51 protein-coding genes and 2 pseudogenes (1 of these 53 running past the window's edge) are annotated in these 55730 nt (G+C 70.4%); 28 read left to right on the plus strand and 25 right to left on the minus strand.

Annotation, left to right across the window (positions count from 1 at the left end; all coding sequences use genetic code 11):
* Positions 1-102 precede the first annotated feature (102 nt).
* From ABTY62_RS43825 to rhaI, 8 genes are all read right to left on the minus strand, one after another.
* On the minus strand, positions 103-1689 hold the full coding sequence (locus tag ABTY62_RS43825) for a penicillin-binding transpeptidase domain-containing protein (protein ID WP_352134984.1): 1587 nt from the start codon (positions 1687-1689) through the stop codon (positions 103-105).
* Between the two features lie 206 nt (positions 1690-1895).
* Positions 1896-2087: a hypothetical protein gene (locus ABTY62_RS43830; protein WP_311730661.1), complete on the minus strand. Its 192-nt coding sequence runs from the start codon at positions 2085-2087 to the stop codon at positions 1896-1898.
* Positions 2088-2226: 139 nt separating this feature from the next.
* Positions 2227-2880: a LutC/YkgG family protein gene (locus ABTY62_RS43835; protein ID WP_352134985.1), complete on the minus strand. Its 654-nt coding sequence runs from the start codon at positions 2878-2880 to the stop codon at positions 2227-2229.
* Positions 2877-4373, minus strand: coding sequence for a lactate utilization protein B (locus ABTY62_RS43840; RefSeq protein ID WP_352134986.1), 1497 nt, complete (start codon positions 4371-4373; stop codon positions 2877-2879). Before ABTY62_RS43840 ends, ABTY62_RS43835 begins: the two co-directional genes overlap by 4 nt.
* Positions 4370-5122, minus strand: coding sequence for a (Fe-S)-binding protein (locus tag ABTY62_RS43845; protein ID WP_352134987.1), 753 nt, complete (start codon positions 5120-5122; stop codon positions 4370-4372). The genes ABTY62_RS43840 and ABTY62_RS43845 overlap by 4 nt, the downstream gene beginning before the upstream one ends.
* The gene (locus tag ABTY62_RS43850) at positions 5113-6678 is read right to left on the minus strand and encodes a rhamnulokinase (RefSeq protein WP_352134988.1); all 1566 of its coding nucleotides are present in this window, start codon (positions 6676-6678) and stop codon (positions 5113-5115) included. The genes ABTY62_RS43845 and ABTY62_RS43850 overlap by 10 nt, the downstream gene beginning before the upstream one ends.
* 158 nt (positions 6679-6836) lie before the next feature.
* On the minus strand, positions 6837-8882 hold the full coding sequence (locus ABTY62_RS43855) for a bifunctional aldolase/short-chain dehydrogenase (RefSeq protein ID WP_352134989.1): 2046 nt from the start codon (positions 8880-8882) through the stop codon (positions 6837-6839).
* A 695-nt stretch (positions 8883-9577) separates the two neighbouring features.
* Positions 9578-10738, minus strand: a complete 1161-nt coding sequence (gene rhaI, locus ABTY62_RS43860) for an L-rhamnose isomerase (RefSeq protein WP_352134990.1) — start codon at positions 10736-10738, stop codon at positions 9578-9580.
* A gap of 312 nt (positions 10739-11050) precedes the next feature.
* Here rhaI and ABTY62_RS43865 point away from each other — a divergent pair, with 312 nt between their 5' ends.
* The 11 genes from ABTY62_RS43865 (at position 11051) to ABTY62_RS43915 (ending at position 23396) form a co-directional block, all read left to right on the plus strand.
* Complete coding sequence (locus tag ABTY62_RS43865; protein ID WP_352134991.1) at positions 11051-12580, plus strand: sugar ABC transporter ATP-binding protein; 1530 nt, start codon at positions 11051-11053, stop codon at positions 12578-12580.
* The gene (locus ABTY62_RS43870) at positions 12577-13611 is read left to right on the plus strand and encodes an ABC transporter permease (RefSeq protein WP_352134992.1); all 1035 of its coding nucleotides are present in this window, start codon (positions 12577-12579) and stop codon (positions 13609-13611) included. The genes ABTY62_RS43865 and ABTY62_RS43870 overlap by 4 nt, the downstream gene beginning before the upstream one ends.
* Positions 13608-14597 carry an ABC transporter permease gene (locus tag ABTY62_RS43875; protein WP_311730671.1) on the plus strand — a complete coding sequence of 330 codons (990 nt, stop codon included), beginning with the start codon at positions 13608-13610 and terminating at the stop codon, positions 14595-14597. The genes ABTY62_RS43870 and ABTY62_RS43875 overlap by 4 nt, the downstream gene beginning before the upstream one ends.
* Before the next feature lie 37 nt (positions 14598-14634).
* Entirely contained in the window at positions 14635-15726 is a 1092-nt protein-coding gene (rhaS, locus tag ABTY62_RS43880; protein WP_311730672.1) for a rhamnose ABC transporter substrate-binding protein, read from the plus strand.
* A gap of 11 nt (positions 15727-15737) precedes the next feature.
* On the plus strand, positions 15738-16058 hold the full coding sequence (locus tag ABTY62_RS43885; protein WP_311730673.1) for an L-rhamnose mutarotase: 321 nt from the start codon (positions 15738-15740) through the stop codon (positions 16056-16058).
* Between the two features lie 80 nt (positions 16059-16138).
* Positions 16139-17563 carry an L-fucose/L-arabinose isomerase family protein gene (locus ABTY62_RS43890; RefSeq protein WP_352134993.1) on the plus strand — a complete coding sequence of 475 codons (1425 nt, stop codon included), beginning with the start codon at positions 16139-16141 and terminating at the stop codon, positions 17561-17563.
* Complete coding sequence (locus ABTY62_RS43895; RefSeq protein ID WP_352134994.1) at positions 17563-18585, plus strand: LacI family DNA-binding transcriptional regulator; 1023 nt, start codon at positions 17563-17565, stop codon at positions 18583-18585. The genes ABTY62_RS43890 and ABTY62_RS43895 overlap by 1 nt, the downstream gene beginning before the upstream one ends.
* 190 nt (positions 18586-18775) lie before the next feature.
* Complete coding sequence (locus tag ABTY62_RS43900) at positions 18776-20275, plus strand: glycoside hydrolase family 28 protein (RefSeq protein WP_352134995.1); 1500 nt, start codon at positions 18776-18778, stop codon at positions 20273-20275.
* Between the two features lie 76 nt (positions 20276-20351).
* Positions 20352-21305: a 4-hydroxybenzoate octaprenyltransferase gene (locus ABTY62_RS43905; RefSeq protein WP_352134996.1), complete on the plus strand. Its 954-nt coding sequence runs from the start codon at positions 20352-20354 to the stop codon at positions 21303-21305.
* Between the two features lie 24 nt (positions 21306-21329).
* Positions 21330-22217 (plus strand): oxygenase MpaB family protein, encoded by an 888-nt coding sequence (locus ABTY62_RS43910; RefSeq protein ID WP_352134997.1) that lies wholly within the window; start codon positions 21330-21332, stop codon positions 22215-22217.
* A 147-nt stretch (positions 22218-22364) separates the two neighbouring features.
* Positions 22365-23396, plus strand: a complete 1032-nt coding sequence (locus ABTY62_RS43915; protein ID WP_352135043.1) for a LacI family DNA-binding transcriptional regulator — start codon at positions 22365-22367, stop codon at positions 23394-23396.
* An 18-nt stretch (positions 23397-23414) separates the two neighbouring features.
* Here the strand turns inward: ABTY62_RS43915 and ABTY62_RS43920 are convergent, their stop codons facing one another.
* Positions 23415-24512: an NAD(P)-binding domain-containing protein gene (locus ABTY62_RS43920; RefSeq protein WP_352135044.1), complete on the minus strand. Its 1098-nt coding sequence runs from the start codon at positions 24510-24512 to the stop codon at positions 23415-23417.
* Between the two features lie 503 nt (positions 24513-25015).
* Between ABTY62_RS43920 and ABTY62_RS43925 the strand changes: the two genes are divergently transcribed.
* A complete protein-coding gene (locus tag ABTY62_RS43925; protein WP_352134998.1) occupies positions 25016-25330 on the plus strand; it encodes a hypothetical protein in 315 nt (104 codons plus the stop codon).
* A gap of 308 nt (positions 25331-25638) precedes the next feature.
* On the opposite strand, the gene ABTY62_RS43930 is transcribed toward ABTY62_RS43925, so the two are convergent.
* Positions 25639-28779: an AfsR/SARP family transcriptional regulator gene (locus tag ABTY62_RS43930; protein WP_352134999.1), complete on the minus strand. Its 3141-nt coding sequence runs from the start codon at positions 28777-28779 to the stop codon at positions 25639-25641.
* Between the two features lie 283 nt (positions 28780-29062).
* Here ABTY62_RS43930 and ABTY62_RS43935 point away from each other — a divergent pair, with 283 nt between their 5' ends.
* On the plus strand, positions 29063-30316 hold the full coding sequence (locus ABTY62_RS43935) for a hypothetical protein (RefSeq protein ID WP_352135000.1): 1254 nt from the start codon (positions 29063-29065) through the stop codon (positions 30314-30316).
* The gene (locus tag ABTY62_RS43940; RefSeq protein ID WP_352135001.1) at positions 30313-30840 is read left to right on the plus strand and encodes a hypothetical protein; all 528 of its coding nucleotides are present in this window, start codon (positions 30313-30315) and stop codon (positions 30838-30840) included. The genes ABTY62_RS43935 and ABTY62_RS43940 overlap by 4 nt, the downstream gene beginning before the upstream one ends.
* Here ABTY62_RS43940 and ABTY62_RS43945 read toward each other — a convergent pair.
* From ABTY62_RS43945 to ABTY62_RS43955, 3 genes are all read right to left on the minus strand, one after another.
* Positions 30735-32885, minus strand: a complete 2151-nt coding sequence (locus tag ABTY62_RS43945; RefSeq protein WP_352135002.1) for an ATP-binding protein — start codon at positions 32883-32885, stop codon at positions 30735-30737. The two genes, ABTY62_RS43940 and ABTY62_RS43945, sit on opposite strands and share 106 nt — an antisense overlap.
* 517 nt (positions 32886-33402) lie before the next feature.
* Complete coding sequence (locus ABTY62_RS43950; RefSeq protein WP_352135003.1) at positions 33403-33582, minus strand: hypothetical protein; 180 nt, start codon at positions 33580-33582, stop codon at positions 33403-33405.
* Positions 33583-33586: 4 nt separating this feature from the next.
* Positions 33587-33910 carry a hypothetical protein gene (locus ABTY62_RS43955; RefSeq protein ID WP_352135004.1) on the minus strand — a complete coding sequence of 108 codons (324 nt, stop codon included), beginning with the start codon at positions 33908-33910 and terminating at the stop codon, positions 33587-33589.
* A 236-nt stretch (positions 33911-34146) separates the two neighbouring features.
* Between ABTY62_RS43955 and ABTY62_RS43960 the strand changes: the two genes are divergently transcribed.
* From ABTY62_RS43960 to ABTY62_RS43985, 6 genes are all read left to right on the plus strand, one after another.
* Entirely contained in the window at positions 34147-35010 is an 864-nt protein-coding gene (locus ABTY62_RS43960) for a helix-turn-helix domain-containing protein (protein WP_352135005.1), read from the plus strand.
* 1 nt (position 35011) lies between these two features.
* The gene (locus ABTY62_RS43965; protein ID WP_352135006.1) at positions 35012-35227 is read left to right on the plus strand and encodes a DUF397 domain-containing protein; all 216 of its coding nucleotides are present in this window, start codon (positions 35012-35014) and stop codon (positions 35225-35227) included.
* A gap of 39 nt (positions 35228-35266) precedes the next feature.
* Positions 35267-36193 (plus strand): hypothetical protein, encoded by a 927-nt coding sequence (locus ABTY62_RS43970; protein ID WP_352135007.1) that lies wholly within the window; start codon positions 35267-35269, stop codon positions 36191-36193.
* An 86-nt stretch (positions 36194-36279) separates the two neighbouring features.
* Entirely contained in the window at positions 36280-36855 is a 576-nt protein-coding gene (locus ABTY62_RS43975) for a hypothetical protein (protein ID WP_352135008.1), read from the plus strand.
* 38 nt (positions 36856-36893) lie between these two features.
* Positions 36894-38066, plus strand: a complete 1173-nt coding sequence (locus ABTY62_RS43980; RefSeq protein ID WP_352135009.1) for a sensor histidine kinase — start codon at positions 36894-36896, stop codon at positions 38064-38066.
* The gene (locus ABTY62_RS43985; RefSeq protein ID WP_352135010.1) at positions 38063-38728 is read left to right on the plus strand and encodes a response regulator; all 666 of its coding nucleotides are present in this window, start codon (positions 38063-38065) and stop codon (positions 38726-38728) included. Before ABTY62_RS43980 ends, ABTY62_RS43985 begins: the two co-directional genes overlap by 4 nt.
* Positions 38729-38743: 15 nt before the next feature.
* Here ABTY62_RS43985 and ABTY62_RS43990 read toward each other — a convergent pair whose 3' ends face one another.
* From ABTY62_RS43990 to ABTY62_RS44010, 5 genes are all read right to left on the minus strand, one after another.
* On the minus strand, positions 38744-39352 hold the full coding sequence (locus ABTY62_RS43990) for a hypothetical protein (RefSeq protein WP_352135011.1): 609 nt from the start codon (positions 39350-39352) through the stop codon (positions 38744-38746).
* 69 nt (positions 39353-39421) lie between these two features.
* Positions 39422-40468, minus strand: coding sequence for an ABC transporter substrate-binding protein (locus tag ABTY62_RS43995; RefSeq protein ID WP_352135012.1), 1047 nt, complete (start codon positions 40466-40468; stop codon positions 39422-39424).
* A 68-nt stretch (positions 40469-40536) separates the two neighbouring features.
* The gene (locus ABTY62_RS44000) at positions 40537-41328 is read right to left on the minus strand and encodes an ABC transporter ATP-binding protein (protein ID WP_352135013.1); all 792 of its coding nucleotides are present in this window, start codon (positions 41326-41328) and stop codon (positions 40537-40539) included.
* Entirely contained in the window at positions 41301-42110 is an 810-nt protein-coding gene (locus ABTY62_RS44005; RefSeq protein ID WP_352135014.1) for an ABC transporter permease, read from the minus strand. The genes ABTY62_RS44000 and ABTY62_RS44005 overlap by 28 nt, the downstream gene beginning before the upstream one ends.
* 107 nt (positions 42111-42217) lie before the next feature.
* Positions 42218-42301: a putative leader peptide gene (locus ABTY62_RS44010; RefSeq protein ID WP_352135045.1), complete on the minus strand. Its 84-nt coding sequence runs from the start codon at positions 42299-42301 to the stop codon at positions 42218-42220.
* 101 nt (positions 42302-42402) lie between these two features.
* On the opposite strand from ABTY62_RS44010, the gene ABTY62_RS44015 reads away from it, so the two are divergent.
* Entirely contained in the window at positions 42403-42825 is a 423-nt protein-coding gene (locus ABTY62_RS44015) for a secondary thiamine-phosphate synthase enzyme YjbQ (protein WP_352135015.1), read from the plus strand.
* Positions 42826-42897: 72 nt separating this feature from the next.
* Here ABTY62_RS44015 and ABTY62_RS44020 read toward each other — a convergent pair.
* Positions 42898-43187, minus strand: a pseudogene (locus ABTY62_RS44020) (IS5/IS1182 family transposase); the annotation flags it as partial.
* Between the two features lie 792 nt (positions 43188-43979).
* Between ABTY62_RS44020 and ABTY62_RS44025 the strand changes: the two are divergent.
* Both ABTY62_RS44025 and ABTY62_RS44030 read left to right on the plus strand, forming a co-directional pair.
* Positions 43980-45395: a DEAD/DEAH box helicase gene (locus ABTY62_RS44025; protein ID WP_352135016.1), complete on the plus strand. Its 1416-nt coding sequence runs from the start codon at positions 43980-43982 to the stop codon at positions 45393-45395.
* A 100-nt stretch (positions 45396-45495) separates the two neighbouring features.
* Positions 45496-45774 (plus strand): DUF5302 domain-containing protein, encoded by a 279-nt coding sequence (locus tag ABTY62_RS44030; RefSeq protein WP_352135017.1) that lies wholly within the window; start codon positions 45496-45498, stop codon positions 45772-45774.
* A gap of 14 nt (positions 45775-45788) precedes the next feature.
* Here the strand turns inward: ABTY62_RS44030 and ABTY62_RS44035 are convergent.
* From ABTY62_RS44035 to ABTY62_RS44050, 4 genes and pseudogenes are all read right to left on the minus strand, one after another.
* A pseudogene (locus ABTY62_RS44035) lies at positions 45789-46075 on the minus strand (transposase family protein); the annotation flags it as partial.
* Between the two features lie 234 nt (positions 46076-46309).
* Positions 46310-46600, minus strand: coding sequence for a histidine kinase (locus ABTY62_RS44040; protein ID WP_352135046.1), 291 nt, complete (start codon positions 46598-46600; stop codon positions 46310-46312).
* A 28-nt stretch (positions 46601-46628) separates the two neighbouring features.
* Positions 46629-46766: a hypothetical protein gene (locus ABTY62_RS44045; RefSeq protein WP_352135018.1), complete on the minus strand. Its 138-nt coding sequence runs from the start codon at positions 46764-46766 to the stop codon at positions 46629-46631.
* A gap of 40 nt (positions 46767-46806) precedes the next feature.
* Positions 46807-47019: a hypothetical protein gene (locus ABTY62_RS44050; RefSeq protein ID WP_352135019.1), complete on the minus strand. Its 213-nt coding sequence runs from the start codon at positions 47017-47019 to the stop codon at positions 46807-46809.
* 44 nt (positions 47020-47063) lie between these two features.
* Between ABTY62_RS44050 and ABTY62_RS44055 the strand changes: the two genes are divergently transcribed.
* Both ABTY62_RS44055 and ABTY62_RS44060 read left to right on the plus strand, forming a co-directional pair.
* Positions 47064-47678 (plus strand): TetR family transcriptional regulator, encoded by a 615-nt coding sequence (locus tag ABTY62_RS44055; protein ID WP_352135020.1) that lies wholly within the window; start codon positions 47064-47066, stop codon positions 47676-47678.
* A 52-nt stretch (positions 47679-47730) separates the two neighbouring features.
* Complete coding sequence (locus ABTY62_RS44060) at positions 47731-49362, plus strand: MDR family MFS transporter (protein ID WP_352135021.1); 1632 nt, start codon at positions 47731-47733, stop codon at positions 49360-49362.
* A gap of 98 nt (positions 49363-49460) precedes the next feature.
* On the opposite strand, the gene ABTY62_RS44065 is transcribed toward ABTY62_RS44060, so the two are convergent.
* Together ABTY62_RS44065 and ABTY62_RS44070 are read right to left on the minus strand one after the other, a co-directional pair.
* Positions 49461-51272 (minus strand): family 43 glycosylhydrolase, encoded by a 1812-nt coding sequence (locus tag ABTY62_RS44065; protein ID WP_352135022.1) that lies wholly within the window; start codon positions 51270-51272, stop codon positions 49461-49463.
* A 347-nt stretch (positions 51273-51619) separates the two neighbouring features.
* Positions 51620-52561: a LysR family transcriptional regulator gene (locus ABTY62_RS44070; RefSeq protein WP_352135023.1), complete on the minus strand. Its 942-nt coding sequence runs from the start codon at positions 52559-52561 to the stop codon at positions 51620-51622.
* A 127-nt stretch (positions 52562-52688) separates the two neighbouring features.
* Between ABTY62_RS44070 and ABTY62_RS44075 the strand changes: the two genes are divergently transcribed.
* The 3 genes in view from ABTY62_RS44075 to ABTY62_RS44085 are tightly spaced (at most 23 nt apart) and all read left to right on the plus strand, a layout consistent with a single transcriptional unit that may run on beyond the window.
* Entirely contained in the window at positions 52689-53690 is a 1002-nt protein-coding gene (locus tag ABTY62_RS44075; RefSeq protein ID WP_352135024.1) for a fumarylacetoacetate hydrolase family protein, read from the plus strand.
* Entirely contained in the window at positions 53687-54649 is a 963-nt protein-coding gene (locus tag ABTY62_RS44080; RefSeq protein ID WP_352135025.1) for a cyclase family protein, read from the plus strand. The genes ABTY62_RS44075 and ABTY62_RS44080 overlap by 4 nt, the downstream gene beginning before the upstream one ends.
* Before the next feature lie 23 nt (positions 54650-54672).
* Positions 54673-55730, plus strand: partial view of an FAD-dependent oxidoreductase gene (locus ABTY62_RS44085; protein ID WP_352135026.1) — the 5' portion only. 73 nt of this gene lie beyond the right edge of the window; 1058 of the gene's 1131 nt are visible here — the first part of the coding sequence; the start codon lies at positions 54673-54675; its stop codon lies off the right edge, out of view.

Here is a 55730-nt window from a genome sequence, read left to right on the forward strand (position 1 = left end):
GTTTTTGGTTTTTCTTGGGTGTGCTCGCCGTTGCGGCGGGGGGGGGGGGGCAGAGCCCCGGTTGCGGGAAGGGGCAGGGTGGGGAAAGGCCCGCCGCAGGCGCTAACCGTGGGACGCGAGGACGTCCCGGACGACCGGGCCCGCCGCGTCACCACCGTGGCCGCCCTGCGTGACCACGGCCGCCGCCGCCATGTCGTTCCGGTACGCCGTGAACCACGCGTTCGTGGTCGGCTGCCCGTCGATCTCGGCGGAGCCCGTCTTCGCCCCGATGTCCCCGGTGAGCCCCGCCATCGCGCGGGCCGCCGTACCACTGGTGGCGGTGAGCCGCATCATGCTCTTGAGCTGCTGGACCGCCGCCGGGCTCAGACTGCGCTCCGCCGTCGCCTTCTTCTCGCTGATCAGGGACCGCGGCACGATGACCGGCTGCCGGAACGCGCCGGTCTGGGCGGTGGCCGCCACCGAGGCCACGGTGAGCGGATTCATCTGCACCTTGCCCTGCCCGATCAGCGCGGCGGCCTTGTCGTCCCCGCCGCCCGTCGGGACCGAGCCGTCGAACGTCTCCACCCCCACATGCCAGGAGAGCCCGATCCCGAACACCTCCCGCGCCTCGTCCGCGACGGCGCCGTCGGACAGGTCGCCGGCCAGCGAGACGAAGGCGGTGTTGCAGGAGGCGGCGAAGTCCTGCGCGAAGGTGGCGGACGGATTCTCGCTGTCCTCGACGTTGTGGAAGGTCATGCCCTGCTGGTACGAGATCGTCTTGGGGCAGGGCACCGCCCGGCCCGGCGTGACCTCACCGGACTCCAGCAGCGCCGCCGATGTGACGATCTTGAACGTCGACCCGGGCGCGGTGGCGCCCTGGAAGGCCGGATTGAACTCCGTACGGTCGGAGTTGGCCACCGCGAGCACCTCGCCCGTGCTGGGCTTGAGCGCGACCACCGAGGCGCCCGTGCGCTTCGCGACCGCCTCCTCGGCGCGGCTCTGTACCCGCGCGTCGAGCGTGGTGTGCAGGGTGCCCCGCTTGCCCTTGGACACCACATGGAGCGTGGTCGCGGGCTTGCCGCTCGCGCCCGCCGCCCACACCTCGATCCGGCCGCTGGCCCCCGTGGCGGCGCTGTATCTCTTGCGGAGTTGGGTCAGCACCGGGCCGAGTGAGGGGTAGTGATCCTCCGTCAGCTCCTGGCCGTCGCGGTCCACCACTTTGACGGACACCGTCTCGGCGAGGCCAGTGCGCAGGGCCGGGCGCTCGGCCGTCAGCTTCGGGTGCAGCACGGCGGGTGTCCAGTCGACGAGCGGGCGGCCGGTCGTCCTGCCGCGCACCACCGTCAGCTCCGAGGCATAGGTCCAGGTGGAGCGGGTGCCCTGGTAGGAGATGTCGGCCGTGACGTCGAACGGCACCTGAGTGCCCTGCGCCCGGCCCGCCTTGAGCGTCAGCTTTGACACATGGCCGTCCTTGCGGTAGCCGCTCAGCGCGGCCACGGCGGACGCGGCGTCGTTGGTGAGCTGCGAGGCCCGTAGATCGTTCCGGTCCGCCCAGGCGGCGAGGAAGTCATGGGCGGTCGTCCGCACTTCGGACGCGGTCACCGGGCCGTCGTGGCCCGGACTTTCGTTGCCCCCGGTGAGCCCGGTGTACAGGTTGTACGCGCCGAGGCTCGCAACGCCCACGACCGCAACGGCTGTCACACCGAGCATGACTCTTCCCGCTGTGCGCATGGCGTGGTCATTCCCCCATGATCCCCCGTGATGAGTTGTGCGCCCTGCCGCTCCACCCCCGCGTCAAGCGGCAGGGCGCACAACGAGTTCACAACCTATGGACGGTGATGCTCCATCACAAGGGGTACTTCAGGCCACAAGCGCAGGGCGTGACCCGCGACACGCTCCCGGCGCGCCGCGGCGGCTCATGCCGCCTGCCCGACCTCTCCCCGCAGCGCCCGGGTGTAGTCCTTCAGCAGCCGACCGTATTCGGCCCGCTCCTGGGGGCCCAGCGCCCGGCCGGCGCGCGCGAGCAGAAACACCCGGATCGCCTCGTTCGCCTGGTCGGTCGAGGTGGTGAGTAAAGCGGGTTCGTGGTGAGTAGGAGTCGGACGCATGCAGATCAGAGTACGGGCAGCCACTGACAACGGCACCGGTGCAAACCGCTCAAGAGTGCTGTTACCGCGGGTATGTGAGCAAGGCCGCATCCGCCGCGCGGCCTCTTGTGGTTTGAACGCGTTGCTCTCTTGCGTGGCTTCAGCTCTCCACCAGCACGACCTCCAGTGTCCGCGGGCCGTGCACCCCCTCCACCCGGTCCAGCTCGATGTCGCTCGTCGCCGACGGACCCGAGATCCAGGTCAGCGGGCGCGCCGGATCGAGCCGCTCAAGAGCCTGCGGTACCGAGTCCACGACCTGCTCGGGCACCCGGATGACACAGATGTGGTGGTCGGGCACCAGCGTGATGCGACGGCGCCCCTGGTCCGGGCCCGCGTCCAGCACCACCGTGCCCGTCTCCGCCACCGCCACCGCGCAGCCCGTGACCACACTGGAGACCGCGTCCAGATCGTGCGGGGTCAGCTCCGGCGTGTCCGCGATCCGCGCCACCCGCTGCGCGTCGACGGCCGACAGCCACGCGTCGGGCAGCCCGGGCGGCAGGACCACGCTGGTCGCGCCGCGCCCGTCCAGCAGCCGGGCGATCAGGCCCGGGAGCCCCTTCGGGTCCGTACGGTGCACGATCGCCCGGTAGTCGGCCAGGTTCTCCGCGAGCAGATCCACGGTCTGCGCAGTGGTCCGGTCCCCGTGCGCCCGCAGATAGCCGCGGTCCACGGGGGCGTCGGAGGGGCCCTCGGTCCGCGGGACGTCCGCCAGCGCGCGGCGGACACGGGCCAGCACCAGGTCTCGGCTGCTCACGTCGTCCTCTTCCCCTCGCCGCTCGTGCCCTCGTCGCCGCGTGTTCTGCGCCACCAGTCCCGGAACGGTTCGGCCGGCACCTCCGGCAGCTCCCGGGTGTCCGTCCACGCCCGCCCCGGCCCCGGCAGCCGGCGTGGATGGAAGCGGCGGGTACGGGAGGCCAGGCGCTGCCCGGCGCGCAGCACACCCGGGTGGTCCAGGGCCCAGCGCGCCGCCCGCATCGCGGCCCGCTCCGCGGCGTGGCCCTTCGCCGGTTTGATGACCGTCCGCGTCCCGTGCACCGACACCGGGCCGCCCTCGACCACCCGCTCGCGCAGATGGACCAGGATCTCCGGGATGTCGATCGCCACCGGACACACCTCGTAACACGCGCCGCACAGCGACGAGGCGTACGGCAGCGAGGCGTCGAGCTCGCTCTGGGTGCCACGTAGCTGCGGCGTGAGGATCGCCCCGATCGGCCCCGGGTAAGCCGACCCGTACGCATGGCCGCCCGCCCGCTCGTACACCGGGCACACATTGAGACACGCCGAGCAGCGGATGCAGCGCAGCGCCTGCCGCCCCACGGTGTCCGCGAGCGTGTCCGTGCGCCCGTTGTCGAGCAGCACCAGATGGAAGACGCGCGGGCCGTCGCCGTCGGTCGTGCCCGTCCAGGTGGAGGTGTACGGGTTCATCCGCTCCGCCGTCGAGGAGCGCGGGAGCAACTGGAGGAACACCTCCAGGTCCTGCCACGTCGGCACCACCTTCTCGATGCCCACGACGGAGATCAGCGTCTCGGGGAGTGTGAGACACATCCGGCCGTTGCCCTCGGACTCGACCACGACCAGCGTGCCGGACTCCGCCACCATGAAGTTGGCGCCCGAGATCCCGACCTTCGCGTTCAGGAACTTCTCGCGCAGATGCAGCCGCGCCGCCTCCGCCAGATCAGCCGGGGCGTGCGTCAGCCCCTCCGGCGCGGGGCGGCCCCAGCGGGCCATCTGGTCGGTGAAGATGTCCCGGATCTCGGTGCGGTTGCGGTGGATCGCGGGCACCAGGATGTGCGACGGCAGATCGTCGCCGAGCTGCACGATCAGCTCGGCCAGATCGGTCTCGTACGCGCGGATGCCCGCCTCGGCGAGCGCGTCGTTCAGCCCGATCTCCTGCGTGGCCATCGACTTGACCTTGACGACCTCGCGCTCGCCGGTGGCCCGGACCAGCTCGGTGACGATCCGGTTCGCCTCGTCCGCGTCCGCCGCCCAGTGCACCTGGCCGCCCGCCGCGGTCACGGCGCTCTCCAACTGCTCCAGGTAGTGGTCGAGATGGCGCAGCGTACGGTCCTTGATCGCCGCACCCGCGGCGCGCAGCCCGCCCCAGTCGTCCAGCTCCGCGACGGCCTTGGCGCGCTTGGCGCGGATGGTGTGGGTGGCGTGCCGCAGATTGGCGCGCAGCTGCGTGTTCTTCGTCGAGACCGCGGCCGCGTCGGGGAACGCGGGCATGCCCAGATAGGTGCCGGTCACCAGACGTCTCCTTCCGTGCTCGCCAGGATCTCGGCGATATGGACCGGGCGGACCGTGGAGCCCTGCCGGGCGAGCGTCCCGCCGATGTGCATCTGACACGAGTTGTCGACCGTGCACACCGCCTCGGCCCCGGTCGCGGTGATGTTGCGCGCCTTGTCGGCGCCCATCGCGGCCGAGACCGCCGTGTTCTTCACGGCGAACGTGCCGCCGAAGCCGCAGCACTCCTCCGCGCCCGGCAACTCGACCAGCTCAAGACCCTCGACGGCCGACAGCAGCCTGCGCGGCCGGTCGCCCAGGCGCAGCATCCGCAGGCCGTGGCAGGTGGGGTGGTACGTCACGGTGTGCGGGTAGTAGGCGCCCACGTCGGTCACCTTCAGGACGTCGGTGATGAACTCGGTGAGTTCGTATGTCTTGGGCACCGCCGCGGCCGCCAGCTCGGTCAGCTCCTGACCACGGCCCTCGGCCGCCGCCTTCGCCCCGATCCTCGGGTAGTTGTCGCGCACCATGGCGGCGCACGAGCCGGAGGGGGTGACCACGTAGTCGTAGTCCTGGAACGCGGCAGCGTAGCGGCGCACCAGGGGCTCGGTCTGGTGGCGGTAGCCGGTGTTGAACTGCGCCTGCCCGCAGCAGCTCTGCTCCGGCGGGAAGCCGACCTCGACACCCAGCCGTTCGAGGAGGGTGACGACGGCGTGCCCGGTGCGGGGATAGAGCGTGTCGTTGACGCAGGTGATGAAGAGCGCTACGCGCACGGTTCCTCCTCCTGGCCCTCGGCCCGGCCGCCCTCGACGAGGGCGGCCGCCCGGGACCACGCCGCTTGATCACCCGAAGGCTCATACTGCCTCAGCGGCTGGGTGCTGTGAAGCAGCGCACGCAGCTCGGGCAGGCCGCCGGTGACCACGCCCGCGGTCCGGGCCTGCACCAGGACATTGCCGAGCGCCGCGGCCTCCGCCGGGCCCGCGACCACCGGCAGCCCGCAGGCGTCCGCGGTCAGCCGGCACAGCAGCGCGTTGTGCGCGCCGCCGCCGACGATGTGCACGGTGCGCACGGTACGGCCGGACAGGCGCTGTGCGTCCTCGATGGCGCGGCGGTGGGCCAGGGCGAGGGAGTCCAGGACACAGCGGGTGGTCTCGGCGGGGGTGCGGGGGACCGGCCGGCCGGTGCGGCGGCAGGCCTCCGCGATCCGGTCGGGCATCCGGTCCGGGGCGATGAACTCCGGGGCTCCGGCGTCGACCACGGAACGGAGGGGTGCTGCTCGGGCCGCCTCGTCGAGGAGTGTTCGCAGGTCCTGGGGACTGCCCTCCGATTCCCAGGTGCGCAGGCACTCCTGGAGCATCCACAGGCCCATGATGTTGCGCAGATAGCGGACCGTGCCGTCCACGCCGAGTTCGTTGGTGAAGTTGGCGCGCCGGCTCGCCTCGGTGAGGACCGGGGCGTCGAGCTCCAGCCCGGCCAGGGACCAGGTGCCGGTGGCGATGTACGCGAAGTCGGGCGTGGTGGCGGGGACGCCGACGACGGCGGAGGCGGTGTCGTGGGAGCCCACGGCGGTGACGGGGACGGGGACGGGGCCTTCGAGGCCGGTGGCGGACAGGATCTCCTGGCGCAGCTCTCCCGCCGGGTCGCCGGGGTTGCGGAGGGGCGGGAAGAGCGACAGGTCGATGCCGAGGGTGTCGGCGACGGCGGCGACGGGGCGGGACCAGTCGCGGGTGCGGGGGTCGATCAGCTGGGTGGTGGAGGCGTTGGTCAGCTCGGTGCCCGCCTCGCCCGTCAGCCAGTACGAGATGAGGTCCGGGATGAGGAGGATTCGGTGTGCGGCGGCGAGGGCCGAGCTGCCCTGGGCGGCGGTCAGCTGGTAGATGGTGTTGAAGGGGAGGTGCTGGAGGCCGGTGGCCGCGTACAGGTCCTCGGGCGGGAGGACGGTGGCGACCTGTTCGGCCGCGCCGTCGGTGCGGGTGTCGCGGTAGTGGACGGGGTTGCCCAGCAGCGCGCCGTCGGCGCCCAGGAGGCCGTAGTCGACGGCCCAGCTGTCGATGCCGACGCTGGTGAGGTGCGTGTTCGCGGCCCGGGCGGCCTCGGCCGCGGCGCGCAGGCCGTCCAGGACGCCCTGGTAGAGGGCGAGGATGTCCCAGTGCAGGGTGCCGCCTATGCGGACCGGGTGGTTGGGGAAGCGGTGCACCTCGTGGAGTTCGAGGGTGCCTGGGGCGACCGTGCCGACCATGACGCGGCCGCTGGAGGCGCCGAGGTCGACGGCGGCGAAGTAAGTTTCGGTGGGTGGCACGGGGGCCTCGCGGTCGTGGTTGCTGTACATGGGTACGGGGCGGGGGCGGGGCCTCCGGGGCTGTCACCCTGGACCGTATATTTACGGCGCCGGTGCCCGGAAGCAGGGTGTTGCCCGGAACTTGGCGCCACAAATACACGTAAGCGTCCAGGGCGCCACCCCTGCACCCCCGCCCCCTCACGTGCGTGTCAGCGCAGGAAGGCCGCCGCGACCCCGGCGTCGACCGGGACGTGCAGACCGGTGGTGTGCGTCAGATCGCCCCCGGTGAGCGCGAAGACCGCGTTCGCCACGTGTTCGGGCAGGACCTCGCGCTTGAGCAGGGTGCGCTGGGCGTAGAACTTGCCCAGCTCGTCTTCGGGGATGCCGTATGTGGCCGCGCGCTGTGCGCCCCAGCCGCCCGCGAAGATTCCTGAGCCTTGTACGACGCCGTCGGGGTTCACCCCGTTGACCCGGATGCCGTGTGCGCCCAGTTCGGCTGCCAGGAGACGTACTTGGTGGGCCTGGTCGGCCTTGGTGGCGGAGTAGGCGATGTTGTTCGGCCCCGCGAAGACGGAGTTCTTGGAGGCGATGTAGATGACGTCGCCCCCCATGCCCTGGTCGATCATGACCCGGGCCGCCTCGCGGGAGGAGAGGAAACTGCCGCGCGCCATGATGTCGTGCTGGAGGTCCCAGTCCTTGGCGGTGGTTTCGAGGAGGGGCTTGGAGATGGAGATCCCCGCGTTGTTGACGAGGAGGTCGAGCCCGCCGAAGGCCAGGACCGCTTGGTCGAAGGCCGCTTTGATCTGTTCTTCGGAGGTGATGTTGACGGTGACGGGGACGGCCTTGTCGGGGCCGCCCAGGTCGGCTGCCACGGCCACGGCGTTCTCGGTGTTGATGTCCGCGATGACCACGCAGGCGCCCTCGGCCACCAGACGTTGCGCGATGGCCTTGCCGATGCCCGAGCCGGCGCCGGTGACCAGGGCGATACGGGTCGCCAGGGGCTTGGGCTTCGGCATCCGCTGAAGCTTGGCCTCCTCCAGCGCCCAGTACTCGATGCGGAACTTCTCCGACTCCTCGATGGGGGAGTACCTCGATACGGCCTCGGCGCCGCGCATCACATTGATCGCGTTGACGTAGAACTCGCCGGCCACCCGGGCCGTCTGCTTGTCCTTGCCGTAGCTGAACATCCCGACACCGGGGATGAGCACGATCGCGGGGTCGGCGCCGCGCATCGCGGGGGAGTCGGGAGCGGCGTGCCGCTCGTAGTACGCCTGGTAGTCGGTGCGGTAGGCGGCGTGCAGCTCCTTGAGACGGGCGATCGTCTCGTCGAGGGGGGCCGTGGGCGGGAGGTCGAGGACCAGGGGGCGGACCTTGGTACGGAGGAAGTGGTCCGGGCAGGAGGTGCCGAGCGCGGCCAGCCGCGGGTGTTCGGCGCGGGAGACGAAGTCGAGGACGGGGGCGCTGTCGTTGTAGTGGCCCACCTGCGGGCGGTCCGTGGAGGCGAGGCCACGGAGGACGGGGGCGAGCGCGGCGGCGCGGGCGCGGCGCTCGGCCTCGGGCAGGGGCTCGTGGCCGGGGATGGCGGGGCCGAAGGGGTCCGCCTTGCCGCGCTCGGCGAGGAACTGCTCGGCGGTGCGGATGATACGGAGCGAGTTGGCCTCGCACTCGTCGGAGGTGTCGCCCCAGGCGGTGATGCCATGGCCGCCGAGGATGCAGCCGATGGCCTCGGGGTTGGCCTTCTTGATGGCGGCGATGTCCAGGCCGAGCTGGAACCCGGGGCGGCGCCAGGGAACCCATACGACCTGGTTGCCGAAACACTCCTTGGTGAGCGCCTCGCCGTCGGCGGCACACGCGAGCGCGATGCCGGAGTCGGGGTGCAGATGGTCGACATGGGCGGCGTTGACCAGGCCGTGCATGGCGGTGTCGATGGACGGCGCGGCGCCGCCCTTGCCGTGCAGGCAGAAGTCGAACGCGGCGACCATCTCGTCCTCGCGCTCCACCCCCGGGTAGACCTCGGTCAGCGCCCGCAACCGGTCCAGCCGCAGCGCGGCGAGCCCGGCCTCGGTCAGGGTCCCCAGGTCGCCCCCGGAGCCCTTCACCCACATGAGGTCGACATCCTGCCCGGTCACCGGGTCGGTCGCGGTGCCCTTGGCGGAGGTGTTCCCGCCCGCGTAGTTGGTGTTCCTGGGGTCCGCCCCGAGGCGGTGCGATCGCTCCAGCAGGGTGGCCGCTTCGGGGTGCAGTTCTGCGGTCATGTTCTTCCTCTTCGTGTGGTTGATGAAGTCGGCCAATCCCCGCCATGGCGGGGTCGTACGTTCCCGGTCAAGTCCACGCGCGGGGCGCATCCCCCGCCCCGGCTCCGCCTGGGGTTCTCCCGGCGGTGGCTCCCAGGGACGGTTCGGAGCCCCCGGGCCCGGCGGCCCCGGGCAACCAGGCCACCGGTGCGGCGCGCCCCGGCTCCGCCTGGGGTTCTCCCGGCGGTGGGTCCCCGGGACGGCTCGGAGCCCCCGGGCCCGGCGGTTCCGGCCGGTGCTCTCGTGCCACTGCCCGCCAGTGGCGGGTCCGGGCAACCATGCCTCCGGTGCGGCGCGCCCCGGCTCCGCCTGGGGCTCTCCCAGCCGGGGCCGTGGGGCCGGAGCCCCCGTGCCTGGCCGGGGTCCAGGGGCGCAGCCCCGCCACGTGGACCCGCCTGGTCTCCCGGCGGCGGCCGGGTGCCCGTCCCCGCGCCCGGCCCGTCCGGCCCGTTGGCGGCGGCTCCCCGGGGGCGGTTCGGAGCCCCCGGCCCGGCGTGCCGGCTGCTGGCCGCTGTTCCCCGGCCGCAGGCCCGGGGGCCTCCTGCCACCGCCCGCCGGGGCCGTGGGGCGGAGCCCCGGTGGTGGTCGGGGTCCAGGGGGCGGAGCCCCATGGTTCGGGAAGGGGCGGGGTGGGGAACAAAGCCCGCCGCCAGGCGCTACGCGCCCCAGCCCGCCTGCGTCCCACCCACCCGCTCCGCCACGATCCGCTCCGCCCACCCGGAGGCCTTGTACGCAGCCATGGGATCGGGGTCGATCCCCAACTCCTCGCGGACCTCCGCGAGCAGCGGCCGCACGTCGGTGTTGTACGCGTCCATCAGCACCGCGTTGGAGCCGAGGACATCGCCGGAGGCCTGCGCGGCGGCCAGCGCGTCCGGGTCGACGAGGAGGGCCTTCGCCGTCGCTTCCTGCACGTTCATCACCGAGCGGATGATCGCCGGGATCTTCGGCTCGATGTTGTGGCACTGGTCCAGCATGAACGCGACGCCCGAGTCGAGGCCGCCGCCGCGGACCACCTCGTACATGATGCGGAAGAGCTGGAAGGGGTCCGCCGCGCCGACCATGAGGTCGTCGTCCGCGTAGAAGCGGGAGTTGAAGTCGAACGCGCCGAGCTTCCCCTCCCGCAGCAGCAGCGCCACGATGAACTCGATGTTGGTGCCGGGCGCGTGGTGGCCGGTGTCCACGCAGACCTGAGCCTTGGGGCCGAGCTTGAGGCAGTGGGCGTAGGCCGTGCCCCAGTCGGGGACGTCGGTGGTGTAGAAGGCGGGCTCGAAGAACTTGTACTCCAGCAGCAGCCGCTGGTCCTCGCCCAGCCGCTCGTAGACGGCCTGGAGGGCCTCCGAGAGGCGGTCCTGGCGGGCGGCGATGTCGTCCTGGCCGGGGTAGTTGGTGCCGTCGGAGAACCAGAGCTTCAGGTCGCGGGAGCCCGTGGCGTCCATGATGTCGACGCACTCCAGGAGGTGGGCGAGCGCCTTGCCGCGGATCTCGGGGTCGGGGTTGGTGACCGAGCCGAGCTTGTAGTCGTCGTCCTGGAAGACGTTGGAGTTGATGGCGCCGAGCTTCAGGCCGCGCTCCTCGGCGTGCTTGGCGAGCGCCGCGTAGTCGTCCACCTTGTCCCAGGGGATGTGCAGGGCGACGGTGGGGGCCACGCCGGTGAAGGCGTGCACCTGGGCGGCGTCCTCGAGCTTCTCCTGGGGGGTGCGCGGAACACCGGGCTGGGCGAAGACCTTGAAGCGGGTTCCAGAGTTGCCGTACGCCCACGACGGCGTCTCGACGGCCTGGGTCTTGAGGGCCGCCTTCACGGCCGAAAGGTCAGACATGCGTCTCCTCGAAGGCAACTATGAAACGATTCAACAGACGCTAGCCGTGTGGACGGCCGGGCGTCAAGAAGCGGTGCGACCCCTGGGGTGGGGTCCCTGACGTGGAAAAACGATTCAATGCTGAAGCTACTGGACCGTAGGTCCACGGTGTGCGGTGCGTCAAGAGGGACAGCAACGACTTGATTTACCTGGCGCATACCCCCTTGACGGTCGCAAATCGCCGGGCTAGCTTCCCGGCACCGACTTTGAAACATTTCATTTTCCCCGGGCCGGAAGGCCGCTCTCGCCGGGAAGCAAGGAGACACCGACACCGTGAGCCAGGCTGTTTCGACCGGAGTTCCGGTCCTCGCCCTCAAGGGGGTGAACAAATCCTTCGGCGCCGTCCGGGCCCTGCGGGACGTCTCGCTCGAGCTGTTCCCCGGCGAGGCGCACGCTCTCGCCGGCGAGAACGGCGCCGGTAAGTCGACGCTCATCAAGACGCTCGCCGGGGTGCACCGCCCCGACGCCGGGCAGGTGCTGCTCGACGGTGATCCGGTGGTCTTCCACGGCCCCGCGGACGCCCGTGACGTGGGTATCGCCGTCATCTACCAGGAGCCCACGCTCTTCCCCGACCTGTCGATCGCCGAGAACATCTTCATGGGCCGTCAGCCCCGGCGGCGGCTCGGCCGGATCGACCACAAGGGGGTGCGCTCCGCGACGGCCGCGCTGATGAGCCGGCTCGGTGTGGCGCTGGACCCCGACCGGCCCGCGCGTGGGCTCTCCATCGCCGACCAGCAGATCGTGGAGATCGCGAAGGCGCTCTCCTTCGACGCCCGGGTGCTAATCATGGACGAGCCGACCGCCGCCCTCACCGGCAGCGAGACCGCCCGGCTCTTCTCGGTCGTGGAGGCGCTGCGCGCCGAGGGCGCGGCCGTGCTGTTCATCTCGCACCGGCTGGAGGAGATCTTCCGGCTGTGCCAGCGGGTGACCACGTTGCGGGACGGCCGCTGGGTGGCCTCCGAGCCGCTGGAGGGCCTGACCGAGGACGACCTGGTGCGCCGGATGGTGGGCCGGGACCTGGACGAGCTGTATCCCAAGCAGGACACGCGGGTCGGCGAGACGGCTCTGTCCGTGCACCGGCTGACCCGTGAGGGCGTGTTCCGGGATGTGTCCTTCGAGGTGCGCCGGGGCGAGATCGTCGCGCTGGCCGGGCTGGTGGGCGCGGGCCGCACCGAGGTGGCGCAGGCCGTGTTCGGGGTGGACCGGGCGGACGCGGGCGAGGTGCGGGTGGCGGGCACACCGCTGCGGCCCGGTTCGCCGAACGCCGCGATGGCCGCCGGGCTCGCGCTCGTACCCGAGGACCGGCGCCAGCGCGGGCTGGTCATGGAGATGTCCATCGAGCGCAACATCGGCCTCACCGGATTGGACCGGATCCGCAGCGGAGGGCTCGTCAAGCGGGCCCTGGAGCGCGGGCGGGCCACCGACTGGGCCACCCGGCTCCAGCTCAAGTACGGCAGGCTGAGCGACCACGTCGGCGTGTTGTCCGGCGGCAACCAGCAGAAGGTCGTGCTGGCGAAGTGGCTGGCCACCGAACCCTCGGTGCTGATCGTCGACGAGCCGACGCGCGGCATCGACGTCGGCACCAAGGCCGAGGTGCACCGGCTGCTGTCGTCGCTGGCCGCCGAGGGGCTCGCGGTGCTGATGATCTCCTCCGATCTGCCCGAGGTGCTGGGCATGGCCGACCGGGTCCTGGTGATGCACGAGGGCCGCGTGGTCGCGGAGATCCCGCGTGCCGAGGCCACCGAGGAATCCGTCATGGCCGCCGCGACCGGCCGTACCGGCAAGGGAAGGGCTGCGGCATGACGGCCACCATGGAGAAACCCACGGCCCGGGCCGAGGCGGGGCGGTCGGCGCGGTCGCTGGTCGACACCGTCTTCCGCGCCCGCGAGATCAGCATCGCCGGGGCCCTGGTGCTCCTGGTGCTGTTCACCTGGATCGCCGAGCCCCGCTTCCTCAACAGCCAGGGCGTCAAGGACCTGCTGCTCAACGCCGCGATCCTGGTGCTGCTCGCGGTGGGGCAGTCGGTGGTGGTGGTCACCCGCAACATCGACCTGTCGGTGGGCTCCGTGGTGGGGCTCTCCGCCTTCGCCTGCGGGAAGTTCGTGTCCGGCACGGACCACGGCCCGCTGCTGGTGGCCCTGCTCGGCATCGCGGTCGGCGCGCTCTGCGGCCTGGTCAGCGGCGCGCTGGTCAGCTTCGGCAAGGTGCCCGCGCTGGTGGTGACCCTCGGGATGCTCTACATCATCCAGGGTGTCGACTACTGGTGGGCCGAGGGCGAGCAGATCAACGCGGCCGATGTGCCGCAGCCGGTGCTCGACCTCGGCAGCGGCAGCGTCCTCGGTATCCCGTATCTGCCGCTGATCTCCTTCGCCGTGCTCGCCGCGACCGCGTACTTCCTGCGCAGCTTCCGCAGCGGACGCGAGCTGTACGCCATCGGCTCCAGCCCGGAGGCCGCCCGGCTGGCCGGGGTGGCGATCCGCCGCCGGGTGTTGGGCGCGTACGTCTTCTCCGGCGCCGTGGCCGGTTTCGCGGGCGCGCTGTGGCTGGCCCGCTTCGGCACGGTGGTCGCGGACAACGCGCACGGCTGGGAGCTGACGGTGGTCAGCGCGGTCGTGGTCGGCGGCGTGGCCATCGTCGGCGGTGTCGGCACGGTGTGGGGCGCGGCGCTGGGCGCGCTGCTGCTCACCACCATCGGCAGCGCCCTGTCCGTGCTGAAGGTCGACTCGTTCTGGGAGGACGCCATCGCCGGCGCCCTGCTGCTGGCGGCGATCAGCGTGGACCGGATCGTCAATGTGCGCATGACCCGTGCGCTGAGGAAGAGGAGCGCCCGATGAGCCCGCTGCGCGGAGCGCTGCGCTGGGACACCGCGGTCGGTGTGCTGCTGGTGGCGGTCTTCGTCACGGGGCTGGGCACCACCGAGGGTTTCGCCGCCCGTGACAACCTGGCCTTCGCCTTCAACGACATCGCCGAGGTGGCGCTGATGGCGCTGCCGATGACGCTGCTGGTGGTGGCCGGGCAGGTGGATCTGTCGGTGGCCTCGATGCTGGGGCTGAGCAGCGCCCTGACCGGGCAGCTGTGGGACTCCGGCTGGGCGTTCGAGACGATCGTGCCCGTGGTTCTGCTGGTCGGCGTGGCCGGTGGCCTGCTGAACGGCTGGCTGGTCACCAAGGTCGGGCTGCCCTCGCTCGCCGTCACCATCGGCACGCTCGCCCTCTACCGGGGGCTGGCCTCCGTGGTGCTCGGCTCCAACGCCATCACCGACTTCCCCGAGACCTACGCCAAGTGGGCGGTGGACACCACCACCATCCCCGGCACCTTCATCACCTATCCGGTGGCGCTGTTCATCGTGCTGGCCGTCGTGGCCGCCGTGGTGCTCCACGCCACGGGGCTGGGCCGGTCGCTGTTCGCCATCGGCGCCCAGGAGGACGCCGCGTATTTCGCCGGTATCCGCGTCAAGCGCATCAAGCTCCTTCTGTTCGTGGTCACCGGGCTCGTCTCGGCCTTCGCGGGCGTGGTGTTCACCCTCCGCTACGGCAGCGCCCGGGCGGACAACGGCCAGGGCTTCGAGATGCTGGTCATCGCCTCCGTACTGCTCGGTGGCATCGACTTCGACGGCGGGAAGGGCACCCTGTTCGGCGCGGTCGCCGGGGTGCTGCTCATCGGCATCCTGAAGAACCTGCTGACCCTCAACGACGTGGCCAACGAGGTCCAGGTGATCGTCACCGGGCTGCTGCTGGTGGCCTCCGTCCTCACTCCCCGTCTGATCTCGACCGTCAGCGAGTGGCGCCACCGGAGAGCCGCCGCCACCGCCTCGAGCTGACGACGCACGACGTCACACTTCCCCGAAAGGTTTCCCCATGTTCCTTCGCACGTCTTCCCGGCGCCGCGCCGCGGCCTCTGTCGCCGCGGCCTGTGCCCTGGCCGTCACCCTCGCGGGGTGCGGCGGCACCACCAAGAAGGACTCCTCCGACAACAACGGTGGTGACGCCAAGGCCACAGACGCGAAGGCCAACCCCGACGCCCCGCTGAAGAAGGGGCTCAAGCTCGCCTTCCTGCCCAAGCAGATCAACAACCCGTACGAGAAGATCGTCGACGACGCGGGCATCAAGGCCGCCGACGAGTTCGGCGGCAAGGGCAAGGAGGTCGGCCCCTCCGACGCCAGCGCCTCGTCCCAGGTGTCGTACATCAACACCCTCATCCAGCAGCGCCAGGACGCCATCCTGATCGCCGCCAACGACCCCAACGCGGTGTGCGGCCCGCTCAAGCAGGCCATGAAGAAGGACATCAAGGTGGTGGCCTACGACTCGGACACCGCCAAGGAATGCCGCCAGCTGTTCATCAACCAGGCCAGCTCGGAGGAGATCGGCCGCAGCCAGGTCCAGCACATCGCCGAACAGCTCGACTACAAGGGCGAGATCGCCATCCTCTCGGCCACTCAGAACGCGACCAACCAGAACACCTGGATCGAGTTCATGAAGGACGAGCTGAAGAAGCCCAAGTACAAGAACATGAAGCTGGTCAAGACGGCCTACGGGGACGACGACGACCAGAAGTCCTTCCAGGAGACCCAGGGCCTGCTCAAGGCCTACCCGAACCTGAAGGGCATCATCTCGCCCACCACGGTCGGCATCGCGGCCGCCGCGCGGTACATCAGCGACTCCTCGTACAAGGGCAAGGTCGTCATCAACGGCCTCGGCACGCCCAACCAGATGCGCAAGTACGTCAAGGACGGCACCGTCGAGCAGTTCTCCCTGTGGGACCCGAAGAAGCTCGGCTACCTCGGCTCGTACGCGGCCGCGGCGCTGGCGTCCGGGCAGATCACCGGCGCGGAGGGGGAGAAGTTCAAGGCCGGCGAGCTCGGCGAGTACACCATCGGCAAGGACGGCGAGGTCATCCTCGGCCCGCCCACCGTCTTCGACAAGGGCAACATCGACGACTTCGACTTCTGAGGCGGCCCGGCATGCAGCGCGTCTGCTTTCTGCTGAAGGTCCGCCAGGACCGGCTCGACGAATACCGTGAGCGCCACGCGGCCGTGTGGCCCGAGATGCTCGACGCCCTCTCCGCCACCGGCTGGCACAACTACTCGCTCTTCCTGCGCGAGGACGGCCTGCTGGTCGGCTATCTGGAGACGGACGACTTCGCGGCCGCGCAGGCGGCCATGGCGCAGACGGATGTCAACGCCAGGTGGCAGGCGGAGATGGCGGAATTCTTCGAGGCGCTGGACGGCGCGAAGCCGGACGAGGCGATGAAGCCCCTGACGGAGGTCTTCCACCTCGCGTAGCCCCGGGAGGGGCGGGACGGGGGAAACACCCCGGCCCGCCCCCCCCGATCGCACCAGGAAAGGAACGTGAGAGAAACACCATGACCGCACGTCTCCCCGCCGTCGCGCGCAAGCCGAGGATCGGGCTGGTCGCGGGCGGACTCGGGGCGTACTGGCCCCAGTTCCCCGATCTGCTCCCGCAGCTGCGCCGCTCCGCGGCCCGAGTGACCGAGCGCATGAGGGAGTTCGACGCCGAAGTCGTCGACGTGGGCTTCATCTCGGACGCCCAGGAGGGCGCGGCGGCCGCCGAGAAGCTCCGCGCGGCGGACTGCGACCTGATCGTCGGCTTCCTCACCACCTATATGACGGCCACCATGCTGGTGCCGATCGCCCAGCGCAGCGGCGCCCCCGTGCTGCTGATCAACCTCCAGCCGACCGAGTCCATGGACCACGACTCCTTCGACACCGGGGCCTGGCTCGCCTACTGCGGCGCGTGTCCGCTGCCGGAGATGGCCAACGCCTTCGAGCGGGTCGGGGTCCCCTTCCGGTCGGTGTCCGGATATCTGGAGGACGACCGGGCCTGGGCGCGCATCGGCCGCTGGATCCGGGCTGCCGGGGTGCGGTCCGTGCTGCGCCACGGGCGGCACGGGCTGATGGGACACCTGTATCCCGGGATGTACGACGTGTCCACCGACCTCACCATGGTCACCGGCAACCTCGGCGGCCATGTCGAGGTCCTGGAGTTCGACGATCTGCGGGTGCGGGTCCAGCAGGTGAAGGACGACGAGGTGGCGGCGAAGCTGGCCGAGACCCGCGAGGTCTTCGAGCTCGCCGACTCGGTCGTCGAGGAGGACCTGGCCTGGGCGGCGCGGGTGGCGGTCGGCCTGGACCGGCTGGTGGCCGACTTCGACCTGGACTCGCTCGCGTACTACCACCGGGGCCTGGACGGCGAGATCCACGAGAAGCTGGGCGCGGGCATGATCCTCGGCTCCTCGCTGCTCACCGCGCGCGGTGTTCCGGCGGCGGGCGAGTACGAGCTGCGCACCTCGCTGGCCATGCTGATCTGCGACCGGTTGGGCGCGGGCGGCTCGTTCACCGAGCTCCAGGCGCTCAACTTCCGGGACGCGGTGGTGGAGATGGGCCATGACGGGCCCGGCCACCTGGCCATCAGCGAGCGCAAGCCGCTGCTGCGCGGCCTCGGTGTCTACCACGGTAAACGCGGCTGGGGCGTGTCCGTCGAGTTCGATGTGCGGCACGGCCCGGTCACCCTGGTCGGCCTGGGGCAGACCCGGGACGGCCGCTACAAGATCATCGCCTCCGAGGGCGAGGTGGTCGGCGGCCCGCTGCTGAAGATCGGCAACACCACCTCCCGTGTCGACTTCGGCTGCGACCCGGGGGAGTGGACCGACGCCTGGAGCGCGAGCGGCGTCGCCCACCACTGGGCGCTGGCCACCGGCCGGCTGCTGCCCGAGCTGCGCGCCCTGGCCGATCTCACCGGCCTGGAGCTTGTGGAAGTCGCCGCTTGATGGCACGGCCGGTGGGCATCAAGGAGGTGGCCCGCCAGGCCGGGGTCTCCGTCGGCACCGTCTCCAACGTCATCAACCGTCCGGAGTCGGTGTCGGAGGAAACCCGGGCCCGGGTGCTCGCCACCATCGAACGGCTGGGGTATGTGCGCAGCGAGTCGGCGCGGCAGTTGCGGGCGGGGCGCAGCCGGATCATTTCGCTGCTGGTGCTGGACATGGCGAACCCGTTCTTCGTGGATGTGGCGAGCGGTGCGGAGCGGGCGGCGCGCGAGGCGGGGCTGGGGGTGATGGTGTGCAACAGCGCCCAGAGCCCCGAGGAGGAGGCCGAGTATCTGGGGCTCTTCTCCGAGCAGCGGGTGCGCGGCGTCCTGGTCACCCCGGCGGACATCAGCGGGCGGAACCTGGAGTCGTTCCGGCGGCACGGCATCCCGTTCGTCTTCGTCGACCGGCTGGTGCCCAGCGCGGAGGGCTGCTCGGTCTCGGTCGACGATGTCACCGGCGGCGCCCTCGCCGCCCGCCACCTCCTCGACCAGGGCCACCGCTCCATCGCGTATGTCAGCGGCCCCATGCAGCTGGCCCAGTGCCACGACCGCCGCACCGGCGCGCTGCAAGCCCTGAGCGAGACGGGCCTGGGCGAGACGGCGCTGCGCCATGTGGAGGTCGAGCGGCTGGATGTGGCGGCGGGGCGGGACGCGGGGGCGCGGCTGCTGGGGATGTCGCCGCGGCCGACGGCCGTCTTCTGCGCCAACGACCTGCTGGCGCTGGGGGTGTTGCAGGCGCTGTACGGAGCCGGGGTGTCGGTGCCGGGGGATGTGGCGCTGGTGGGCTACGACGACATCGAGTTCGCGGCGGCGGCCGCGGTGCCCCTGACGTCCGTACGGCAGCCCGCGTTCCGGATGGGGCGTACGGCGGCGGAGCTGCTGATCGAGGAGACGGGGCAGGCGGCCGGCGCACACCGGCATCAGCGGATCGTGCTCCAGCCCGAACTCGTGGTCCGGGGATCGAGCCTGGCGCGGCTGCGCTGAACGCGCGCGGCTGCGCCCGGCCCATTGACAGCTTCTCTGTGCCTGTTACATTCCGAGTGAGAGATCCGATCTATCCGCACCGCGCCACCGTCTTTGGCTCACTGGATAGCAGGGATCATGGTTGAACCTTCGGATACATCGGATCTGCCGCTATGAGCGATCAAGGCCGATACGCGAAGGAGAGAGAACGGTGAAGAGAGTCGCCGCGTTAGCGGTGTTCGTGCTCGCGATCGTCTTCGGGCTGACTCAGGCCCCCACCCTGGCCGCCCCGGCCGCAGGCCGGGCCGCCACCTTCGACGTCAAGGACTACGGCGCGAAGGCCGACGGCTCGACGAACGACACCGGCGCGATCGAGAAGGCCATCAACGCCGCCAACGCCGCCGGTGGCGGGATCGTGGAATTCCCCTCCGGGCAGTACAAGTCCAAGAACACGGTCCATCTGAAGAGCGATGTGACCCTCCAGCTGGACTCCGGGGCCACCATCCTGGGGTCCAGCGCGGACACCTACGACAAGCCGGAGGCCAACCCGAACGACGACTACCAGGACTACGGACACAGCCACTTCCACAACGCGATGTTCTACGGCGACAAGCTCGCCAACATCGGCTTCACCGGCTCCGGCACCATCGACGGCGCCGGAAACCTCATCACCGGCAACCCCGACTCCGGCGAGGCCGACAAGATCATCTCGCTGACCCGCTGCAAGGGCCTGACCCTCAGCGGCATCACCCTGCGGCGCGGCGGCCACTTCGCGGCTCTCATCAACGGCTGCGACGACGTGACCTCCGACCACCTCGCCATCGACACCGCGAGCGACCGCGACGGCTGGAACATCATCAGCACCACCAATGTCACCGTCACAGACGCCGATATCGCCGCCAACGACGACGCGCTCGTCTTCAAGAGCGACTACGCCCTCGGCGCCAAGCTCCCCAACGGCCATGTGAAGGTGCGGGACAGCAAGCTGTCCGCGAAGTGCTGCAACGCGCTGATGTTCGGCTCCGAGACCTGCGGCGACTTCACCGACTACGACTTCCGGGACATCACCATCACCGGCGCCGACAAGTCCGGCCTCGGCATGGTGTCCATGGACGGCTCCAACATCTCGGACGTCCACTACCGCGACATCACGATGACCGGCGTCCACTCGCCCATCATGCTGAAGATCGGGACGAGAAAGCGCTGCGGCAACAACCCGGGCGTCGGCCACATCAGCAACGTCACGTACGACAACGTCACCGGAACGGGCAACAGCCCCTCCTTCAGCCCCACCCTGTGGGGTGAGTCGGGCGCGAACCACATCACGGACATCACCTTCAACAAGGTCGATCTGACCGTCCCCGGCGGCAACGACACCATGTCCACCGGCGTGCCCAGCAACGACGCCAAGGACTACAACCCCAAGAGCATCGGCACCCGTCCGGCCTTCGGCTGGTACCTCCACAACGCGGACCGTGTCACCTTCACCGACAGCTCGGTGCGGTTCGCCGACGACGACGGCCGCCCGGCGGTCATCGCCAACACCGGCAGCGGGCTGAAGTTCGACCACTTCACCGCCCAGCGCGGCGGCGACAGCCCCGCCGACGTCATGTTCCAGAGCGTCAGCGGCTACTGCATGAGCGACAGCGCCGACACCTCGGGGCGCGCGCTGCGCGTGAGCGCGAGCGGCTCCACGGAGGGCTGCGGCTAGGCTGGAGAGACGGGTAACTCACCCTGGCCGGGGTTAAGTTGGACCGATCGGCATGCAATCCCCCCTGGAAAGGGACATGATCGGTATGACCGTCGCCTCACAAGCCCCGGCCCACGTCTCGACTCAAGCCCCGGCCCAAGGCCGTGCCGCCCGGTGGGTGGGACGGGCCCCCGCCGGGGTGCGGCCGTATCTGGAGTTACTGCGGCTGGACCGGCCGGTGGGGGCCTGGCTGCTGGTGGTGCCCGGATGGATCGCCCTGGGAGCGATCGCCGGGCCCCGGGACGGGGCCCTGCTCGGGCTGCTGCTCCTGGTGTACGGGGTGCTGTCGAGAGGAGCCGCCTGCGGGCTCAACGATGTGCTGGACGCGCGGTTCGACGCGCAGGTGCCGCGTACGGCGGGGCGGCCCGTCGCCTCCGGGCGGCTGGCGGCCGGGCGGGCGCTGGTGCTGTGTGTCGTGGTGGGGGCCGCCGCTCCGCTGGTGATGGGGTTCTGGAGTGTGGAGGCCGTGGTGTGGGCGGCGGCCGGGGCGCCCCTCGCGGCGGTGTATCCGTATATGAAGCGGGTCACCCACTGGCCGCATGTGTGGCTGGGGATCACCATCAACTGGACGTTGCCGCTGGTGTACGGCCTGCTCACCGGAGGGCTCGGGCTCGGGGGCAGAGTGCTGTACGGGGCGCTGATCTGCTGGGCCGTGGGGACGGACGTGATCTACGCCTGCCAGGACCGGGAAGCCGATGTGCGGGCCGGGGTGCGGTCGGCCGCCGTGCTGCTGGGGCGCCGTAGCCGGGTGCTGGTGGGCGGCGTGTACGCGGGGTGTGTGGTGCTGCTCGCCTGGTTCGGCGTCGTGGCCGGGCTCGGGCCGCTGTACTGGCCCGGACTGTGCGTGGTCGCGGGGCAGTTGGGATGGCAGGTATGGCGGGCCGACCCCGCGGACGTCGGAGCCTGCGGGCGGGCGTTCGCCACCAACCCCCTGTGCGGACTGCTCATCCTCGTGGCCGTGCTCGCCGGCAGGATCGGTACCCTCGGCTGAGGGACACGGACCCTGGAGGTGCTGGTGGGACTGCGGGAACGGATCGCGGCGGAACTCACGGCGACCATGCACGGCGGGGATCTCAAGCTGGAGCGGTACGCGGGGCCGCCCGGTGATCCCGGGCTGTTCGCGATCGCGCCGGGGGACCCGGTGTGGCGGGTGCACGGGCACGCCACCGGGATGCTCACCGGCGGGTTCGCCGCGCTCATGCTCCAGTCGCTGCATCCGCTGGCCATGGCGGGGGTCGACCAGCACTCCGACTTCCGCGCCGATCCGGTCGGGCGGCTGAACGGAACCGTACGGTTCATCACCACGACCACCTTCGGCTCCTCGTCCGCCGCCCGCGAGGTGATCGACCTCGTCCGGCGGATCCACACCCGGGTGCACGGCACCGCCCCCGACGGCCGGCCGTACCGCGCGGACGATCCCGACCTGCTCACCTGGGTGCACACCGCCGAGGTACGCAGTTTCCTCGCCGGCCACCAGACCTACGCGCCCCGGCCGCTCCGGCTGACCCCCGCCGAGTGCGACGCCTACTACCGCCAAGCCGCCCCCATGGCCGAGGCGTTGGGCGCCCGGAACGTACCGCGCACATCCCTCGAAGCCGAGCGCTACCTGGCCCGCCTCCGCCCCCAACTCCAGGCCACTCCGGCCGCGTTGGACTCGGTGCTGTTCCTCCGCCGCTTCGGACGCACACGACGGGAGCGGCTGGTCGTGAGCCTGCTCACGAACGCCTCCGTCGGACTCCTCCCCGACTGGGCCCGCACCGAACTCGGCATCCACCGCCCGGCCCTCGTCCGCACCGGCTGGGACCGGCCCCTGGCGACGGCCGTCGGACGCACCCTCCAGTGGGGGCTCGGGCCCTCCCGGATCCAGGCCGCCGCACGGGGGCGGCTGGCGGAGGCGCGGTAGTGATGGCGTCGAGATACCGTGCGCGGTCAGGCTTCCGCCCCCGCCCCCTGGGGTGGTGCGGGAAGAACCCGCCCCGGACGCCATAGCATGGGTCCCGCGGCCGCTACCGGCCGCGGGAAGGCGGGCGGGTCGAAGGTCGTGGGACGCATGGTAGGGATCAAGGACGTCGCGCGACAGGCGGGCGTATCGGTTGGCACGGTCTCCAATGTGATCAACCGGCCGGAAATGGTCGCCGAGGCCACCCGCGACCGGGTGCACGCCGCGATCGAACGGCTGGGGTATGTGCGCAGCGAGTCGGCGCGGCAGTTGCGGGCGGGGCGCAGCCGGATCATTTCGCTGCTGGTGCTGGACATGGCCAATCCGTTCTTCGTGGATGTGGCGAGCGGTGCGGAGCGGGCGGCGCGCGAGGAGGGGCTCGGGGTGATGGTGTGCAACAGCGCCCAGAGCTCCGACGAAGAGGCCGACTACCTCTCCCTGTTCGCCGAGCAGCGGGTGCGCGGGGTCCTGGTGACCCCTGCCGACGCCACCGGGCGCAATCTGCGGAACTTCCGCCGCCACGACATCCCTTATGTGTTCGTGGACCGTGAGGTCCCGGACGACGAGGCCTGTTCGGTGTCCGTTGACGACGTCGAGGGCGGCGCCCTCGCCGGCCGCCATCTGCTCGCCCAGGGACACCGCGCCCTGGCCTACGTCAGCGGCCCGATGCACCTGCCCCAGTGCCAGCACCGGTACGAGGGCGTGCTCACGGCGCTCGCCGAGGAGGACATGCCGCGGGAGGAGCTGGTCCACATCGAGGCCGAGCGGCTCGATGTGGCGGCGGGGCGGGACGCGGGGGCGCGGCTGCTGGGGATGTCGCCGCGGCCGACGGCCGTCTTCTGCGCCAACGACCTGCTGGCCCTGGGGGTGCTCCAGGCGCTCTTCTCGGCCGGGGTCTCGGTGCCGGGCGATGTGGCGCTGGTGGGCTACGACGACATCGAGTTCGCCTCGGCCGCCGCGGTGCCGCTGACGTCCGTACGGCAGCCCGCGTTCCGGATGGGGCGTACGGCGGCGGAACTGCTGATCGACGAGACCGGCGAGGACGCGGACGCCCACCGGCACCGGCGCATCGTCCTCCAGCCGGAGCTGGTGGTCCGCGACTCGACCTTCGCGGTCCACAGCCGCCCCGGCCGCGGGGCGTAGGGCGCCCTCTCAGACCTCTCAGACCGACGAGACCAGCGCGGTGGCGCTCTCGGGAGCGGCCGTGAGCAGCTCCCGGATCTCGTGTACGGCGGCCCGCCCGGCCCGGTTGGCGCCGACCGTGCTGGCCGACGGGCCGTAGCCGACCAGGTGGACACGGGGGTCACGGAGCGCCCTCGTTCCCTCGACCGCGATCCCGCCGCCCGGCTCCCGCAGCCTCAGCGGGGCGAGGTGGTCGATGGCGGCGCGAAAGCCCGTGGCCCACAGGATCACGTCGGCGTGCACGGACCGGCCGTCCGCCCAGACCGCCCCGTCCGGGGTGATCCGCTCGAACATCGGCTGCCGGTCCAGCACCCCCTTCTCACGGGCCCGCTCCATCGCCTCGGTCATGGGCAGCCCGGTCACGGACACCACACTCAGCGGCGGCAGCCCGCGCCGCACCCGCTCCTCCACCATCGCGACGGCCGCCCGCCCCTGCTCCTCGCCGAAGGGCCCGGAGCGGAAGACGGGCGGCCGGCGCGTCACCCAGGTGGTCTCCGCGGCCACCCCGGCGATCTCCAGCAGATGCTGCACACCGGAGGCCCCGCCCCCGACGACGATCACCCGCTGCCCCGCGAATGCCTCCGGTCCCGGGTACTGGGCGGTGTGCAGCTGCCGCCCGCGGAACGTGGCCTGCCCGGGGTAGCGGGGCCAGAAGGGGCGGTCCCAGGTGCCGGTCGCGTTGATCAGCGCGCGCGTGGACCACACGCCGGCCGAGCTCTCCACCCGGAGCCGCCCGCCGTCCCCCTCGCGCACCGCCGCGACATCGGCCGGGCGGACGATCCGGAGGCCGAAGGCGGACTCGTAGCGGGTGAAGTACTCCGTGATGACCTCGGACGACGGCCTGCTGTCGTCCGCGCCGGTCAGCCGCATGCCCGGCAGGTCGTACATCCCGTGCACCCTGCCGTACGTCAGCGAGGGCCAGCGGAACTGCCACGCGCCGCCCGGGCCGGGGGAGTGGTCGAGCGCCACAAAGCCGGTGCCCGGCTCGTACCCGGCCCGCCGCAGGTGATAGGCGCTGGACAGCCCGGCCTGCCCGGCCCCGATCACCACGACGTCCACCTCGCGCACCGCAGCCATGTCGTTCACGCTTCTACTAACTACGGGGTTCGGCCGGATCTTCCCGCCCGGCGTCGGCTGTCGGGATCCGCATGCCACGGCTCTCGGCGACACGCAGCGCGTCGTGCAGTGCCTCGGCCAGCCGGTGGGAGAGAAACCGGAGCTCCCGGGCGGACACATGGCGGGTGCGCAGCCGCCGCGCGCGTGCTTGAGGAGATCACTCCCGGTGTTGAGCTGGACGTCCTCCATCTCGTCGGCCAGCTTCGACAGGCGGCTGTTTGCGCCGCCGTCGGTGACGAGGTAGCAGGGCTGACCGTTTGCTCCGGGCCAGGGGAGCAGGCGGGGACGGGATGCGGGCATGGCGGCTCCACGGTGTGCGAGGTGCTGGTGTTCGCTACGGCACGTGATGAAGCGGTAGCGGAAACGGCTTCCGGTGCAAGGGCATTGAGGGCTCCAGGCGCATCTGGACCTATCCCGTCGAGCGCGATGCCGCCCTCCAGAAGGCGGCGAAGAGGGACCAGCAGGTGCGCCGGGCTCTCGCCACCTGGTCGGCGTGTTTCGTGGACAAGGGCGGCAAGCGGTACGCGGATCCGAAGGCCGCGTACGGGGACAAGGCGTGGCGGCGGGGCAAGGACGGCAACACCGCGCACACCCGGCGGGAGGTGGCCACGGCCGTCCCCGACATCGAGTGCAAGCGGGAGCACAACACCCTCGGCGTGTGGTGGGCCGCTCTCGCCGAGCGTCAGCGTGCCGACATCCAGCGGAACAAGCACGACTACGACGCGGTGCGCGGCGATCTGGAGGTGTTGCCGAGCAACGTACGAAAGGCCCTTGGGTGATCAGTTTCGGGGTGAAGGGTGTAGAGTTGATCAAGGAACCGCTCATGTGATCGGATATCGACCCCCCAACTCTTGCAGAGGTCTTGGTGCATCGCACTCTCAAATCTGCCCTTGTCGCAGCCGCTGTTGTTGCCGCGCTCGCGATAGGAGCCATCGCGCTGAGCGTGGATGGCGCGAACTCGGCCAGCCAGTCGATGACTGTGCAGGCCAGAGAGTCGCAGTGGATGTGGGTGATCCCGCAGGGCGCGGGTGGCCACCTGGGCGCCTGACACGGATCCCGGCCCGGCGAAACCGGCTCCTGTATGCCGTCAGGAGCCGGTCAAGCGCTGGTCCGCGAGGAGAGACCGGAGTGTTTCCGCCTCCGTCTCGGCTTCGAGGCTTCGGTACAGGGCGATCGCCTGCTCGCCATACCGGCGGGCCCGTTCGACGTGGCCCGACAGCAGAGCGGTCCGTGTGAGCCCGGCGAGCGCGTGCGCGGAGCCGAGCGGGAAGTCGGCGGTCCGGGCTATGTCCAAGGCTTGTTCGAAGAGCGTCAGGGCGTCGCCGAGTCGGCCCGACTTCTGCTGGACATCGGCCATCCCGAGCAACGCACGCTGGCGCTCGTAGGAGTTGTCGATGCCGCGGGCGACTTCTTCGGCCATGGTGAAATGCAGCAATGCCTCGCGCTCGCGCTTTGTCGCGGCGTACGCCGTGCCCATGCTGATCAGCACGTTCACCTCGCCCAAGGCGTCGTGGCCGGCCCGGTGGCTGTCGAGTGCGCGCTGAAAGCAGGCGAGTGCTCGATCCGTCCGTCCGGTCGCCTGGAAGACGGCACCCAGGTTGGTGTCAAGGATGGCCAATTCCTGGCGGGCGCCACGCCGCTGGGCGAGCGCCAAAGAGCGCTCGTAGTAGTGGCCGGCTTCGTCGTAGCGGCCCTGGCGAAAGTGGAATTCGCCCAGATTATTCAGGGCCTTCACCTGCCCGGCCTCGTCCTGAAGCGCCTCGTACAGGGAGAGCATGGCCTCGACCTTGTGGAGGGCATCGCCGTAGCGACCCGCAAAATACAGCGCCGCTCCCTGTACGTTGAGGCATTCCGCCTCTCCCGACCGATCGCTGACCGTCCGGTACAGCGCCGCTGCCTGGTCGAGGGTGCGCAGGGCGATATCTCCGCGGCCCCCCGCCAGGTGGGCACGGCCCTGCTGGAGGAGGGCGTCGGCGCAGCCGTGCGGATCGTTGAACTCCTGGAAGAGAGCCAGGGCTTCCGTCGCGCAGAGCTGGGCTTCGTCGTGCTGTCGCTGTGCCGACACCTCCGCGCGCTCCACGAGGGTTCGGGCAAGTGCCGCCCGGTCGCCTCGTGAGCGGAGGGCGGACACCGCCGCGTCGTAGAGTTCGGAGGCGATGCCCCAGGTGCCCCACAGCTTGAGCGAGGTGGCCAGGGCGTGCGGGAAGAGCGCGGCATGGCTCGGTGACTCGGCCGCGGACACGCGGGCGATGGCCAGGAGGTTGGCGCGTTCCAGGGAGAGCCACACCGTCGCCTCGTCCGCGTCGGTGAACCGGGGCGCCTGTGCGGCCTTCCGCTCCGGTGGCAGGGGCAGCGTGTGACGGGACGGACGGGCGAGGTGAGCGGCGCGGTGGGTGGCGGTGAGGTAGTAGTCGAAGAGCCGGTCGACCGCTCGGTGGCGGACGGCTTCCGACTCCACCTCGGAGCAGATCTGGAGGCCGAAGGCGCGGCCGAGGTCATGGAACCGGTAGCGGTCGCGGATGGGCTCCTCGAGCATGTGGCCGTCCAGCAGCGTCTCCAAGCTCTTGCGGACCGGCGCGGCGTCCAGCCCGGTGAGCGCGATCGCGGCGTGGAGGGTGATGTCGGGGCCCGGGTGCAGGGCGAGGAGGCGGAACAGCCGTTGCGCCGGACCGCTGAGCTCGGCGTAGGAGAGCCGGAAGGCCGACGCGACCGCGTCATCGAACTCCTCCAGGGGGTCCGCGGCCTGGGTCAGCCGGTCGAGGAGGTGGTGGAGGTCCCAGGAGTCCCGGTGCCGGAACCGGCTGGCGAGCCACTGGAGGGCGAGGGGGTGGCAGCCGCAGGCAGCGACGACGTCTCTGAGGGCCGTGGTGTCGACGGACAGGCGGGCACGGCCCGCGATGCGGGTGAAGAGGCCGGCGGCCTCCGCCTGCGACAGCACGTCCAGGAACAGCGAGGTGGCGCCGTCCAGTCCGGCGAGCCGGTTCCGGCTGGTCACGATCACCCGGCAGCTGGGAGCGCCGGGCAGCAGGGGCATCACCTGCGCGGAGTCACGGGCGTTGTCGAGGATCACGAGCACGCGGCGGCGGGCCGTCCACTGGCGCCATTTGGCAGCCCGCTCGTCGATGGAATCAGGGAGGGGCCCGGGCGATTCGGATGCCTGGAGCAGGGCCGCCAGCGCCTCCGCGGGGTCGTGCGGCGGACGGTCGCTGTACGCGTGCAGGTCGAGGTAGAACTGCCCGTCGGGGTAGGTCGTACGCAACTCGTACCCCGCGCGAAGGGCGAGCGCGGTCTTGCCGACCCCGGGCATGCCGTGGATGACGGTGAGGGGCAGGGAGGCCGTGCCGCTGCCCGAGGAGGCCTGGTCCGCGAGCAGGATGCGCAGTTCGGCCGCGCGTCCCGTGAAATCCCGGGTGACGCGCGGAAGATTGTTGGGGGCCGCGGCGGTATCCGCTTCGGAATCGCGTTGTGTCTCCAAGAGCGCGCGATCTTGCTTGAGGATGCGCTCATGGAGTTCCCGGAGCTCCAATCCTGGCTCGATTCCCTGCCCGTTTTTCAGAAGCCGACGTGTGGTCAGGTACAGGGCGAGCGACTCGTCATGCCGCCCGCAGCGGTAGAGCGCCAGCATGAGGGAGCAGATCACCTTCTGCGCGAGAGGATTCTGCGCGGCGAGTTCCTGGAGTTCGCCCACGAGATCCGCGTGTCGCCCCAACTCCAGCTCCAGACGAATCCGTTCCTCCCGCACCAGGCGGTGGTCCTCTATGAGCCGGGCGCGAGCCGAGGCCGCCCACGCGCAGCCGAACTCGGTCAACGGTTCGCCCCGCCAGAGGGCTTCTGTGGTACGGAGCAGGCGCACGGCCCGTCCTCGCTCACCCCGCTCAGTGGCCGCCCTCGCTTCCGTACGGAGCTTCTGGAAGCGCAGCAGGTCGATGGCGTCCGGGGCGGCGCGGAGCTGGTAGAGCCCGGGGGAGGGTCGTTTCACCTCGGCGAGATCGCCGACGGCCCTGTTGAGGCGTCCGCGCAGCCGTGACAGATAGCTGTGCAGCGTGTCCAGGGCAGTCCGGGGCGGGTGGCCGTCCCAGACGCGGTCCATCAGCGTTTCGGCTGTGACCGGCTCACCCCGGGCATGGATCAGTACGGCCAGCACGCACCGTTCTTTCACCGAGCCAAGCGCGTGTTGTCGATCGTGATGCCATAGTTCAAGGGGTCCCAGAGCAAGAAGTTCCACCATCGCCCCCGATGGGTGTGCTACTTCCTGCCGCCTCCGGCAGCGCCCGCACCTTCGCGCGACACTCAATTTACTGTTGTCGTCCACCCGGGGGTAGCGGACAGAGGCGCACGGGTGCGCGACGGGGCGCACATGCGCCATGGTCATTTCCCACACGTGGAGTGCAGGATTCCTGCAAGTCGGCCATCCACCCCGGAGGGCAACGATGTTGTGGCGACAGCCTAACGTCGCCGCCGACGGGACCGAACAACCGGTCCGGAGTAGGGAACCGGGGGGATTGACCTCGATGAACGTGGTTTTACAAGGAGTGCACGGGCCTCATGTGCCGGTGCGCCTGGACGTCGAGCGCTGGGCCACATGCCAGATCCGCAGGAGGGTCCTGGCGGTGGTGCACACCGTGACCGCCGGGCGGCGGCTGCTCGACGCGGTCCGGCTGCTGGAGGGCGACTCCCGAGTGCAAGTGGTGTTCACCTCGGCGCCCGACGTGTTCAGCAACGGTGTGGCAGCGTTCCTGAACGGGCTCAAGGGGCTGGTGCTGCCGTGGAGCCAGGCGGTGCAGACGCCGTTCGACCTCGCGCTGGCCGCGGGCCACGGCAGCCTCCACGAACTGCACGCTCCCGTGATCGTGCTCCCGCACGGCGCCGGGCACAACAAGATCGTCCCTGGGGCGAACCGGGGCCACCGGGTGGGACAGCGAGGGGTGTACGGCCTCAGCAGGCAGCGGCTCGTCCGGGACGGTGTGCTGGTTCCCGAGACGCTTGTGCTGGCGCATCAGGAGGAGCTGACCCGACTCGGCCGCGAATGCCCCGAGGCACTGCCTGCCGCGGAGGTGGTGGGCGACCCCTGCTTCGACCGCATCACCGCGAGCCTTCCCTCGCGGGCGCTGTACCGGGAGGCCCTACGCGTCCGGGCCCACCAGCGGCTCGTTCTGGCCTGCTCCACCTGGGGACCCGACTCGCTGCTCGGACGGCGGGAGGAACTGCTGGCGCGGCTGGTCGGCGAGCTGCCGCGCGAGGAGTACCGGATCGCCGTGCTATTGCATCCGCACGTATGGAACGCCCACGGCGAATGGTCGATCCAAAGCTGGTTGGCCGGCCTCGTCCGGCTGGGGCTCACCGTGATCAGCCAGTACGCCGACTGGGTCGGGGCGCTTGTCGCGGCGGACTACATCGTGGGCGACCACGGCTCCGTCTCGTTGTACGGTGCGATGACGGGCGCTCCCGTGCTGCTGGCCAGTGTCCCCGACGCCCATGTGGATCCCGCGTCGCCACTTGCCGAGTTGAGCTCGTTCGCGCCCCGGGTACAGGACGACCGGCCGCTCCGCAGGCAGCTCCACCGTAGCTCCGTGACCTATCAGTCGGACCGCCACCAGCGGGTCGCCGCACGGATCAGCTCGGAGCCGGGGCGGTTCGCCCGGAAGATGCGTGCGCTGATGTACCGCAAACTGCGGCTGCGGGCTCCCGCGGCCCGGCCGGTCGCAGAGCCCGCGCGGCTGCCGTTCGTGGTGCACTACGACGAGCCCGGCAGCGTTGTGTCATGACCGCGCTGAGAATGGTGGTGTCCGAGCAGGTCGAGGGGCAGGAGGCGGTGCGCCGCATCCGAGGCGTGCTGAAGCACCCGGAGTTGGGCGGCGAGATCGTGGACGAGCATCTACGGGTGGAGCTCCCGGCCCCGGGCAAGTGGTCGACGCTCGCCGATGTGCTGCTGGCCACCGGCGAGGGACAGGACGGGATCGCGGAGCTGCGGGCCCACCACCCGGGCGCGCTGGTGGTCGCGGTGTACCACGGCCCCCGGTGTCGGCTGTGGCTCGGGCCCGGCGGCCATACGCTCGCCCTCCGGGCCCGCCGGCCCTCGCCGGTGCCGCCCTGGGGCCTCTGGGCTTCCCTGGCCCACACCTGGCTGGTGGCCGGACTGCCGGTCACGGCACTGGCATCGGTGGTGGTGCGGCTGCCGAGGGTTCAGTCCTCGGCGCGGTGCTCCCACTGGGCGAGCCGCGCTCGTACCGCCTGGGCGCCCTCCGACTCCGCGCGACCCACCGATTCGTACAGATCGAGTGCCTCCTGATAGCGGCCCCGGGCGAGGTCCGGCGACCCGCGCCGCTCGGCGAGCCGGGCCAGGCTCTCCAGGGTGCGGGCCGTCTCGTAGTCGGCGGCCATGCCACGCAGTGTCGTGAGCGCCGTGGAGAGCAGGTCTTCCGCCGGGTCGAGCAGGTCGCGGGCGAGGTATGCGCGGCCGAGCAGTGTGGCCGCGCGTGCCGCGTTGTACGCGTCGCCCGCCTCCCGCAGCGTCGCGCAGGCGGCCTCGGCGTCGGTGGTCGCCTTCTCGAGCAGCCCCTGTGTGAGCGCGACGTCGGCCAGGTTGAGCCGGGCCAGACCGCCTGCCCGTCGGTCACCGCACGCCGGTAACTCCGCGGCGGCACGCTCGAAGAGCTCGGCCGCCTGGTCCAGGCGGCCGAGTCTTTGGTGCGCCAGCCCCTGATAGTTGAGGGTGCGTGCGTAGCCGAGCGAGTTGCCGGCGGCTCGGAACGTCCGCGCCGCTCGCTCGAACATCTCAAGGGCGCGTTCATGGCTTTCCAGACCGAGCTCACCCACCCCGCCGGAGGTGAGCATCCGGCACTGTGCGGCCCTGTCGCCCAACTCCTCGGCCGCCACCAACCCTTCCTGGTGCGCGGCGCGCCACTGGTCGTAGAACTTGCGCCGCAGGAACAGCGGCCACAGGGCGTCCGCGAGCTGCCAGGCGACGGCCGGGAAGCCCGCGGGGCGCGCGCGGTGGATCACGGTCATCAGATTGGGCAGCTCACTCTCCAACCAATCCAGCGCTCCCTCGGTATCGTCGCCGAGGTCCGCCGTGATCACCGGGCCGGGACCGTAGCCGCGGGGCATCGTGCGATGCTGAGGGTCGACGATCTCTTCGGCGCGGGTGGCGGTGGCGAGATAGTGGTCGACCATGCGGCGCAACGCGGCGGCGCGCTCCTCGGGTGACTCCTCCTCCTCGGCCTTCGCCGTGGCGTGCAGCCGCACCAGATCGTGGAACCGGTAGCGCTCCTCCCCGACGTCGATGAGCAGATTCGCGTTGTGGAGCGCGTCGAGAACGTCTGTCGCATCCCCGACCAGCGCCGCTTCGGCCACCGTACTTCCGAACTCCGGTCCCGGGTGCAGCCCGAGAAGCCGGTAGAGGCGTGCGGCATCGGGGGACAGCCCCTGATACGACAGGTCGAGCGCCGCCCGCACGTTGTGGTCGCCTTCGATGGCCAACGCCTCCAAACGGCCGCGTTCCTCGGTGAGCGCGCGGACCATCGTCGTGATCTTGCGCAGTGGGCGCGCCGCGAGCCGGGCGCCGGCGACACGTACCGCCAGCGGCAGCCCGGCGCACAGTTCGACCAAGGCGCGGGCTTCGTCGGGCTGGGCAGCCACCCGGTCGTCAGCGAGGGTGACCTCCAGCAACTCGATCGCCGCCTCCGTGGCAAGGGGGTCGAGATGCAGTGCGTGGCAGCCGTCCACGGTCAGGCCCGGCATCCGCTGGCGGCTGGTCACGGCCGTGATGCTCAGGCCCCCCGGCAGCAGCGGCCGGACCTGGGCGGCGGTGGCGGCGTCGTCGAGCAGCACGACGAGCCGTCTGCTTGCCGTCAGGGAACGGAACAGCGCCGCTCGGTCGGCGAGGGCCGTGGGCATCTGCTTGGCCGGGACGCCGAGCGCACGCAGAAAACGGCCCACCACCTCATCGGGGGCCGCGGGACCGCTCGGGGACTGCGCGCCCAGGTCCGCGTAGAGCTGGCCGTCGGGAAAGTGCGGGCGCAGCGTATGCAGCCAGGTCAGCGCGACCGCCGTCTTGCCGACCCCGCCAAGACCGCTGACCGCGGCCAGCGTGGGACAGCCTTCGCGGGCACTGCGGGCGCGGTGCTGCTCCAGCGCTGCCAGCTCCGCCGTGCGGTCGGTAAGGCGAACCAATGGCGGCAGCTGCCAGGGGGTTTGCGGTGATCGCCCATGGTCGGCTCGCTCCGCGCCGGCCTCGGCGCGAATGTGGATCCCGCCGTACACCGTCCCTGCCTGGACCGCAGGTCCGTGCACCGTGCCGCTCAGCTCGTTGTGACCGTGCTCTTGCCCCCGCATTGAATCCCCCTCCGAAGGCGTGAGTAACGGATTCCGCACGACATCCTTTCCGTGTATGCAACCGATATCCATGGTGAGGGAAGACGGCCGTGAGGGAAGGCGGCTTCCTGCCGGCGACCCTGTGAGAATTTGAGGAGTTCGGCGAAGGTGCCACCCGTGTGGACGGCCGCTCCTGGGCGCCGGCTGAGGTCAACCATGTCCTCCTGCAAGCTCATTGCGAATGATCGGGCGCACAGGGGCCAACGACAGGAGCGGCGTCATCGGCACACGTGTTTCAGACGGGTCGGATTCCGCATGGCAGCGCGCCCCGCACAGCGTGTGGGATGCATCCACCCTTGGAGCGCGGGGGGACGCCCCGCGCCCGGTGCTGGCCGAAACGCCGACGTCCGACGCCGGACGGGATGGCGGCGCGGGGGTGCTACGGCTTGCTGGATGCGCCTGCGGGCGCGGCGCCTGGACGGCACCGCCCGTGAGCGGACGTCGCATATGTCACTGACGACGGCGTGCTGCTGACGTATCATCCGTTGGCGTCGCCCGGCGCCAGATCCCCCGCCGCGCTGATGAATACCACGGTGCGGCCGGAGGCGTCCGCCGCGGGGTAGTCCGCTTCGCCGGCGGATTGCGCCCCGTCGTCGGTGACGTTGATCCGCCGTATCGTGCCGGTGCGCCCCTCGTGCACCGCAGCTATGTCGTTCACGCTTCTACTGACTATGGTCCGCGGCCGGGCCTTCCCGCCCGGCGGCTGTCGGGATCCGCATCCCACGGCTCTCGGCGACGCGCAGCGCGTCGTGCAGCGCCTCGGCCAGCCGGTGGGAGAGAAACCGGAGCTCCCGGGCGGACACATGGCGGGTGCGCAGCAGCTCGCGCGCGTGCGTGAGGAGATCGCTCCCGGTGTTGAGCTGGACCTCCTCCATCTCATCGGCCAGCCTCGACAGGCGGCTGTTCGCGCCGCCGTCGGTGACGAGGTAGCAGGGCTGCCCGTTCGCTCCGGGCCAGGGGAGCAGGCGGGGACGGGATGCGGGCATGGCGGCTCCACGGTGTGCGAAGTGCTGGTGGGGTGGTGTCCGCTACGGCATGTGATGAAGCGGTAGCGGAAACAGCTTCGGGTGCATAAGAGATGGTGCGCAAGGTGACAGGTAATTTCCGTCCTAGATGGCATATGTGACTGAGTGGGCGAGTAGCTCCTAGAGTGCGGCTTTCGGTGCAAGACTCAGAACCCGCACCACGGCATGGAAAGCTCGACCCACCGGGAGGCATACTCGTGGCAGCACCAACGGGACCGACGGTCCGTCGCATGCAACTCGGCTGGGAGCTCAAGCGGTTGAGAGATAAGGCCGGATTCACCCTCGCGGAGGCGGTGGACGGGTTGACGTTCTCCACGACGAAGCTCTACCGCGTGGAGAACGGCCTCTCGGCCCTGCCCAAGTCGGCAGACCTGCGGGCGCTGTTGGACCGATACGGGGTGGAGGACGAGGAGGACGTGGACTTCCTCACGGACATCCACCGGGACTCGCTCAACCGGGGCTGGTGGTCGCTCTTCCGCAGTGTCCTGCCGTCCGGGATGGGGATGTACATCGGGCTGGAGAGCGGCGCTCGTAGTGTCCGGGCCTGGCAGCCGAACGTGGTGCTGGGCCTCCTCCAGACCGAGCGCTACGCCCGGGAGATGTTCCAGGCCGCCAAACCGGTTCACGAGACGACGACCGAATTCGTCGAGCGCCACATCCAGATTCGTATGGAGCGCAAGCGAGCCCTGACCCGCAGAGACAACCCGCTGCAGCTCTGGGTCATCCAGGACGAGGCCTCGCTGCGGCGGGTGGTCGGCAGCCGGGAGGTGATGCGCGAGCAGTACGAGGAGATTCTCAAGCTCGCGAGGCTCGACAATGTGACGGTCCAGATCCTGCCGTTGTCCACGGCCACCTACCGGACCGGGGCCAACTTTAACCTGTTGGAGTTCGGCACCCCGCTGCCGACGGTCGTACAAAGCGATGCGGCCGAAGCGTCGGAGATCAGCGACAAGGACATCACCATTTGGGCCTTCGCCCGCAGATTCGAGGCGTTGCAGGCGGGGGCGCTCGCTCCCGGTGAAACACCGGCATTTCTGCAACAACTAGCGCGAGAGGTCTGACATGACACACCACATAGCATCCGACGTCGCCCCGGATGGCGGGTGGTTCAAGTCCTCGTACAGCGAGAACAACGGCACCGCCTGCGTCGAGATCGCCCACCTCCCCCGTACCGCCCAAGTCGCCATCCGCGACTCCAAGGAGGGCGTGACCGGCCCCGCCCTGGTCGTCTCCGCCGCCGCCTGGGCCGCGTTCATCACTGACGTACCAGGGCGGTAAGGTCCGCCTCTTGGGTGGGACGTCCCGGGAGGTTGTTCGATGGTGTCGAAGCGCGCGCGGTGGTGGCCGGCCGCCCTGCTGACCGTGGTGGCGGTAACGGGCTGCGGCGCCGGCACCGACGCGCCCTCGTCGCCGCGCGTGAAGGGAGTGCCGGAGGTCAAGGACGAGAAGGACCTACCGGCTCTCCCGCTCGACGGTTACCGACTCAGCACCGAGGAGAGCAAGCGGTTCGGCAAGGCCCAGCGCCTTCTCGCCCAGCGGTGCATGATCCGCCTCGGGTTCACCGACTTCCCCGCCGACCCCAAACCCCCACGCAGTTACGCGAGTTCGCTGCTGACCATCTCCGGTACGTCGACATCGCTGGGACCGCTCGACCTCGACCAGGCCAAGCGGTGGGGCTACGGCTGGGAGCCGAAGCGCCGTAAGGCGCTGGTACCGACCGGACGGGCGATGACGGACGCCGAGTACGCGGCCCTGTATGGCATGTCCACCAGCGGAGCCGCCCCGAAAGGGAGCAAGTCCTCCGAGCGGGGGTGCTCGGGGCGGGCGAACGAGCAACTGCTCAAGGGTGTCGCGGACTCCAGGCGCATGTGGACCCTTCCCGCTGCGCACGATGCCGATCTGCGGAAGGCAGTGCAGAAGGACCGGCAGGTGCGCCGGGCCTTCGCCACCTGGTCGGCGTGCGTCGTGGACAAGGGCGGCAAGCGGTTCGCGGATCCGATGGCCGCGTACAGCGACAAGGGGTGGCGGCGGGGCAAGGACGGCAACACCGCGCACACCCGGCGGGAGGTGGCCACGGCCGTCGCCGACATCGAGTGCAAGCGGGAGCACAACACCCTCGGCGTGTGGTGGGCCGTCCTTGCCGAGCATCAGCGCTCCGACATCCGGCGGAACAAGCACGAGTACGACGCGGTGCGCGGCGATCTGGACGTGCTGAGGGGCAACATACGAAAGGCTCTCGGCTGAGCGCCCACCTCCGTCGTCCGGGGGAGAACGGAGATGGGTCACGTCGGCGATGTGCGGCAACACCCGTCGCAATGATGATCGTCGGCATGAGCAAACCCTTCGCTTTCATCGCCGCCCCGCTCCTGGTCATCGTCTACGCGGTCATCCGCATCCTGGACGGTCTGGATGGCGAGCGCGGCCCCGGTCTCGCCTGGATGACCGGTCACCTGGCCTTCCTCGCCGCGTTGCTGCTGTTCGTCCCGGTGTTCCTGGACCTGCGACGACTGGCGGGCGGCGGCAGGTTTGCCACATGGACGGTCGCCGTCGCCCTCGCCGGCACCGCCTGCACCGTGGCCCAGATCGCCGTCGACATCGTCATCGGGGCATTGGCCACCGACCACGACGACATGCGGGCGATGTTCTCCGACGTCATCAAGGTCCCCGGGGTGGACATCGTCGTCTACACGGTCGGACCGGTGCTGTTCTTCCTCGGCCTGGTTGTCGTGTTCTGTCGGCTCGCGGTGGCCCGTGCCGTTCCGGCCTGGCAGGCGGCGCTCGTCGTGACCGGAGCGCTGGTATTGCCGGCCGGGCTCGATCTGCTGCCGGTCGCGGGCGTGTTGCTGTTCGCCGGACTGGCGCCGTTCGCCCGCCGCGTCGCCCGTGGCGCCACGGCGCATGCCTGAGGTCCCGCCGAACGCCTCCCGTGGGAGAATCCACCCTCGTGTCCGCGCTGCCTGTCTTCCCACCGCTTCGCCGTCTGGTGGATTCGTCATGGTCGGACGCGGGGCTCGCCGTCGTCGTCGCCGCCGCCCAGCTCTCACCCCTGCTGTTCCGGCACAGCGACAGTGGGCGCCCCTGGCACTGGTGGGGCTATGTCGCGGCGGCCGGGGCGTCGCTCCCGCTGGCGGCGCGGCGGCGCGCTCCGGTGGCGGTCCTGCTGGTCTGCGCCGCCTTCTCCCTCCTCTACGACGTGACCGACCCGGTCGCTCCACAGCCGCTGTGGTACGCGGTCCTCATCGCGTTGTACGGGGTGGCGTCCGCCTGCCCGTCCCGGGTCCGGACACCCGTGTTCCTGGGCATGTGTGCGGTCGGCCTCGCCACAGTCGGCTCGCTGGACACCGCGACCCGCGGCGTCGTGCTGTACGTCGCCGCCTATGCGCTCGGCCGGGCCTCGGCCGGGTCCCGTGCCCAGGCGGCGGTTCTCGCCGAACGCGCTGTCCGCCTCGAAAGCGAACGCCGGGCAGCCGAAGAACGCGCCGCCGAGCGCGAACGCGCGCGCATCGCCCGGGACATGCATGACGTACTCGCCCACTCGATCAGCCTCATGGTCGTCCAGGCCGAGGCGGGCCCGGTCGCGCTGGACACGGCTCCCGCCCGCGCCGCGGCCGCGTTCGGCGCGATCGCCGGCACCGGTCGCGACGCCTTGGACCAGTTGCGCCGGATGCTCGGCGTGCTCAGGGACGAGGAGGGCACACGAACTCCGCAGCCGACGGTTCAGGACCTGCCCGAGCTCACCCGGAAAGTCGCCCGAGCCGGTGTGGAAGTGCGCTGCGCCACCGAAGGCGAGCCACGTCCACTGCCCGCCGACTGCGGTGTCGCGGCCTACCGGATCGTGCAGGAGGCCCTGACCAACGTCGTCAAGCACGCCAGAGCGGACCGCGCCGAGGTACGCCTGCGCTGGCGTGACAACGTCCTGGAGATCCTCGTGACCGACAACGGCCGTGGCGCGGGAACGAACCTGCCGTCCGGCGGGAACGGCCTGATCGGCGTCCGCGAGCGGGCCGCCGCCTGCGGCGGGACCGCGACGGCGGGCCCTCGGGCGGACCGACTCCCAGGATTCGAAGTGAGAGCGCGGCTGCCCGTGGCCGCCGCGGAAATCGGAGTGGCGCCATGACTATCCGTGTCGTGGTGGCCGACGATCAGGAGCTGGTCCGCGCCGGCTTCGCCATGATCCTGGCCGCGCAGCCCGGCATCGAGGTCGTCGCGGAGAGCGGCGACGGGTTCGAGGCGGTCGGCGCCGCCCGCGCGCACCGCCCCGATGTCGTCCTGCTCGACATCCGGATGCCGGGGATGGACGGTATCGAGGCGGCCCGGATCATCTGCGCCGAGACGGACTGCCGGGTGATCATGCTGACCACTTTCGGGCAGGACGGCTACCTCTTCGACGCCCTGCGCGCGGGTGCGAGCGGCTTCCTGCTCAAGGATGTGCGGCGGGACGACCTCGTGCACGCCGTCCGCATGGTCGCGGCCGGCGACTCGCTGCTCGCCCCCTCCGTCACCCGCACCCTGATCGCCGCCTTCACCTCCGGCGCGGTGGTGCCACCACCGCGGACCGAACGACTGGACGTGCTCACCGCCCGCGAGCGGGAGACACTGCGGCTGCTCGGTTGCGGCCTGTCCAACGCGGAGATCGCAGCGGCCCTGGTGGTGAGCGAGCACACCGTGAAAACGCATGTCAGCAACATCCTCACCAAACTCGGACTCCGCGACCGCGTCCAAGCCGTGATCGCCGCCTACGAGACCGGGATGGTGATCCCAGGCCGTTTCACCGACTAGAACCGCGCCGGAACGTCAGCCGACGGCCCCCGGCTCGCTCGTCGCGCCGTCCTCGGAGGTGTCCGTGTCGGCGGGGCTGGGCGAGGAGGACGCGGAGGGGATCGCCTCCGGCGGCTCAGAGGACGACGCCGACGACGACGCCGAGGATGTGGCGGACGACCCCGAGGCACGGGGGGACTTCGTTGCGGTGGCCGAGGCTTTGGCCGAGGAGGAGGCCCGCCTGCTCGCGGTGGACTTCTCGGCGGTGGGCGACGGCCGGGGCGCGGGCGCGACGGCGGGGGCGCCGCCCGCGGACGCCGACGGGCGCAGGGAGGGCGTGGCGGACGCCGAATTCCCCTTGTGCGAACGGCCTTTATTGGACTGTTCCTTTTCCCTGGAAGTCGCTGCGCTGCCCGGGATCAGCGTCTCGGGGGCGAAGGGGGTGGCGCCCATGAAAGCCACCGCGAGCATCGTGGCGTATCCGAGGAGCGCGATTCCCGCGACCACACCGGCCCGCCGCAGCAGGCGGGCCCGGCGACCCGAGGAGTCGACGAAGACGGGGCTTTCCGGGCCGTGGGTACGGACACGGCGACGGGCACGCCGAGAGGGATCGTCGTGCCTCTCCGCCACGGGCTGCGACTTCATGACGGCACGTTAACAGAATTCTTCCCGGATAAAGCTATGGCCTTTCTTTGGCGGGCGAATTCCGAGTTCTCATTTTGTCGGCTCAGCCCCTCCATAACTGCGCGGTGCGGTCGTCGAGGGCGGCAGGCCGCCGTTGAATCGCGTGTCGACGTAATCGGCGAAGTCGAAGCGGCGCGGGATCAGCTTCAGCCCGGCGAAGGTGTCCGCGATCTTCTGCTCCGAGGCCACGGCGGCCTTGTCGACCGCCACATACACCCGGGTGCCATTGGTCCGCTTCACCGAGTCCAGCGCCACCTCGTACGGCAGGCCGGTCTCCTTCGCCCAGACCTCGGCCCACGCCTCCGGGTGCTTGTAGACCCAGTCCTGGGCGCGGCGCAGCCGCTTGAGATAGTCGCCGATCGCCCGCTCCTTCTTCTTGTCCGCGATCGAGGCGGGGCCCGCGACCTGGAAGTTGAGCCCGTTCACCACGCCCTGGCCGGTGGTGAGGACGCGGGCGTCCGCCGAGCGCAGTGCCTGCGAGGTGTACGGGTCCCAGACGGCCCAGGCGTCCACCTTGCCGCGGGTGAAGGCCGCGAGCGCGTCGGCGGGCTGGAGGAAGGTGGCCTTGACGTCCTTGATCGACAGCCCGGCCTTCGCGAGCGAGGCGACGAGCTGATAGTGCGCCGAGCTGCCCTGCGCCACCGCCACCGACCTGCCCTTGAGGTCGGCGACCTCCTTCAGCGGCGACCCCTTCCTCACCAGGATCGTCTCGCCGTCGGCCGTGCCGTGCTTGGCGGCCACCACCTTGATCTTGGACTTGGCGGCCGCGGCGAAGACCGGTGGGGTGTTGCCCACGCCGCCGATGTCCACCGCCCCGGCGCTCACCGCCTCCAGGATCGGCGGCCCGGAGGTGAACGTCGACCAGCGGATCTTGTACGGCAGGTCGTCCAGTTCACCGGCGGCGCGCAACACCGCCTCGTCGTTGCCCTTCTGATCGCCGACCCGCAAGGTGACCTCGCCCTTGCCGTCGGTGTTCGAGCCCGCGCCACCCGAGCCATCGGCGGACGACGCGGCCGTGCAGGCGGCCAGGAGGAGGGCGAAGGGGAGCAGCAGGGCCGGGGCGATACGCCGTCTCATATCGGCAGATCCGTTCGTGAGGGTGGTTCGGACGGTGCGGGGGGTGTCGATGTGGTGATGCGGGGGTGTCATACGGCCTTGCCGGTGGACACCGCGGGCGCGGACACGCCCAGCCGGCCCAGGAGTTCGGCGCGCAGCTCCGCGAAGCGCGGATCGGCGATGTCGCGCGGCCGCTCCAGGCCGGTCCACCGCTCGTAGGCGATCACGCCGTGGTCCATCACCAGCACCCGGTCGGCCAGCAGCAGCGCCTCCTCGACGTCGTGCGTCACCAGCAGCACCGCGCAGCCGCGCCGCTGCCACAACTCGGCGACCAGCTGCTGTGCCTTGATGCGGGTGAGCGCGTCCAGGGCACCGAAGGGCTCGTCGAGCAGCAGCAGATCGGGCTCGCGCACCAGCGCGCGGGCCAGCGAGGCCCGCTGGGCCTCGCCGCCGGACAGCGTCTTGGGCCAGGCCGTCGACCGGTGGCCGAGACCGACCTCCTCCAGCGCCCGCTCGGCGACCGCCCGCCCGGGACGGCCGGCCAGCCCCAGCAGCACATTGCGCCAGACCCGCTTCCACGGCATCAGACGCGGCGCCTGGAACGCGACCGCCTTGGCGCGCGGCACCAGCACCTCGCCCTCGATCTCCCGGTCCAGCCCGGCGAGGATGCGCAGCAGGGTGGACTTGCCGCAGCCGCTGTGGCCCAGCAGGGCGACGAACTCGCCGGGGCGCACGGTCAGTTCCAGCCGGTCGATGACCGGTCGGCCGTCGAAGGTGCGGGTCAGCCCATGGACCCGTACGGCGGCGGGGGCAGCGGGGCCGGGGCTGTCCCCCACGGCCTTCTCGACCGGGCCTAGGTGCCCGTGAAGGTCGGTCGCCATTGCAGCAGCAGCCTCTCGAGAGTACGGACGACGAAGTCGGCGAACAGGCCGAGCGCCGCGTAGACGATCAGGCAGACCACGATCACGTCGGTCTGGAAGAACTCCCGCGCGCGGTTGAGCAGAAAGCCGATCCCGTCGTCGGCGTTGATCGTCTCGCCGAAGACCAGCGCCAGCCAGGCGGTGGCCAGCGAGTACCGCAGCCCGGTCATCGCCCCGGGCAGGGCCCCGGGCAGCACCACATGGCGGATCAGCCCCCATCGGCCCAGCCCCAGCGAGGTCCCGGCCTCGATCAGCTGGGCGTCGACCCCGCGGATGCCCGCGTAGACGTTGAGATACAGATGGAAGGTCACACCGAGCGCGATCAGGGCGATCTTCGGCGCCTCGCCGATGCCCAGCCAGATGATGAACAGGGGGATCATCCCGACCCACGGGATGGTGCGCAGCATCTGCACCGTGGCGTCGACCAGGTCCTCGCCGAGCCGGGACAACCCGGAGACGAGGGCGAGCGACACCCCGGCCACCGCGCCGATCAGCAGTCCGACCAGCACCCGCTGCACCGACACCAGCATGGCGTGCGGCAGTGTGCCGTCCCCGATCAGGCCGGAGGCGGTGCGGGCGATGGTGCCGGGGGAGGCGAGGGTGTCGGGGGACAGCACACCGGTGGCGCTGCACACCTGCCAGACGATGAGCAGGACGAGGGGGCCGGTCGTACGGCGCAGCCACCGGGGCACGGCGCGGCGGCGCGCGGACAGCGGAACGACCGGTTCGAGAACCGGGGACATGGAGGCTCCACGAAAGCGGAAGGTGAGGTGAAGTGGGGGGAGGGGAAGCGGAGTGAGCGCTGAGACGTGCCGGCGCGGACGTGCTTACGCGCGAGGCAGTGAAAAGATCAGCAGTCGCCGGGACACGCGGCGGAGGCCACCCGCAGCAGGTCGATGTGACCGCGCGTGGTGAGCAAGGCTGACATAGACATGCCCACGAACGTAGCGAGAGCGCCCGGAGCCGGTCAACGGTGTCTTGCCACTCGGACCTTTGTTGCGGCGGTTTTACGGGCGGACGTACGAGGATGGGGCCATGACCCAGACCTTCCGCACCCACATCCTTCGGATCACCACCGGCTCCACCGAGAGGGTCGCCGACCTCACCGCGGACTGCGAGGCGTTTGTGAGGGAGGTGAGCCAGGGCCGGGACGGGCTGCTCAATGTGTTCGTCCCCCATGCGACCGCCGGCATCGCCATCCTGGAGACGGGCGCGGGCAGCGACACCGACCTGCTGGCCGCGCTGCGTGACCTGCTGCCCGCCGACGACCGCTGGCGCCACCGCCACGGCAGCCCCGGCCACGGCCGGGACCATGTGCTCCCCGCGCTCGTCCCGCCGCACGCCACGCTCCCGGTCATCGGCGGCAGGATGGCGCTCGGCACCTGGCAGTCCGTGTGTCTCGTCGACACCAATAAAGACAATGCCAACCGTCAGGTCCGACTGTCGTTCCTCGGGTAGTTCCGCGACATCTGTGGCTGTAGGAGTGATCTCCGGCCGCACCGAGCGAGGAAACGTGCCCGGCTCAAGTCAGGGCCGCGACTCGGCAACGTCGTGACGGTTTCCCCCGGTCAGCGAGACCGCGAGCGGTGTTCCCCAGCGGTCCATGATCACGTGGTGCTTGGATCCGGGCCGCCCACGGGTGACGGGCGAAGGCTCGACGTGATCCCTCCTTTGAGCGCCCGGACGTGCGAGCCGTCGACTGCACAGTTGTCCATGCCCAGCGCGTCTGCAGTACGCAGTTCAGTCAGCAGGGCCTGATGCAGGGCTGGCCAGACCCAGGCCTCGGTCCAGTCCCGTAACCGGCGCCAGTTGGTGATGCCGGGTTCCGCACGGGCCACCTGGCCAAAAGCTACAGTGATCGGTTCACGTGCGAAATCGCGCGACACTGGCGTACCCGGCAGTCAGCCTGCCGCCAATGTGAAGAGTCGGCACGGATGTTGGCATTGCCCCGGTAGTCGCACAAGTCCCGATGATGCCCCCTGAAGGCAGGATTCTAATGTTGGCATTCCAGTCAGTGAGCGTTTTCAGAGTTGCCGCTCCAGGGTGAAGACGGCGGCGGAGATTGACGACATCCGATTCGGGCTGAGTGTGCCTTGCGAAGAGTTCATGGAGGATACGGACGCTGTCGCGGGTCTGGTCACCGAAGAACGCGCCATACCTCTTGCCGAGCAGAAGGGTGCATTGACGGAATTGGTGCTCATCCTGAGCACACGCGGTGCCGGAAGCGGCGTCATCAACCTGATCAAGCTCTGGCTGGAACGGGATCAGAAGCGTTCCGTCGAACTGACCGTCACGAAGCCCGGAGAGCCACCGTTCACCGTACGTGGATCCGGCGAGAAGATCTCACTCGGCCTTCTGGAAGAGACGACAAGGCGGCTATCGCGGGCGCAACCGCGCAGGGGCCGACAGCCGGGGGAAGTAGCGGGCAGACGGCCGGCTGAGGCCGGGACCGCCGGGCCGCGTCTCGGGACGCGAGGCTGTCACCACGTGGTATCCTTGCGCTTTTGCGTGCTCGTGGCGGTTGGCGATCCTGGCTGTCCGGTTCCTCTTGTTCGTCGACGGCTCATTCCTACCGGGCCTTCCTCGGTACGTTCGCATGCGGAAGGCTCTTCATGAATCACCCTGACCTCCCCGGCACCTCGCACAGCGATCTCGCCCCGCTCACGACCACTGCGCCAACGGTGCCCCCGGTCGCTTCCTTCGCCGCCCTGGAACTACCAGCCGAGGTGCTGCGAACGCTCAGCGAACTCGGTGTACGCGAGCCCTTCCCGATCCAAGCAGCCACGCTGCCCAACGCCCTCGCGGGACGCGATGTCCTCGGGCGCGGGCGCACCGGATCGGGCAAGACGCTCGCTTTCGGCCTACCGCTGCTCGCACGGACGGCTGGGCGGCGCGCGGAACCGAAGCAGCCCCTCGCTCTGATCCTGGTGCCTACCCGAGAGCTGGCCCAACAGGTCACCGAGGCGCTTGCGCCGTACGCAGAGGCACTGCGGCTGCGGATGGCCACGGTCGTCGGCGGCATGTCGATCGGCCGGCAGGCCGCTGCGCTGCGGCATGGAGCCGAGGTGGTCGTCGCCACCCCCGGCCGTCTGCACGACCTCATCGAGCGCAGGGCCTGCCGCCTGGGACGGGTAGGGATCACCGTCCTCGACGAGGCTGACCAGATGTGCGACATGGGCTTCCTGCCGCAGGTGACCGAGGTGCTCGATCAGGTACACCCCGACGGTCAGCGGATGCTGTTCTCGGCCACTCTGGACCGCGACGTCGACCACCTGGTCCGCCGCTACCTCCACGACCCCGTCGTCCACTCGGTCGACTCGTCCGCGGGCGCAGTCACGACGATGGACCACCATGTTCTGGTCGTCCACGGCCCCGACCGGTACGCCGTCACCACGGAGATCGCCGCCCGTGACGGCCGCGTACTGCTGTTCCTGGACACCAAGCACGCGGTCGACCAGCTCACCCGGCATCTGCGAGCCAGCGGAGTGCCCGCCGCGGCCCTGCACAGCGGCAAGTCCCAGCCGCAGCGCACACGGACCCTGGCGCAGTTCAAGAACGGCCAGATCACCGTCCTGGTGGCGACCAATGTCGCGGCCCGTGGCCTGCACGTCGACGACCTCGATCTCGTGGTCAACGTCGACCCGCCCACCGACCCCAAGGACTATGTGCACCGCGCGGGCCGTACCGCCCGGGCCGGTGAGTCCGGCAGCGTCGTCACGTTGGTGCTGGCGGGCCAGCGCCGCGAGATGAGCCGGCTGATGGCAGAGGCCGGCATCGAGCCGACGATCACCAAGGTGCGCTCGGGCGAGGCGGAGCTGAGCCGGATCACCGGGGCCAAGGCCCCCTCCGGCACCCCGCTCGACGGCGGGCCCGCCGCGCCCCGGCCCAAGAACACCAACGCTCCCTTCCGCGGCCTGGGCACCAGCAAGGACACCTCCCGCGGCGCCGGCGGCAAGTCCCGAAAGGCTCGCGAGGCCCGCAAGCTCGCCGAAGCCCGCAAGGCGGCCCTGGTGCGTCGCGGCGGCTGAGAGCCGCTGCCCTGATCCATACACCTACGAGATGAACGCCCTCGTGGTGTGCCCGGCATGACAAGCTGTGCTTCCCACTGCCCGAATCCAGGAGGTCGCCATGACCGCAGAGTCTGCATCCAAAGAAGGTTCGGAGCCTACCGACCCCGAGCCGTCCGCAGAAGGTTCGGAGCCGACCGACCCCGAGACGTCCGCTCTGGTGCCCGACAGCGACGGCCACTACGACCTGAAACGCAAGTTCCGGGAGGCCCTGGCGCGCAAGCGCGGTGCGCAGGCGGACGCCGCTGACCTCGGTGTGAACGTCGAGGCGTCGAAGGTCCGTAGGGCGAACGGCCCGGCTGCGAGCCAGCGGTCGTTCCGGCGCAAGAGCGGCGGCTGAGTCAATGAGCTCCTTCAGCATTGCCGCTCCAGAGTGAGCACGGCCGCGGAGATTGACGACATTCGATTCGGACTGCACCGGGACCTGCGGTCAGGGGTGTCGTCACCCGCGGGCCAGCTCCCATGTAGGCGCGGTCGGCGAGGATGGGAACGCCCTGGCGTTCGCAGATCCGGATGATCCGGTGGGCGCGGGCCGCAGTGAGATCGTGCGCGCGGCCGGGCGTCGTCGGCGAGATCCACAGCAGCCGCCCGACCGGGTCGGTCACCATCTGCACGTTTACTCCGTGTCGGCGGTGCTTGTAACGAGCTTGTGGGCACGGTGTCAACAGCCCCCCAGAAACCACTCAGGAGCCCGACCCGCTGAGCGGATCAGGCCCCTGACCTGGTACTGCACTGTCGGGGTGGCGGGGTCGGGCTCGCACCTGTTCGGGGCTCTTGTTCACGGCGCCGAAGTGCGTTGCCGGGGGTGTCGTCCTGTACGAGTGGCAGGCCGTTGACGTCTTGGCTATCGAGGCATGGCGCGCTCGGGACTTCGGTTACGAGCCTGGCGCAAAGGCCGTGTCCAAGGCGCATACGGCTCGTCCGGGGAGTGCAGGACCGGGGCGCTGCCTTTCTACGGCCGCGGCGGTGGGCCTGCTGTCCGACCGCTGTGGCGCGACACTGGGCGACGCCGTCACGGCCCCGGGCCTGCTCAGCAGGCCGACCATGGTGCGCAACTCGTCGAGCGCCTGCTGGGAACCGTCCCGGATACTGCGCAGCGACTCGGTCGCCAGCGTGGGAGTCCGCTCGCCCAGGTGGAGGGCGACACCGGCCTGCACGTTGATCAGGGTGAGCTCGTCAACACCGGCTCGGCGGTCAGACCTCGGTGAGCCGCAGCCCTCGGGACGGAATGAAGTCCGGGTCGCGGTTGGCGGCCGGCAGCGTGCAGAGCACGGCCTCGCCCTCGCGGATGACGTGCCCGCCGATCTCCACGTCCGTGGTGGCGATCTTCATCGTTCCAGTGTGCACGATGGATAGCCGGCGCAGCAGTTCCTCAACGGCCGGGCCGACAGCGTCGGGGTCGGTCGCGGACCAGCGCGAGCTGGTCGGGATGGCGCAGCCGGGCCAGGGTGCCGCGGCCGAGCGGTTTCGCCGCGGTCTCGTGCCCGGCGATCGGCAGGATGTCGGCGATGCCGGGACCGAGCGCGAGATCGGGACCGAGTTCGCCCGTCCGGCGGGCAACCGCAATCTTGCGCGCTGTGCACATATTGCAGAGTCGGCAATCTTTGCAGAGTGTGCAAGAATCGAGTCATGGCATCCCAGAGTGAGGGTCTGCGTGACCGGCGGCGCCGTGAGACACGGCATGACATCCATACGGCCGCGCTGCGGCTGGTCCGGGAGCACGGATTCGACAAGATCACCGTCGACATGATCAGTGCGGAGGCCGGTGTCTCGCCTCGCACCTTCTTCAACTACTTCCCGAACAAGGAAAGCGCCCTCTTGCCGGGGCCGACGGAGGTGCCCCCGGCTCTTGCCGCGGAGTTCGTCGGGGCCGGCGCCGCCTCTCCCCAGGAAGTGCTCGCGGACGTGACCCGGCTGCTCGTGCGGGAGATGACCGACAACCCGCCCGAGCGCACGATGATGCACGACGTCTTCGAGCTGGCGGGCAGTCATCCCGCCGTCCTTGCCGCGCTGTTGGCCCGTATGGAGGGCTTCCAGAAGTCCATCGCCGGCGCGGTCGCGCAGCGGATGGGGCAGCGGCCGGAGGACGAGATGCCGAACCTGATCGCCGCTCTCGCGCTGACCGCGGTGCGCACCGGCCTGGAGCACTGGTCACGTGAGGACCCGCACAGCGCCGAGGACGACTCTCCGGTCCCGTACGTCGAGCGCGCCCTGGAACTGCTGCGCTCCCTGTCGGCGGACTGAGCCCCGCCTCGTGCGCCCGTTCTCCCCACGACCCACGACTTGAGGATCCCTCATGAGCGGACTGACCCCGGCGGAGACGGAGGAGCAGGACTCCTCCCGGGCTCCGCACCGCTTCGGTCTGATATTCGCGGGCCTGATGACCGCGATGCTTCTCTCGTCACTCGACCAGACCATCGTGAGCACCGCGCTGCCGACCATCGTCGGCGAACTGCACGGGATGAACCACATGGCCTGGGTGACCACCGCGTACATCCTGATCGCCACTATCGCCATGCCTGTCTACGGCCGCCTCGGCGACCTGATGGGCCGTAAGACACTCTTCCTCGGTGCCATCGCCGTCTTCGTCGCCGGTTCCGCGACCGCGGGCGTGGCACAGGACATGACCGTGCTGATCATCGGCCGCGCCGTGCAGGGTCTGGGCGGGGGAGGTCTCATGATCACCGCGCAGGCCATCGTCGCCGACCTGGTGCCGCCGCGGCAGCGCGCCAAGTACATGGCGCCGATAGGCGCGGTCTTCGGTCTCGCCTCCGTCGCCGGACCACTGCTCGGCGGCTGGTTCACCGACAGCGTCGGGTGGCGCTGGGCCTTCTGGATCAACCTGCCCCTGGGCGTGCTCGCCTTCTCCATCGCCGCGTTCACGCTGCGCCTGCCCCGTCGGCAGGTCAAGGTCGCCATCGACTACCTGGGTATCGCCCTGATGGCCGCGGCCGTCACCTGCACCGTGCTCGTCGCCGACTGGGGCGGCACCGACTACGCCTGGACCGACCCGCTCATCCTCGGTCTCGCTGTCGGGGCGGTCGTCGCCTGGTCCCTCTTCCTGTACTCCCAGAGTCGCGTGGCCGAACCGGTCATCCCGCTACGGCTGTTCCGCAGCCGGATCTTCAACATCGCCACGCTGCTCGGCATGGTCGTGATCGGCGTCGGGATGTTCGCGGTCATCAGCTACATGCCGACCTACCTGCAGATGGTGTACGGCGCGAGCGCCACCGAGTCCGGACTGCTGCTCATCCCCATGGTCGTCGGCCTCATCGCCACGGCCCAGCCGTCCGGCCAACTGATCAGCAGGACAGGGCGCTACAAGATCTTCCCCATCATCGGCGCGGCGGTCGTCGGCGTCTCCGTCCTGCTGATGTCCACCCTCGACACCAGCACTCCGCTCGTGGTCCTCTGCGGGTACGTGTTCCTGCTGGGCACCGGTGTGGGCCTGATCATGCAGAACCTCGCCCTGGCCGTGCAGAACGCCTTCCCGCCCGATGACGTCGGCACCGCCACCTCGTCCAACAACTTCTTCCGTGAGATCGGCGCCACCCTGGGCACTGCCGCGGTCGGTGCCGTGTTCACGCACCGCCTCAACGACCAGCTTGCCGCCCGCCTGTCGGCCGCCGACGCCAAGATCGCGGGGTCCACCGACTCATTGACGCCAGCCCTCGTCCACAGCCTGCCGGACCGGATCCAGGACGCGGTGATCCTCGCCTACCAGCAGGCGTTGACTCCGGTGTTCCGTTACCTGCTCCCGCTGTTCGCCCTCGGTCTCGTGCTGGCCTTCCTCCTCCCGGAGAAGAGGCTGGCCGACGGCAGCGGCCCCGGAACGGATCCGGAGACTCCGACTGCCGGTGATGCAGGGCCTGACACCAGTCGACCGACCCCGACGCTGTCGGCCGGTCGGCCGTCGCGCTGCCGCTGACCGGGGTGGACGACGGTCGAGTCGAACGGCCCTCGTGTCATGACGGCGCCGAGGGCTGTCACGCGTCGGTGGCAGGCAGCCCAGGCTGGTCCGCTTGTCTACGGATTGCTCCCGTCCCCGATCAGCAGCCCGGCCCCGGGGGAGGCCTTGGGTACGCCTGCGCGTAGGACGCTGTAGGCGGCGGGTGCTGTGACGGTGGCGGGGTGCACGAGGACGCCGTAGCAGCCGTTGGAGGCCGTCGTGGTCAGGGTGACGGTCAGTTTCTGGCCGCGCAGTTTCTTGGGCAGGGGCACGTCGACCCGTTCGGGGGCCCAGGAGACGGCGCTCGGCTTGATGGTGGCGGTGGTGCTGTCGCCGTGTGCGTCCTTGACCGTGATGTTCAGCGAGGCGTTGAGGACCGGGCCGTCCTGGGCAAAGGGGCCGAGGTCGTCGGTGCGTTGGAAGACCGGCAGGGACAGCCTGCTCTGCCCGTCGCGTAGGCGGACGCCGGTCTGCTGGATGGCCGAGTCGGTCCTGATGCGGCAGTCCGGCTGGTAGTAGTCGGAAGCGGTGCCCTGGTGGCGGACGGTGTCGGCGAGCGGTACGCGCACCGTCTTCTGGCAGGTGAACGGCTTGAGGTGCCCGGAGTCGTCGAATTGCAGGGGGTACCAGTAGGTGCTGGCGATGGCCTGGCTGTTGTCGCCGTGCACAACCTTGCCGTCCTGCACGTAGCTGTTGGGGCCGGTGCGGTAGCCGAAGATGCCGGACAGGACGATCGGGCCGGCGGCCGACGGCAGCATGTTGAGGCCCTTGTTCTGGCCGCCGCAGCCGTCGGAGGTCAGTTCGGTACCCGCGTGCAGCGCGTCACCGGTGTCTCCGGCCTCGTTGCTCCACGGCCCCAGCGGGTCGGAGGCGCTCACGTACTGGATCGGCACCGCGCAGTTGGCACAGGTCGGCCCGCCGGTGATGTACCAGTGACCGTCGTGTTGCGCGAAACCGATGCCCTCGAAGTGCGCCTTGGACATCACGCGCACGGCGTCGCTGGTGGTGCCGGTACGGTCCGCATTGAGCTTCTGCACCCACACGTCCCACAGCGGCAGGCTTGCGACGTCGGGGTCGTACGAACCGGAGAAGGTGTCGGTGACGATCCAGGCGGTGCCGTCGGCGGCCGTGACGATGTCGAAGTCGTGGGCCAGGTGGTCGCCGGTCGCGCGCGTCAGTTCGCCCCACGGCCCTGCGGGGGTGTCGGCGACGGCGTAGTACAGGCCGCCGGTCGACTGCAGGTTGGAGGCGCGGTCGCTGCCGACCTTCACCCACATCAGGTACTTGCCCAGTCCCGGGCTCCATACGACGTTGGGCTTCGCGACGTCCACCGCCTGCCCGTCGACGGTGGGCGTGGAGATGTTCTCCAGGCGCCAGTTCGTCAGGTCGGTGGACGAGTAGGTGCCGATGCCGCACTGGCCGCCGTAGTCACCGGACGGATACGGCTGGGGCCTGGTCTGCCCCGGGATGGTGCCGGAGAAATAGACGAGCTTTCCGCACGCCCACTTCGAACCGTACTTGTAGTACCGGCCGTCGAAGTACGAGATCGTGGCCTCGTGCTCCTCGATCCCGTTGTTCTGGTCGTCGACGTTCAGCGTGGGGGTGCCGTAGCGCAGCGGCGCGGCGGACGAGGGCGACAGCCCGTCATCGCCGCGCAGCAGGTCCCGTGGGGCGAAGTTGTACAGGGTGGTGTACCTGACGGGCGCGGACCGGTCGGCCACGCCGGAGCCGGAGCCGGAGCCGGAGCCGGCGCCCGAACCGGACGCGGCCGCGGAACCGGCACTGCCGACCAGCGTCATCAGGATGAGGGCCAGGGCGGTGAGGACACTGGCGGCGACCGCGGCAGTACGAGGCGCGGGCAGGGAAGGCGGGCATGATGTTGTTCTCATCTACGGGTGTTCTCCCACGGCTCTGTAACAGGACATCCGCGGCGCGTACCTGAGCAAGACCGTCGTCTGCCCCGCATATGGCATCTGCCGTTCGGTTTTCGCCACCTTGCGGCATCAGCTTCCTGGTGGGAACCCGGTGGCCCATCCAATGTCCTGATGCAGGTCATCCAGTGGATGGATGCGGCCTGTCCATACGACCGCCAACGATGCCGGTTCAGTCCGCGAGCTGGTGGGGCAGCATCAGAGCAAGGCAGGGCGTGACCCAAAATGCCGTTTGCCCCGGGCGCGCCTGCGGTGCGGTGACGTCGTCCTATGGCGTGAGCGGCCCGGTGTGGACGGCGCTCGCGTCATTCCGCGGGCTTCCGGGACGCCGTCCCCTTCAGGCCGGTCCCCAGACGCCTGCCCACCCGCGCGCTCGTCTCGCGCAGCCAGATGTGGGCGGCGTCGTGGGTGTGCACCGGGTGCCACCACAGTGCCTCCCGTAGCGGAATGGTCTCGTACGGTGGCTCCACCACCCGCACAGCGGCGAGCGGCGCCAGCAAACGAGCCAGGCGCGCCTGCACCAAGGCGATCCGCCGTGTGCCGGCCACCAGGAGAGGCAGCAGCTGGAAGCTGTCGACGGAGACCTCCACACGCGGTTCGATGCCGAGCATGCCGAGCCGGCGCACCGCGGGGGCGTCGTAGGTGCGCTGGTAGGTGACCCAGGGCAACCGGGACAGGTCCTCACGCGTGAGGCGGTCCTCGACGCTCGGGTGATCGTCGGAGACGAGAAACACCCAGCGGTCGTCGTAGAGGTCGGTGGCGGGGAAGTCGCTGATGATGCCGTGCGGCATGAGCAGGCCGTCGGCGGTGCTCAGCAGTGTGGCGGTGTCGTCGACCACGGTGGGCGGGGTCTGGGTGAAGCGCAGCCGGATGCCGGGCGCCTCCTCGTGCACGACGCGGGCGAGTTCGGCGCCGAAGACGGCGACGGCGTAGTCCGACGTGATCAGTTTAAACTCGCGGGTCTCCTTGGCCGGGTCGAATTCAGCCTGGCTGGTAAACAGGCGTTCCAACACGTCATAGGCCGTGGAAGTGCGGTTGAGCAAGACCTGGCCGAGGGCGGTGAGCTCGTAATGGCCGCCGACGCGGGCGAGCAGGTCATCGTCGAAGTGGCGGCGCAGCCGGGCCAGGGCCGCGCTCATCGCGGGCTGGCTCAGCCCGACTCGCTGGCCGGCTCGGGTGACGTTGCGCTCTTCGAGCAGCGCGCGCAGCGCGACAACGAGATTGAGGTCGAGGCGGGCCAGAATCACGGACTTCCCCTCAGCGGTACAGCAATGACCAGGGAAAATAAATTGAACGGATACTGATCATTTATAACATCGATTTCCCTGATTGTTGGCGTGGGGTCCAGATTGGTCACATCGCAATAGGGAGGACATGTCCGTGAAACCCCAACCCGCCTCCGCGCTCTTCGCCGGACCATTCGCCCTCGCCACGCTCTCGGCCCCGGACGAGCCCGCCTTCCCCTCCCTCGTCACACCCGACGGCCGGGCGCTCGACCTACGAGATGCCTTCGGCGACGAACGGCTGACCGTGCTGGACGTGCTGGATCGCTGGGAGACGACCCTGCCGCAGCTGCGCACACTGGCAGCCGACAGCGCCCTCCATCGCACGCGCATAGCGGGCCTCCACGTACACGCGCCCATCGCACCGCGGCAGGTGTTCCAGTCGGGTGCGAACTACCGCCAGCACGTGATCGACCTGCATGTGGCCCACCGCGCCCCCGGTGACGACCGGCCTGCTGCGGAACGCCGCGCGGAGGCGGCAGAGCTCATGGACCGGCGAGCCGCGGAGGACCTGCCATACGTCTTCATCGGGCTGCCGAGTGCGATCACCGGCCCGTACGACGACCTCGTCCTGCCCGCTTGGGCCGAACAGCCGGACTGGGAGCTGGAGCTGGCGGTCGTCATCGGCCGGGCCGCCTATCAGATATCGGTGGAGGAGGCGCCGAAGCACATCGCCGGGTACACCATCGCCAACGATGTGACCGATCGAGCCGCCGTCTTCCGCCGGGACATGCCTCAGATCGGCACGGACTGGCTGCGCAGCAAGAACGCCCCGGGGTTCACCCCGATCGGCCCGTGGCTCGTCCCGGCCGAGTCGATCGCGCACCCTGACGACCTGCGGGTCACGCTCAAGCTCAACGGCGAGACCATGCAGGACGAGTCCACCAAGGACATGATCTTCAAGGTGGCGCGGATGGTGGCGTACGCCTCGCAGACCGCGCAGCTCCTGCCCGGCGACCTGGTGCTCACCGGCAGCCCGGCCGGCAATGGCATGCACTGGGGACGGCTGCTGCGCCACGGCGACGTCATGGAAGGCTCGGTCGCCGGGCTCGGTGCGCAGCGCACCCGCTGTGTGGCGGAGGCCGCGCCGTGACCCTGGACCGTCACAACCCCGAGGCCGCGATCGCCGAGGCCGTCAAGGCGTTCTCCAACTGGGGGCGGTGGGGCGCGGACGACGTGCTCGGCACGCTCAACTTCCTCGACGAGGCCAAGCGCCGGGAGGGGGCCGCGTTGGTGCGGCGGGGCGTGAGCTTCTCGCTGTCGCAGTCCTTCGACATGGACGGCCCGCAGAAGGGCTGGCGACGACGCACCAACCCGGTGCACACCATGCTCGACACCGGTACCGACGCGGCCCTCGGCAACCAGGGCTTCCCGCACGGTATCGGCGGCGCCGACGACGTGATTGCGATGCCGCTCCAGTGCTCCACGCAGTGGGACGGGCTCGGGCACATCTTCGACCACGGGCGGGCCTGGAACGGACGGGACGCGGCGCGCACCGTGACCTCCGACGGCGACCTCGTCACCGGCATCGAGCACATGGCGCCGTACATTGCCGGGCGCGGCGTCCTGCTCGACGTGGGCCGGGTGATCGGCGAGCAGGACGAGTTGCCCGACGGCTTCGCCATCACCGAGGAGCATCTGGCCGACACGGCCGAGGCGCACGGTGTGACCGTGGACCGGGGTGACATCGTCGCGGTCCGCACCGGACGGCTGGCCCGGGCCCGACGTGAGGGCTGGGGCGAGTACGCGGGCGGCGACTCGCCCGGACTGTCCTTCACCTCGGCCGGCTGGCTGCACCGTACGGAGATCGCCGCGATCGCCACCGACACCTGGGGCTTCGAGGTGCGGCCGAACGAGTTCGAGGGCGCCTTCCAGCCGCTGCACCAGGTCGCCATCCCCAACATGGGTCTGCTCATCGGCGAGATGTGGGACCTCGACGCGCTCGCCGCCGACTGCGCGGCCGACGGCGTGTACGCCTTCTGGCTCACCGCCGCGCCCCTGCCCATCACCGGGGCCGTCGGCTCCCCGGTCAACCCGATCGCCGTCAAATAACCGGCAGGACAAGGGAGTTACCCATGACCACACCCCGCAGAGTCCTCGTCGTAGGCGGCGGTGCTGCCGGTAACGCGGCGACCATCCTGCTGCGCCGCGCCGGCCTCCCTGTGGACCTCGTCGAGGCCAAGGCCGACTGGAACGCCACCACCGGCTCCGGCATCACTCTCCAGGGCAACGCCCTGCGCGTGCTGCGCGAGCTCGGCGTGTGGGACGAGGTGTCCGCCTCCGGGTACGGCTTCGGCTCGCTCGGCGTGACCGCCCCCGATGGCACCGTGATCCACGAGAACGAGGACATCCGCACCGGCGGCGAGGACCTCCCCGCCACGCTCGGTATGCGGCGGCCCCGGCTCCAGCAGATCCTCATCGACGCGGTCCGCGCCTCCGGCGCCGCCGTCCGACTCGGCACCACCGCCAGGGCCCTGGAGCAGCACGCCGACGGCGTCTCGGTCGACTTCAGCGACGGCACGCGGGGCCGCTACGACCTGGTGATTGCCGCCGACGGCCTCAACTCGGCCACCCGCGCCGCGATCGGTATCGCCGACAAACCGGAGCCGACCGGCATGGCCATCTGGCGGGCCCCCGCCCCGCGCCCCGCGGGCGTCACCCGCACCGACCTCGCCTACGGTGGCCCGGCCTACATCGCCGGCTACTGCCCGACCGGCGAGAACACCATCTACGCGTACGTCGTCGAGGCCAACCGCGACCGCGCCACGATCCCGCCGGAGACCTATGCGGACGAGATGTGCCGACTGGCGCGGGTGTACGGCGGGGTGTGGCCCGAGATCGTCGAGCACATCACCGACCCGGCGCAGGTCAACTACACCTGGTTCGACCAGCTGCTGGTGGAGGGCTCGTGGCATCGCGGCCGGGTCGTCCTCGTCGGAGACGCCGCCCACTGCTGCCCGCCGACCATCGCCCAGGGCGCGGCCCAGTCCCTGGAGGACGCATCCGTCCTCGCCGAGCTGCTCACCAGTGGCCGCGACTGGGGTGACGACCTCTTCCAGGCGTACTACGAGCGCCGTATCCCCCGGGTGCGGACCGTCGTCGAGGCGTCGGTGCAGATCGGGCAGTGGCAGCT

The organism is Streptomyces sp. NPDC097640, from assembly GCF_040302705.1.
Classification (GTDB): Bacteria; Actinomycetota; Actinomycetes; order Streptomycetales; family Streptomycetaceae; genus Streptomyces.

What these genes read in the sequence shown, in the direction of transcription:
- ABTY62_RS43885 (WP_311730673.1), top strand. Translation starts at nt 15,738, where the DNA reads ATGCAGCGCGTCTGCTTTCTGCTGAAGGTCCGCCAGGACCGGCTCGAC.
- ABTY62_RS43970 (WP_352135007.1), top strand. Translation starts at nt 35,267, where the DNA reads ATGGTGTCGAAGCGCGCGCGGTGGTGGCCGGCCGCCCTGCTGACCGTG.
- ABTY62_RS43935 (WP_352135000.1), top strand. Translation starts at nt 29,063, where the DNA reads ATGAACGTGGTTTTACAAGGAGTGCACGGGCCTCATGTGCCGGTGCGC.
- ABTY62_RS43930 (WP_352134999.1), bottom strand. Translation starts at nt 28,779, where the DNA reads ATGGTGGAACTTCTTGCTCTGGGACCCCTTGAACTATGGCATCACGAT.
- ABTY62_RS43890 (WP_352134993.1), top strand. Translation starts at nt 16,139, where the DNA reads ATGACCGCACGTCTCCCCGCCGTCGCGCGCAAGCCGAGGATCGGGCTG.
- ABTY62_RS43825 (WP_352134984.1), bottom strand. Translation starts at nt 1,689, where the DNA reads ATGCTCGGTGTGACAGCCGTTGCGGTCGTGGGCGTTGCGAGCCTCGGC.
- ABTY62_RS43965 (WP_352135006.1), top strand. Translation starts at nt 35,012, where the DNA reads ATGACACACCACATAGCATCCGACGTCGCCCCGGATGGCGGGTGGTTC.
- ABTY62_RS43850 (WP_352134988.1), bottom strand. Translation starts at nt 6,678, where the DNA reads ATGTACAGCAACCACGACCGCGAGGCCCCCGTGCCACCCACCGAAACT.
- rhaS (WP_311730672.1), top strand. Translation starts at nt 14,635, where the DNA reads ATGTTCCTTCGCACGTCTTCCCGGCGCCGCGCCGCGGCCTCTGTCGCC.
- ABTY62_RS43905 (WP_352134996.1), top strand. Translation starts at nt 20,352, where the DNA reads ATGATCGGTATGACCGTCGCCTCACAAGCCCCGGCCCACGTCTCGACT.
- ABTY62_RS43945 (WP_352135002.1), bottom strand. Translation starts at nt 32,885, where the DNA reads ATGCGGGGGCAAGAGCACGGTCACAACGAGCTGAGCGGCACGGTGCAC.
- rhaI (WP_352134990.1), bottom strand. Translation starts at nt 10,738, where the DNA reads ATGTCTGACCTTTCGGCCGTGAAGGCGGCCCTCAAGACCCAGGCCGTC.
- ABTY62_RS43995 (WP_352135012.1), bottom strand. Translation starts at nt 40,468, where the DNA reads ATGAGACGGCGTATCGCCCCGGCCCTGCTGCTCCCCTTCGCCCTCCTC.
- ABTY62_RS44030 (WP_352135017.1), top strand. Translation starts at nt 45,496, where the DNA reads ATGACCGCAGAGTCTGCATCCAAAGAAGGTTCGGAGCCTACCGACCCC.
- ABTY62_RS44010 (WP_352135045.1), bottom strand. Translation starts at nt 42,301, where the DNA reads ATGTCTATGTCAGCCTTGCTCACCACGCGCGGTCACATCGACCTGCTG.
- ABTY62_RS43915 (WP_352135043.1), top strand. Translation starts at nt 22,365, where the DNA reads ATGGTAGGGATCAAGGACGTCGCGCGACAGGCGGGCGTATCGGTTGGC.
- ABTY62_RS43870 (WP_352134992.1), top strand. Translation starts at nt 12,577, where the DNA reads ATGACGGCCACCATGGAGAAACCCACGGCCCGGGCCGAGGCGGGGCGG.
- ABTY62_RS43830 (WP_311730661.1), bottom strand. Translation starts at nt 2,087, where the DNA reads ATGCGTCCGACTCCTACTCACCACGAACCCGCTTTACTCACCACCTCG.
- ABTY62_RS44075 (WP_352135024.1), top strand. Translation starts at nt 52,689, where the DNA reads ATGTCCGTGAAACCCCAACCCGCCTCCGCGCTCTTCGCCGGACCATTC.
- ABTY62_RS44025 (WP_352135016.1), top strand. Translation starts at nt 43,980, where the DNA reads ATGAATCACCCTGACCTCCCCGGCACCTCGCACAGCGATCTCGCCCCG.
- ABTY62_RS43920 (WP_352135044.1), bottom strand. Translation starts at nt 24,512, where the DNA reads ATGGCTGCGGTGCGCGAGGTGGACGTCGTGGTGATCGGGGCCGGGCAG.
- ABTY62_RS43875 (WP_311730671.1), top strand. Translation starts at nt 13,608, where the DNA reads ATGAGCCCGCTGCGCGGAGCGCTGCGCTGGGACACCGCGGTCGGTGTG.
- ABTY62_RS43975 (WP_352135008.1), top strand. Translation starts at nt 36,280, where the DNA reads ATGAGCAAACCCTTCGCTTTCATCGCCGCCCCGCTCCTGGTCATCGTC.
- ABTY62_RS43955 (WP_352135004.1), bottom strand. Translation starts at nt 33,910, where the DNA reads ATGCCCGCATCCCGTCCCCGCCTGCTCCCCTGGCCCGGAGCGAACGGG.
- ABTY62_RS44015 (WP_352135015.1), top strand. Translation starts at nt 42,403, where the DNA reads ATGACCCAGACCTTCCGCACCCACATCCTTCGGATCACCACCGGCTCC.
- ABTY62_RS44005 (WP_352135014.1), bottom strand. Translation starts at nt 42,110, where the DNA reads ATGTCCCCGGTTCTCGAACCGGTCGTTCCGCTGTCCGCGCGCCGCCGC.
- ABTY62_RS44055 (WP_352135020.1), top strand. Translation starts at nt 47,064, where the DNA reads ATGGCATCCCAGAGTGAGGGTCTGCGTGACCGGCGGCGCCGTGAGACA.
- ABTY62_RS43855 (WP_352134989.1), bottom strand. Translation starts at nt 8,882, where the DNA reads ATGACCGCAGAACTGCACCCCGAAGCGGCCACCCTGCTGGAGCGATCG.
- ABTY62_RS44060 (WP_352135021.1), top strand. Translation starts at nt 47,731, where the DNA reads ATGAGCGGACTGACCCCGGCGGAGACGGAGGAGCAGGACTCCTCCCGG.
- ABTY62_RS44045 (WP_352135018.1), bottom strand. Translation starts at nt 46,766, where the DNA reads ATGAAGATCGCCACCACGGACGTGGAGATCGGCGGGCACGTCATCCGC.
- ABTY62_RS43940 (WP_352135001.1), top strand. Translation starts at nt 30,313, where the DNA reads ATGACCGCGCTGAGAATGGTGGTGTCCGAGCAGGTCGAGGGGCAGGAG.
- ABTY62_RS44000 (WP_352135013.1), bottom strand. Translation starts at nt 41,328, where the DNA reads ATGGCGACCGACCTTCACGGGCACCTAGGCCCGGTCGAGAAGGCCGTG.
- ABTY62_RS43985 (WP_352135010.1), top strand. Translation starts at nt 38,063, where the DNA reads ATGACTATCCGTGTCGTGGTGGCCGACGATCAGGAGCTGGTCCGCGCC.
- ABTY62_RS44050 (WP_352135019.1), bottom strand. Translation starts at nt 47,019, where the DNA reads ATGTGCACAGCGCGCAAGATTGCGGTTGCCCGCCGGACGGGCGAACTC.
- ABTY62_RS43990 (WP_352135011.1), bottom strand. Translation starts at nt 39,352, where the DNA reads ATGAAGTCGCAGCCCGTGGCGGAGAGGCACGACGATCCCTCTCGGCGT.
- ABTY62_RS44065 (WP_352135022.1), bottom strand. Translation starts at nt 51,272, where the DNA reads ATGAGAACAACATCATGCCCGCCTTCCCTGCCCGCGCCTCGTACTGCC.
- ABTY62_RS43895 (WP_352134994.1), top strand. Translation starts at nt 17,563, where the DNA reads ATGGCACGGCCGGTGGGCATCAAGGAGGTGGCCCGCCAGGCCGGGGTC.